Raw genomic sequence first — 57671 nt, 5'->3', positions numbered from 1 at the left:
TGCCAAAGTTTGATGCCTTTACTTGTTTCATTAATTTTCCATCTATAGAAAAAATGGTTATCCCCGCAGCTTTGCTTGTTTGTTTATTGCATTCAATCGTTATCATACTTTGCACGGGGTTCGGATAAATAGTAAATTTGGTTTGCTCTGCAAAGTTCAAGGTGGCAATCTTGCTATATGAAATGTTCCCGGTTAACTCAATCTCTTTAATACGATAATAGTTGTTGCCCTCCAAAGGATTGTTGTCGGTAAATACATAATGATTAGACATCTCCGGCAACTGTGAAGTAGAAATACTTCCCAGCTTCGAATAGTTCATGCCATTGTAACTTCTTTCAACTTCAAATAGGCTTATGCCTTTATTCGTAGCAATTTCCCAGTCCAACATCGCTTTATTGTTAATTGCTACACCCTTGAATGAAATAAAATCAATTGGCAAAGGCGTTACAACCGGTATGCCTATTCCGAACCCCGAAAAGCCTGTATAGGAAAAATTGCCACTCACTATAAAGTCCGATGCATATTGACTGTTTGTTGAATTCACATAACTGACGTTGGAACTATGTGGCGAAGCTGGTGAGATATCTGGAACATAGTAACCATTAGATACTTTTACGATTTGGGCATTATCAAGATTTTGGCTAGTGGTAGTGCGCCATCCGTTTATTTCTTCCTTCTTGAAATACAGCGAAACCACGTAGCTGCCGTTTGGTGTGTTGTTTGACGGAACTATCTTAAATGTTTTATCGGCAAGATAATGGGATGGGTCAGTATCCCAGAACTTGCTGGCATTTGTTCCCTGCCTGTCGATGGAAACTGTTGTGCATCCATAATCATGATCAGTGAGGTTTTTAACTCGTGCCAATACATTACCGGCAGAAGAAACAAAATATACATCGGCATAAGGCCCAAAGTATTCTGTTTGAGTTGTTGAGATGGTTGTAGCCACAGCATTGCCTGGTAAGCCATATGTTATTTTAAGATTAGGTTTGAAGCTACTATAACTATTAACCGAAAACGATCCTGAACAGGTCATTGTGCCGCTACTATTAAATATGAAATTTGAATACCCTGCACCGCCACCATCATCCATATAACCCAGTATATTATCGGTACCTGCTCCAATGCTTCCGTTATCCCAGCAAATTTCAATGCCTAAGTTGCTAACTCCATCCCAGGCAAAAGGGGTGTCAAATATAAACTCGTTCCAGCCGGTTGTGGTGCTGTAAGAACTATAAGTTTTTACAGTAGTGAGTGAGGATGCAGTAAGCGCATGACTTGCTGCGTCTCTTAAAAATGCTGTTGAAGTATTTGTAAGCTTAACAGTGAAGCCGGTAAATGGAGCTGTTGTGTTTTTTTGTTGAACGTTAAACGAAATGCTATTGATTGATACGTTAGCCGGTATGCCTGCTGCTGTAAGCTCAGATGCTGTATAAAGCAGTTGTGATTTTACTTTACTGTATCCGCCTTGATTAAAGGCTCTGGGTGCAGATGAAGTTTGTCCGTTTTCAATAAACGAACTGGCTGGAGTGCCCGGCACAATGGGAGGCAGGTCGTTATCTGCTATGTTAATGGTAAGGGTTGGAGCCAGCTCTCCTTTTACAGTTCCGCCTCCTGACACTGAAAAATCAAGGATAACAGACTCAGTGGATTCTGTTGCCTTGTCATCATACACCCTTACTGTGAAGGAGCGTGCGGCTATTAAGCCTGCAGGAAATGTAAGTATCGTCGATGGGTTATTAAAATCGCCATTCGTTGTTAAATCAAAATCAGCTTTTGCGTAAGCTGTTCCGGAAACATTCAACTGTACAATCGCATTAGTGCCAATAGGAGCGCTTCCTATGGTCATATTGAATGTGTAATCTTTATATCCTCTGCAGTCGAGGGTTGCAGAGCTTGCTTCCGATATCAATGTTTCCTTTATTTCAAAATTGACTTTTGGCGCACAGGCAGGTGTTACGTTTGTAGGAATCAGTGCCATGTTTGTTTTAGCAATCAAATTAGCTCTTGTGGAGTAGGTAGCCATGGCTGCCAGCATCCGGTTTTTTTGATCTGCTGTAAAAAGAGTTGCACAATTTGTATAGTTCATAAAGTTGTGCTCTGTGTTGATACTATACGGCTTGCCTGTGCAGGTATTGGTGCCTGTACGACAGGCAAAATCGATTGCCCCATTATTTTGATTAAAGGTAATAGGATCGGTATCGCAGATAAAATCTCCATCCTTTGTACAATCATTATTTGCGGGGCATTGGTTGTATTGAGAAGAGCCTTCAAACGGGTGACGTAAGTCAAGCGCATGCCCTATTTCATGTGACAATGCCTTATTGCCGGATCTCATAACGTTGGCAAGTATTATTGTGCCATCATACGCAGGTGTAATCGATGGTAGCGCGGCAAATGCCCCTGTGTATTGGCCGGACGTGCCATCATTTCCATCAATTTTGTTAACAACGTAAATGTTGTAGTAATTGTCTGTATTCCATCTGCAATAATCTTTTATCTGGTTGGCGGGTACTCCGGAACTAGAGTTGCGGACTACGCCATATGTTGCATAGTCCGGTATGGAAGATGCGTTTACTCTGTCGATGCCATTTGTCGTATTACAATTAGGGTCTCTTTTTGCGAGGGCAAATTGTATTTGCACGTCGCCAACACCTTCACCCCCGGGAAGAGAGCCATTGTAAACACTATTGAGATAGTCAATCGCCTTCTGTATTTGATCATCTGAAGGGTTGTAAAGGGAGCCTATTGCTTCGCCAGTGTGAACTATGTGAACAACAACAGGGATTACATATAACGGGCTTGCACCTCTTTGGGATATTTTCAGATTGGGATGCGTTGCAATATAAGTTTGCATTTGCGCATTTTTTTCCATCACAAAAGCCTTGTACAGAGGGTCCTTCATGAGGTCGCTTTGATATTTGTCAAATCCACAAACTTCCTGCGCCTTCAAATAATGAAACTGCAAAATGCTTAACAGGATAAAGACGATTGGAACAATAATTTTTTTGCAAAGAACCGGCATACGATAAGTGTTTTATAGATAAGTTCTGAACGACCAGGATTTTGGGGAATGTTTAATATTATTTAAGCAATAGTAAATGCTGGCGAATGTATAGCGAGAGAAGCAATATTCGTTTATAAATAAGTTTGTTCTATTTAAAAAACAGACAGAATTCTAGAAATTATATTTGAGAGTCAAAACAACCTGATTTTGTTAGAATTAGTTTCTCAGAAAATACGAATGAAAACCATTCAGATACTACGAACCACCAGGCTAAGAACTTTCTAAACTACAGAGAGTTAACAAAGATTTTTTTAAATAGGAGTAAACGGAGATTGGTGACAATCATTCTTTTTTCTTTTTCATGAATATTTGCTTATCGCGAAGATATTTCTCCTTCACATCTATGTAAAAAGAACTCCATTTCCTCTACGGTTAGAAATTGAACAATAATGCGCTTCAATTGTTGGCTAAAATATTATAGCTGTAGTTTATGCCGTTTTATAAAGACTTCAGGATAGCAACCGTATTTTCCAAGGCGGGGCTATCCGTTAAATTGTCCTCTTTTTTGTTGCTGTTTGTTTTGACTACAAGCATTGCTTTTTGTCAGCAAAAGGACACTACAGCAGCAAACAAAGACACCATACACCGCACAGATGTAGAACAATTACTGATAAAACAGGAACAGCAAAACCAGCTTGACTCTGTACTAAAAGAGCAATGGAAAAATGTTCTTGATAGTCAGCCCGATAAGAGAAGAAAAGCACTGGAATCTAATATTGGCAAGATCCTTTTTGAAGATTCCCTCCGGAGGGAGCGAGAACTTAAAACAATAGATTCTCTGAAAAAAATTACAACGGGCCACCCCGTTATGCTTCATGCCGATACACTCTTTCTTGTCTATGTTGGCATCGGGGCATTTGGTACAAAAGAAAGAACGCAGGCAATAGCCGGAAAAATAAAAAAGATATACGAGCTTCCTTTTTACTACACGGACACGTTTAAGATTGTCAACAACGGAATAGACCTCGATATCGTTTACGATGATATTACCGTTCTGTCTGTTTCCAATTTGGATGCGATGTGGTTCGGACAAAGTAAGCAGCAACTGGCTGAGCACTACAAAACCATCATCGCTAGCGAGATCGAAAAGGAAAGGCAGGAGTACAGTTTCAAAAACCGCCTGAGAAGGATATTGGTGGCTGTTGGAACTCTCGCTGTCCTATTACTGTTGATAAGAGTGATCAGCCTGTTTTTTAGAAGAATTGCCGTCTACGCACATGCAAGGCGCGACAGATTTTTTAAGGGCGTTACATTTAGAAAATTTCAACTAATCTCTCAGCGAAAGCATTTAAGTCTGTTTCTGCGGTCCCTGAAATTTATTAAAGCAGGATTGATACTGTTGATGATATACGCGTCACTTTCATTTCTTTTCAGCTTGTTTCCCACAACCATGGGTTGGACGGAAACCTTGTTAAGTTGGATATTGACGCCTGCAAAGGCTTTGTGGCATGCGTTCGTTAAATTTCTGCCGGATCTCTTTACAATACTTGTGATTTACTTCGTGTTCAATTACCTCATCAAAATCATCAGGTATTTTGTGTTGGAGATTGAAGATGACAAGATTCGTGTAAGTGGCTTTCATCGCGATTGGGCACGCCCCACTTTTAATATACTCCGGTTTTTGTTATATGCGTTCATGTTGGTCATCATATTTCCTTATTTGCCCGGCTCGCATTCACCGGCGTTCCAGGGAGTGTCAGTGTTTTTGGGCGTACTGCTTTCATTGGGATCAAGCAGTGCCATTTCAAATATTGTATCAGGACTTGTTATTACCTACATGCGTCCTTTTAGAATTGGAGACCGGGTTCAAATTGGTGAAGTGATTGGTGATGTTACAGAAAAAAATATGCTTGTAACCCGCATCAGAACTATAAAAAACGAAGACATTACAATTCCTAATTCAAGCGTGTTGTCGAGTAGTACAATCAATTATTCCAGCAACACAAAACCAACCGACACTGGGTTAATACTGCACACAACAGTTACTATTGGTTATGATACGCCATGGCAGCAAATACACAGAGCTCTCATAAATGCTGCCAACAGAACTGATTTAATATTACAGCAGCCAGAACCTTTTGTTTTGCAAACCAGCCTCGATGATTTTTATGTTTCTTATCAACTCAATGCCTACACGAAAGATGCCAATGAACAGGCAAACATATATTCACAGCTCCATCAAAATATCCAGGATTGCTGTGCAGAAGCAGGCATTGAAATTATGTCGCCACATTATAGATCGCAGCGAGACGGCAATACTACAACAATCCCAGAGCAATATTGGAAGGAAGGAAACAAATCTTCTGATACGTAGCGATGAGTTGCTTTCCATGGATAAAGGATAGACTGGCCGTAGTGATCAGGATTCATTACAATTTCAAACGGCTGTTACTGGCTCGCGAGGTGAAGGCTTATGTTTTAAGATGCTAAAAAGTCAAGATCAAAATAATAGCGTGCAGGATTTGACTTGTCCACGTAAAGCGTTGTTTGTTTTTGCTGAATAAGGTAAAAACCTAAAGTTACTTTGTCCCTCGGTATCACCCGGCTGACAAATCTATCCGTATGCCCCGTGCGGCTGTTGTCTCTTGAGAAAATGATCACCGTCTGGTTGACCTGCACCTGTTCTGGTTTCTGTATATCGTAAGCGGATATAGCGCCCCATCCGTACATGTTTATCTCAATCGCATGAAGCATTATGTTATCAGAGCCATTATTTTTTTCCCGTTCCTCAACATAGCTATGCTCTTTAAGTTCACATTGCGTGAGGTCCACCATTATTTTCTCTCCGTTCTCTTTAATATCGCGGATAGCTTCCATCAGACGTTTTTGATGGCTTTGTACCTCGGAAGAAGGGGTGTTGCGAAGAAGCCAAAAGCCAATACCAAACATGATCAATCCTACGAGCCAGAATAAAAATGAATTGGGAATCAGATCGCCTTTATAATGTCTGAAAAATGTAACAGTGAGGAAGCCCAGAACAAAAAAGAAATATGCTAAAAAACGTTGCTTCATAATTGGTTGGTGGTTGATTAAGGGGTTAAGTATGGTTTAATCTATCCGATAGAAAAAAGTACCCGTTGCTACACTTGGTTTCCAGTTCTGTTTTTTCAGATGATCTGGTTGCAACTCGTCAAAAAGTTTTTTGCTGCCATCGATCGTCATTGTGTATTGATCTTGGTATTTTTTATTTTTTTCGCTTAAATAATACTTGATACTATAGTCATCTTTAGATACAATTTTTTCAATTGAAGGTTTGAGGTAGTCGCTGATGGCTTTGGGGCTGGAGAATGTTTCATTGTTGGGAAATTGTATTTCAAAACTGCCTTCATATTTGAAAGAAGGGGAATAGCAAAATAGAAATGATTTGTTCTCCCTTTGCAGCTTTAAATATTCATCGTATTCTTCTCTGGTATTAAATTTTTTTTCCTCCGACTTGTAATCAAATGGATATTTGTCTGCCAGCTCTTTTACTTTATCAATGTCGAATGCATAAGAATGCCCTTTTTGTAATGCACAGTTTAAGGGTGGGTTGACGAACGAGAAATCTATTTGAAAAGAATTTTGAACCATAGTAATATGGAAGTCAGGGTTTCCAATAACATTAGATACTTCTTTGCCAAGTGTCAATGTGGCAAGTGCCTTTTTTATGGTCGCGGAATCCTCAATAATGAAGTTTAGATATTGATAAGTTTTTTGTTTGTCATACAGGGGATAATAGCCGATAAGCTTTGTATTAGCGTCTACCTTGGTCGTGTCAAACAAAGGTTTCTCTTGTGCCGAAAGTTTTAATGAGGAAAAAAGAGTAGCGGCCAGGATAAATCGTTTCATAGTTTAGTGTTTAACACGACGTCTTGTATTAGGGTTAATTAATGCTCCTTCGGTTAAGGCTGACGCGATGCGCAAATATATCAAGTAGGTTGGGAAAATGTTGGAATATTAAAAAATCATCGCATCGTTCTGTAAAAAAAATATCCTTTCGCAACGTTCTGCTTCCAGTTTTGATTTTTTAAGTTCTCCACATGCAAATTATCATACAGTTCGCGGGTTCCATAAATGGTTATCACAAACTGTTTTGGATCAGCAAGATTTCTGTCATCTAAAATGTATGAAATACTGTATTTGCCCTTGGGCACAAATTTTTCAATCAGCGGTGCCAGTGTGTCGTGAATTGCAGTCGGGCTTGGGTATTTTTTGTTCCGCGGAAATTGTATTTCGAAAGTGCCGTCAAATGCAAAGGAGCTGGTATAAGCAAACAAAAAGAAATCATCTTTCTTCTGCTTTTTTAAATATTCTTCATATTCATTTAGAGTATTGAAGGATAGCGCATCAAACCTGTAATCGAACGGGTTTTTTTCTGCCAACGCTTTTATTTTGTCAATACTGATCGTGTAGAAATTGTCGTTAACAAGTATGCAGTTCATATCCGGATTGACCATCCACGATTGCGTTTTTTTATAGTCCTGGATAATGTCTATCCGGAAATCCATGTTTGTGTAGTCTGATTTTATTTCTGTACCCAAAGGCAATGATGTAAGGACCTTTTTTATTTTGGCAGGATCCTCGATAATGAAGTTTAAATAGTAAAACTTTTTTTGTCTGTCGAATTGATCATATCGCCCGATTAGTTTAGTATGAGAATCGATCCTGCTGGTGTCAAATAGAAGTTTATTTTGCGCAGCAAGGTTCAGTGAATAAAATAGGGTTATGATCAGAAAATATTTCTTCATAGCTGTACAGACCTTTGTACAATTTTAGAGTTTGGGTTTATTTTACTACTCAGCCGCTTCCGTTACAAGAGGGAGGGTGTGGGTAGTTAGAAAGTGAACTTAGGTATTTTTTTTGATAGCTAAAAGCTTCAATGAAAAAATTATGCTATCCCTGATGATCACAAAGAAGGGCGTTTCGCAAGAGAACGAGACCTGACTCGTTTGAAATAATACTGATTTTCTTTTTCTTTGTTTCTATGTTGACTAAATCGATGATCGAAAAGGTGAAGGAATTACTTGCCTCTCAAAGCGCAGAAGACAGGGAGATGGGCAATAAGTTCCTGAAAGAATTTGACGCATCAGAAGCGCAGATACAGGCGATTCGTAAGTCCCTTTCAAGGCCCGGTCAGGAATATGAAATCATTGACGGTGAGATTTGCCCGCCGAAACAGTTGGGATTTTTTTAGTGGAGAATTGAGAGTTGAAAATGGAGAGTGCGGTTTGTAATTACAATAGTTTAATTTTCAATTGACACTCCACTCTCCACTGGCCACTCTCCGTCTATTTTATTTTCACATTAGACAAGTCGCAATCATATATTACTTCAAGTGAATCATAAAAACTAATCCCAAATTGAGGCCCATTTGCATTATAGTCATTGACTACGTACTTAGTAGGTAATCCATAAGCATTGTATTTTGTGATAGTAGGCTTCGGATGATATTTTACAGTACCGTCGTTTAGGTAATAGGCATTATTGACGCTATAGTCGCACTGCGTCAACTGCCATACAGGGTTTGTTCTGTAAGGGTTTATCTTATTGTCGTATAAAGCAGGAGGATCATACACAAGATTGTTGCTGGCATTGTAAGTAAAATTGGTTATTCCCGAGTTCGCTCCCTGGACTAGAGAACGCTGGGTTATGCGACCCTTACTGTCCAGCGAATAAATGTCCAGGATCTTTGCCCATGAAGGAAAGTCGGGTGATGGAGCAGGGTCGCTACTGGTACCAATCACAGGGCCTCCCCAATATATGTAAAAGGTGTCTGTTATTTTGTTGGGATAGTATTGATATGTTCTCCATTCAGTTGCATTGTCTGAACCGCTGTGTGTTTTTATATAGTCTGTTAACCGGTTTTTATTGTCATAACGAAAATAGAAATTGTAAACTGCCCCGATGCGTTCCTCATCAGTGACCATCTTCGTCATACGGTCCTTTTTGTCATAGGTTACGTTATACACAAAGCTCGTTCCGGCAGTGTACACAATAATTTGATTCACCTTGCATGCGTCGCAAGTTGCAAAAGGATTCTGTTCAATATAGTCATACGCCTTCTTACAGCCATTACATAAAATCATAAGAGCTAAAAAGAGCAAAGGGGTGATCTTGCATTTCATAAAATGAGTTTTTATAAATGAAAAAATAAAACGCTTGTTCAGGCAGGATTATTAGTTGGCAGGGTAAAAGGACTTACAAATTAGCCTCATGCTTCAAAATGGAAGAATGAGCATATAAACCGGTTCAGTGCTTTATTCGATTACACTCAAAAAGATAAATCAAAGACACAAGTTTGCGTGAAACGAGGTAAGAAAGAAGAATAGAATTTTTTAGGATAGCATCGCCAAGATAAGCAAATCAGTTGGTCCCTGCAATACCGCAAAGTGGTAGGAGTTGGGGTGTATAATGTATGCGGTTGTTGGGGGATGTGTGAAACTCATTAAAGGGATGCAACCGGCTACGGGAAACATTCAGTAACGACGGAGAGTAAGACCCCGGACAAGAAGAATAATGTATTCGGATGGTTATAAAAAAAGCGCAACAGGAGTTGCGCCTTTTTATATTGAATTAAAAATTATTCTGGTTAATTCAAGCCCCCTTTGCCTCTGTAAAGACTTATCGGCTTGTCCAATTCAACCGCCAATACAGACATGTACTTGTCCTGCACAGAAGCAGGTACATCGATGTAAACCAAGCCAGGAACAGGACTCCATGATATTTTGCCAACAATTTTATACTGCAGCTTTTGGTTTGTACCCACAACTCTTATGCTTTTAATATTATTGTTCAAACCTTTCAGCATAACATTGCCGGTAACTTTTCCCGCAAGAAACAAGTAAAGCGTTGTTGAATCTTTTGATAAAGTTGACGGACCATAAAAATGTCCTTGTGGCATACCGCCCACAGTATTGAAAATCGCTTCTGCATGTTTTTTGTTCCAGGCACCCAACTCTTTCAAAACATTTATCTCTTGCGGAGGAATGGTGCCATCTTCTTTTGGACCAATATCTAAGAGCAGGTTTCCGCCATTGGAAATAGCATCAGCAAAAATGGTAATGACTTCATACGGCGTTTTCCACGCAGTATCCTTGGGCTGGTAACCCCAGCTGCCATTGATGGTCATGCAAAGTTCCCACCATTTAAATGCAGGTCTTGAAACGGGAAAATTTTGTTCTGGAGTATCATAGTCGCCATATCCTTGCAAGCGTCCGTTAATGATGGCCGCCGGTTTGTCGCCCAAAATTATTTTGCGCACTTTATCTGCCTGCCATTCTGCTGCACTGTGTTCCCAGTCGCCATCGAACCACCAAAGGTCAGGGTGATATTGTTTGCTTATTTCACTTATTTGCCCCTGGTAAAACTTCTGAAAGCGTTCCCAACGTTGCGGATCATCAGAAGCTTTATAGCGGTTGCTATCTTTCAGGAACCCCGGATAATCAGGATAGCTCCAGTCGATCAGGGAAAAATAGGCGCCACGTTTGATGCCTTGTTTGTCGAGCGCTTCGAAGAAAGGGTTTACCAAATCTCTTTTTGCTGGTGTATTTTTAACTACGCTGAAATGATTTTGTGCAGTGGGCCAGAGCGCCACGCCATCATGGTGTTTGGTAGTAAGAACCGCATAGCGTGCGCCTGATTCTTTGATCAAAGCAGCCCATTGCTGAGGGTTGTATCTTGAAGCCGTGAAGCCATTCATCTGCTTCATGTAATCAGCATGGCTGATTTTTTTATTGTGAAAGCTCCAGCTTTCATCAATACCATTTACATCATAAATGCCCCAGTGAATGAATATGCCCAGCTTTGCATCGGCAAACCACTGCATTTTTTCGCGAATGGAGTCTGGCTGTGTGTTTGTTTGTGTTTGTGCGGAAGCGCCTACAGAACACAGTAACATTAATATCAAACCTGTTGCAGGAAATAATCTTTTCATATAGTATGCTGTGGTATTTGAACGGTGTAAAACTATTTGATATAAAGTCAAAATTTGAAAGTCAATAGTCAAAAACCTCCACTATATTAACCGACAGGAAAGTCCAAAACCTTGTGGATGAGAGTACCATCCCATAGAGTTTTGATTTTTGCTTTCTTACTTTTTACTTAGAAATAATGCTTCGCGTCCACCAAAAAATTGGTAGTGTCGCCGTAGCAAACAGCAAAGTTAAATCCCTTTTGCAAGCAGAATCCGCCGTATTCGCCCTTCTTATTAATGGCTATGAACCCAACCTGGTTCTCTTTCGCCTTTGCATAATCTTTCTTCACAATGCGCTCCACCGCTTTTTTGCAGGCATCTTCCGGCTTATATCCCTGGCGCATTAATTCCACCACCAAATGGGTGCCGCAAATTTTAATAACCTCTTCACCCAAACCTGTTGCAGTGGCAGCACCTACTTCATTGTCCACAAACAAACCCGCGCCGATAATAGGAGAGTCGCCAAGCCTTCCACGCATTTTAAAACCCATTCCGCTCGTGGTGCAACTTCCGCTTACATTGCCCATTGCATCCAGTGCCACCATACCGATCGTGTCATGGTTCAAATCGCCATTGTCAAGATGTGACGGAGCAAAAGGGCCATGTCCCTGTCCTGAATTTTCAATATTTATAACAGGCTTGTATTCCGATTTTTTCAACCATTCTTTGTATGAACGTTCCGCATCATCAGATAATTTTTGAGGTTCAAGTGGAAAGCCTTCAGCTAATGCAAATTTCTGAGCCCCTTCACCCACAAGCATCACGTGCGGTGTTTTTTCCATTACTCTTCTCGCTACAGATATAGGGTGCTTGATACGCTCAATAGCGCCTACACTTCCGCAGTTGCCATGTTCATCCATGATACAGGCATCCAGCGTAACGAAGCCGTCCCTGTCAGGATTAGCTCCTAAACCCACGCAGCAATTTTGTGAAGCTTCCGTGACCATAACGCCCGCCTCGACGGCATCCAGCGAACGACCCTTGTTTTTCAAAATATCCCACGCAGCTTTGTTGGCATTGATGCCTTCCGCCCATGTGGAAATAACGATTGGCTTGAAACCGCCGCTCGTGGCTGCACTTAATTTTGAAAAATATAAACTACCCAAACCTAGTGAACTTAATTGAAGAAAGCTTTTTCTGTTTAACATGTGGCTTGAAAATTATCTGGTGAAAAACGTAGAGACAAGGCATTGCCTTGTCTTGCCTGCACTTTTTGTTACATCGAAGATATGAAGTTACCCTGTTGTTTTAAAGCGTGATAAATTAGAGCAATATCCTTGAATGATTTGTAGTTATTTATGAATGAAAAGCGCCACGCGAATGATGATTCAGGGTAGAGTGCGAGTTTTAAAAATGGCGTCGGTTTAATCTGGAGGAATATCACTTGTACGAACTAAAAAGGAGGCAATTTACACTGCCTCCTTTTTTTAAAATATTGCGATGGTTGACATTTATTTTTCAATCATTCCAAGATCTTTCAGCATTGGTGTAATATCCGGTGCATGTCCGCGGAAGTTTTTAAACATCGTCATGTAGTCTTCTGTATTGCCTTTCGACAAGATCATGTCTCTGAAGCGTTGACCATTTGCGCGGCTGATTCCACCGTTTTCCTGGAACCATGAATAAGCATCTTCTTCCAGCATTTTGGTCCATTGGTAAGCATAATAGCCAGCTTCGTATCCAGACCAGATGTGCTTAAAGTAAGTGCTACGATAGCGCGGAGGCACCGGCGTCATTTGCATTCCTACAGACAACAACGCATTTTTTTCGAAAGCATCGACATCTTTAACGAGCGTTGTGTCTTTTAGCATATGCCACTGCATATCTAAAACAGATGCACTAACCAATTCACTGAGACTATATCCTTTATTAAAGGTTGCCGCTTTACGTATTTTTTCGACGAGGCTTGCAGGAATAGGTTTTCCTGTTTTATAATGTACTGCATAGTGAGACAATACAGCAGGGTCCAGCGACCAGTGTTCGTTGAACTGCGAAGGAAACTCCACAAAGTCGCGGGCTGTATTTGCACCGGATAAGCTTGGATATTTTTGATTGGCGAAAAGACCGTGCAGCGAGTGGCCGAACTCATGAAAAATGGTAGTTACATCATCAAAGCTGATGAGTGCCGGTTGGCCCTTTGCTGGTTTTGTGAAATTGCAAACATTATAAATAACCGGCTTCTTGTTAAGCAGATGAGACTGATCTACGAGGTTGTTCATCCATGCGCCCCCTTCTTTGTTATCACGTTTATAAGGATCGCAGAAATACAACGCCATCGGCTGGCCATCGTTGTCAAATACTTCGTACACTTTTACATCTTCCTGGTAAACAGGAATATCATGTCGTGGTTTGAAAGTGATGCCATAAAGCAAATTAGCTGCATAAAAAACACCATCTTCCAAAACCTTGTTCATGTCAAAGTAAGGTTTGATCTCACTTTCATCCAGGTCATATTTTGCTTTGCGCACTTTTTCCGCATAATAATCCCAATCGTAAGGCTGCAATTTGAAACCGCCATTTTGTTTATCGATCAATGCCTGGATATCTGCTGCCTCTATGTTAGCTTTCTTCATTGCGTAAGGCTGCAGTTTGCTTAAGAAATCCATAACCGCTTCCGGTTTCTGCGCCATTTGATCCTGTAGCTTCCAGGCTGCAAAATTGTCGAAGCCAAGCAGTTTTGCCTTTTTAATTCTGAGAGCAACGATTTGTGTGATAATATTCCTTGTATCATTGGAATCGCTTTTTTCTGCTCTTGTCCATGAAGCATTGAATAAAGCTTCGCGTGTGCTGCGATTCGACAGCGATTGCAACATCGGTTGCTGTGTTGTGTTTTGTAATGAGATGAGCCATTTGCCCTTACTGCCAGCTTCACTCGCGTTATGCGCAAAAGCAGCCAGGTCCGTTTCAGCAATGCCTGCAAGTTGAGCGCTGTCGCTTATCAGCAAAGCGCCTTGCTTTGTAGCTGCAAGTAATATGTTACTATATTTTGCCGTCAGCAACGCTTCCTGTTCATTCATCTGTTTAAGAATTGTTTTGTCAGGATCAGAAAGCCTGGCACCAGCCATCAGGAACTTTTGGTAGTAGTATTCTACAAGTCTTTTAGATTCTGGGTCCAGTTGCAACTGTTCACGATCGTTATAAATAGTCTCAACTCTTTTGAATAATTTTTGATTCAGAAAGATTTCATCATTATGCACGGCCATCATCGGATCCACCTCTTCCTTTAGTTTGCTGAGAAACTCATTGGTGTTGGCGCCGGTTACCATATTAAAAGTGTTCAGGACGCGTCTCATCAATGTGCCACTCGATTCCATTGCCACCAACGTATTGTCAAATGTTGGTGTTTCGTTGTTTTCGGCGATTTTCCTTATTTCCTCATTGTGAATTTCGATGCCTCTTAGAAGCGCGGGCCGGTAATCCGCATCTTTTATTTTATCCAGCGCAGGAATGCTATACGGCAGTTTACTTTCTGCCAGAAGCGGATTGTCTTTTAAATTTTGCTCGTTGTTGGCCGCAGGTGCATTGGAGCAACCTGAGTTTGACACTGCCCATGCTAGCATTATTGTGGCTACGGTAAGTCGTCTCATTGATAAATTTTATTTGAAAAAAGTCGTTATTGGCGAATTTATTGAAATCTGCCGGTAAATTGTTTCATTTACATGTAAGGCGGATATTCACGGATGAGTCAGCGTTGAGGCTGGACAAACCGGCGGTGTATTGTCCGTGCCGGTGCTAGGATAATGAAAATGGTTATCGATATCTGCTAACGCTGACCACTACTATAGGCTGGCAACTTACCAACTACACGCTCCGCGTTCGCCTATTCGTTATAAAAAACAACGCGGGTGTCAAATGCCACAACCAATCATAATCTCTTGGTAAACAAAAAGGCAGTGAACGTATTTGATATGAAATAAATACGTTCGCTGCCTTTTTACAGAAAGACTCTTTTATCGCAACTATTGCTTCATAGTTTTCATCACTACACTTTCACTCTCTGTTGATATTTTGATCATATAAACGCCCGCAGCCAATGAACCTAAATTGCTCAGGTTATAAGTAGACGTTCCCTGACTCAACAAAATTTTCTCTTCTTTAACTATAACGCCAGAAGTATTAATAATGTTTATTATCGCGTTTTTCGCTTTACAACTATATAGGTTTAAATGCAGCGTCGTAGTAAACGGGGCTGGATATATGCTTTTGCTCGTTAGGCATGATTGAGCATTGCTTTGAACTGCTGCTACCATTACTACATTGCTATAGGTATATTTGCCATCTATATCTATGCTTTCCAAACGGTACCATGCATTGCCCTCTACATTGCGCTGTATATATTGATATTTCTGATTGCCGCTGAACTCGTTGCCCGTCGCGGGTATCGTAGCAATCGGAGCAAAATTTACGGCATCTCTACTATATTCTACGATATGACTTCGTACATTAATTTCAGAAGTAGTTGTCCAATTTAATATGTTGTCATTACCCGAATGTGACGCTTCAAAAGACAATAGTGTTAGAGGCAATGAACAGGGCTGCACATTAACCGCCGAAGCCGGAGAAGCAGAAACACAGTTAAAGTTTCGAGCTGATATATTAATGGCATCTCCCACTACAACGCGATAATAGCCCGCTTGTGGTGATGGATTTGTATAGCTGGAGGAAGTGGCTCCGGCTATAGGTGTCCATGTATTCCATGAAGTTTCATTCTGCGATGGGCTGTAATACCATTGATATGACAAATTTGCTCCGAGCGATCCGTTGTCAACAAAAGTTGTAGTAAGAGTCATTGACGAGTTTGTGCAATAAGGAGTTGAAGTGCCATCAATTGTTGGTATTGTTATTGGAGGAAAACATCCGTATATAGCAATGTCATCCAGTGCAAAATCGTTACCATTACCCCCGCTGGTATTATTGTAGATTTTTAATTCAACAGAACTCACGCCGGCAGGAACAGGAAAACTAAACCCGTAGTTACCCCATATAACGTTATTATTGGACTGGCGGGGAAGGGGGCCGGTAATAAAATTGGTCAAAACCGTAGAGGTTGACGGGTCCGAAATTTCAAAACGAAAACTAGGGTCATCAGGACTAGCGGTTACACCTGATTTCACGAGGTTTGCCGCCCAAATTGAAAAATAAAGTTGACTGGTATTAGGGCAAATTCCTGTAATTGTGTGATCATAAAACTTATCAGGAGTTGCTGAAGCGTTCACGCACATAAAATACCCCTTGCTAAGATTATTGGGGAATGTATGGTCATCCATCTTGCTCTGCCATGCTGCAAGGGGAGAGGGAGGGGTTGATCCCCACCCTTTAGTAAGGGTGTACTGGCCATTACCGGGGTTGCCGCTATTGATATTACCTATATACCCTAAGGTTGTTTGACCTGAAGGTAATTTCGGACCGATATTAGTGGCAGATGCATTATCGCCGCCAAAATCATCCAAATACAATAAAGAACCAGTTGCAGCACAATCAGAAGGTGTTGTACTGCCGCAATTAGTATTTACAGCTACTGTTACGGTTTTAGGGTCAGTTGTGTTAGGCAAAGTTGTGGCGTTTTGAACAGTAACATAGTACGTGGTTGTGATACTTAATACATCTGTTTTATATGTAGCTCCGGTATAAAGTAAAGTAGAAAGAGATGCATCGGAATACCATTTAAATGTAGGGCTGCTTAATCCGGTAGTTGCTGTTAAAGAAGCTCCACTCCCACTGCAAACTGTAGCCGTAGGGATGTTGATGTTTGCAGATGTCGCTGTGCCCTGAGCAAACACTAAACTGCTAAATAAAAGAGAAACACAGCCAAGTAAGAATGATTTCAATGAATTTTTAAAGTTCAAATACATGCCGTCGACGTTTTTTTATAATTATTTTAAATGTTGTTTTCACAGGCGTTAAAATTCGCCTGTGAATGATATTTAAGCATTTGGTATAATTATCTTAGGGATGGAACCAAGTAGTCGTGTAAGCGATTTTTCAGGGCTCTTTTTACTTTTGATACATACTCAATCACCTGGTTTTATAATGAGTATTTTAATTAAGTAAAACAGTCAATATTTTTTATCCGATTTTGTATGTGTGATAGAACTAAACAAATAGTAGATGCGAATGATTCACAAAGCGTTGGATTCCCTCAAAAAAATAAAACAAGATTCTGTTCATCAAATATTTTGTCAGAAAAGGTCAGATATCGGCATTCCTAATAATTTAGGAAAATTCGTTATTTATCTAACTGAAATGAGACAGTAAATGACCTTATCAGTTGTCGTAAATTATAGCTGTTAGTCTCTGCGTTCAAATCCTGCGAAGCTTTTTTTACATTACGGAAAAGCATAGACGTTTTGGTTGAAAAAACAATTCACTTTCTACATCTGTATAAACTGGCTTCATGCTGCGTTTGTTGGCATTCATATATCGGCGAATACGGAGCTGTTTTGCAGCCGATCAGAGTCCCTTACGTTTTACCATAGGCTTTTATTCATTCTTGTTCCTGGACTAAATTTATTGCATCGATACGTTTATCGATAGGAATATTGTAGTTGCGATGATTACAAAATGAATGTTGGCATACTATTTTGGTAAATACGAAGATCAAAATAATGAATCGGTGCTCATTAAGTATTAAGGGATTTGGCCATTGGTAATTTTTAGAAATTATCATTGTCCATGCTGCAACCTTTGGTGTACTATATACATCTAAAAGTTTGCAAAACAGTATTTTAAATTTGCAAAAGAACGTTGTCTCCCCTTAGTAGATTCAATTATAAACAAATAATTGTTCCATCCAAAAAAGATTACCAGACTAAAAAAGATGTGTGTTTTATAATCGCCCATTGCGATTAAGCAGTGAATGATCTAACGATCCCACCTGTTTTCAAGTACTTATCTAACGTTGATATGTAATGTCAATGGTGATATAGTATTATGTACATATTATTTAAAAATTTATAAAATGAAAAAAAACTACAATGGTAAACCGAGCCAGTGAACAAATGTGCAAACGGGGTACTGTGCACAGGTGAAGTTCACAAGATCAACAGATGAATTGAGTTTAAACAGTCGGAAAAAATAAACAGCGACATTCTAATCATGAAAAGCAAACTGCTCAAAATAAAGCCTATGAATGTAATTTTCGATGGCGGACAGTATTTGGTAAAAAAAATATGGCTACCAATACTAATACTCTTACTGGCTTGTACTACTACAATTGTAAGGGCGCAACAAGACCCGCCAAGCGGTTTTGAGTCTTTCGATTGTAGCCAGAATGGCTACATAGTAGGGAACAACAGTCTCTATTCTATAAACATAAAAACAGGCGCAAGTCAACTAATAGCTGCCTTGCCGAATAGCCCTGCCGGTCCGGCAAAAACGAGTTATAATTCGATGGGTTATTATAGTGGGGATAACTCCCTTTGGGCGACCACTGGCTATGGTTACCTGGCAAAAATTGACCGGAACGGAAATGTACAGTTTTTTAATGTAACAGGTTTGCCAAATACTGTAAATGCGGGTACAAGCGGTCATGAAACCAGTGCCAATGCTGCATTTATTTGCGGTTCATCCGACATGAATGGCAATCTTTACCTGTACAATGCAAATGCAAAATATTATTATATAGTAAATGTGAGCAGTAGTACGCCTGTATATACCGGTAGGCTACAGTTGGGCAATGGTAATGGTTATAACATAGCCGATTGGGTGTTTGACAATAATACCAATACACTGACGGGAGTGGACGTAGGCGATAGTCCGATCAAAAAATACGTTTTTAATGCTGTTACAGGAGCGTTAGCAGGTACACCGATCACCATCAATCCGGGAACATCGGGCTTGAGTGCTGAAAACAGCAGTGGCTCTATTTTTACTGATGTATCCGGTACGACGTATTTGTATGGTAATACTACAGGTGGTTTTTACCGAATAAATAATTCGGCGCCTTATACGGTCTCTAAAATTACAAATCTGAGTGTATTTCAGAATAACGACGGAACGAATTGTCCTTGTATTTCTTTAGGTAATTTAGGATTTGCTAATAGTTTAAAAGATATAACATTCTGTTCCGGCACACCAATTGCCATTGATATGTTTGTATTTGGCACAGGGACACAAGATGTCCTGCGCATATTTAAAGACGGTAGCTTATATAAAGATAATGTAATTGGAACCGCTGATACAACAATTGTAAAAGGACTTAGTGAACCGGGCGTTTATACGGCATCTGTTTGGGGAGGAGGATGTAATGGTTGGGTTGCAATAAATGATACATTAACTATCAGAACGAAGAGTTGTATACCTGTACAGGGAACAGAGTCGTTCATCACATGGAAAAGTGTAAGTGATGCGAGTGGAGATGGCAAGGCACAGGCGGGCGAGAACCTGACTTATACCATCAATGTAAAGAATACAGGAGCTGTTCAACTGAATAACATAGCAGTGAGTGATGTGGTACCTGCGAATACAAGCTATGTAAGTGGCGGTGATTCATACAACAGCGGCAACAATACCGTAAGTTTTAGTGGAATGAACCTGGCAACAGGCGCGACAGCGAGTTACAGTTTTGTAGTGAAAGTAGCAAACGACCTGACAGGCATTAGCAAGGTAAGCAACCAGGCGACAGTGTTGGTAGATACAATTCCATCAACTCCTACGAAGCCAGCGGATCCTTCTAATCCAAACAACCCTGATCCATCATGTACGAATGCTGCGGGCTGTACAACGGACATACCGGTACAGGGAGTAGAGTCGTTCATCACGTGGAAGAGTGTGAGCGATGCGAGTGGAGATGGCAAGGCACAGGCGGGCGAGAACCTGACTTATACCATCAATGTAAAGAATACTGGGGATGTTCAACTGGATAATATATCAGTAAGTGACATGGTGCCGGCGCATACAAGTTATGTAAGTGCAAGTGGTGGAACCTACAACAGCGGAACCAATACAGTAAGTTTTAATGGAAACAGTCTGGCAATAGGAGCGACAAGGAGCTTCACTTTTGTAGTGAAAGTAACAAATGACCTGACTGATATCAGTAAGGTCAGCAACCAGGCGACAGTGCTGGTAGATGATCTGCCCTCAACTCCGACGAAGCCAGCGGATCCTGCTAATCCAGGCAATCCTGATCCTTCGTGTACGAGTATTGCGGGCTGTACAACAGACATACCAGTACAGGGAGTTGAGTCGTTCATCACCTGGAAAAGTGTAAGTGACGCGAGCAGCGATGGCAAAGCACAAGCGGGCGAGGAGCTGACTTACATCATCAATGTAAAGAATACAGGAAATGTTCATTTGGGTAATATAGCTGTTAGTGATGTGGTGCCAGCGCATACAAGTTATGTAAGTGGTGGTAGCTACAACAGCGATAACAATACAGTAAGTTTTAATGGAAACAACCTGCCAACAGGCGCTACAACGAGCTACAGTTTTATAGTGAAAGTAACAAGTGACTTAACAGGTATTAGTAAGGTCAGCAACCAGGCGACAGTGCTGGTAGATGATCTGCCCTCAACTCCGACGAAGCCAGCGGATCCTGCTAATCCAGGCAATCCTGATCCTTCGTGTACGAGTATTGCGGGCTGTACAACAGACATACCAGTACAGGGAGTTGAGTCGTTCATCACCTGGAAAAGTGTAAGTGACGCGAGCAGCGATGGCAAGGCACAAGCGGGTGAGAACCTGACTTACACCATCAATGTAAAGAATACAGGAAACGTTCAACTGGGTAATATAGCTGTAAGTGACGTGGTGCCAGCGCATACAAGTTATGTAAGTGGCGGTAGTTACAGCAGCGATAACAATACAGTAAGTTTTAATGGAAACAACCTGCCAACAGGTGCAACAACGAGCTTCACATTTGTAGTGAAAGTAACAAATGATCTGACAGGCATTAGTAAGGTAAGCAACCAGGCGACAGTGTTGGTAGATGATCTGCCATCAACCCCTACGAAGCCAGCGGATCCGAACAATCCTGACAATCCTGATCCATCGTGTACAGACGCTGCGGGATGTACAACAGACATACCAGTACAGGGAGTTGAGTCGTTCATCACATGGAAGAGTGTGAGTGATGCGAGTGGAGACGGCAAAGCACAAGCAGGCGAGGAGCTGACTTACACCATCAATGTAAAGAATACAGGAAACGTTCAACTGGGCAATATAGTTGTAAGTGACATGGTGCCAGCGCATACCAGTTATGTAAGAGGCGGTAGTTACAACAGCGACAACAATACCGTAAGCTTTAATGGAAACAACCTGCCAACAGGAGCGGCAACGAGCTTCACATTTGTAGTGAAAGTAACAAATGATCTGACAGGCATCAGTAAGGTAAGCAACCAGGCGAGTGTGTTGGTAGATGATCTGCCCTCGACCCCGACGAAGCCAGCGGATCCGAACAATCCTGGCAATCCTGATCCATCGTGTACAGACGCTGCGGGATGTACAACAGACATACCAGTACAGGGAATTGAGTCGTTCATCACATGGAAGAGTGTGAGTGATGTGAGTGGAGACGGCAAGGCGCAGGCAGGTGAGAATCTGGTATATACCATAAGAGTAAAAAATACCGGTACTCTTCAGTTGAGTAATATATCAGTTAGAGACATAGTTCCTGCCCATACAGTTTATGTAAGTGGCGGTATCTACAACAGCGACAACAATACAGTAAGTTTTCATGGAAGCAGCCTGGCAATAGGCGCGACGGCGACTTACCGATTTTTCGTGAAGGTGGCAAGTGATTTAACAGGTATCAGTAAGATAAGCAATCAGGCGACAGTGTTGGTGGATGATCTACCATCAACCCCTACGAAGTCAGCGGATCCGAACAATCCAGGCAATCCTGATCCATCGTGTACGGACGCTGCGGGATGTACAACAGACATACCAGTACAGGGAGTTGAGTCGTTCATCACCTGGAAAAGTGTGAGTGACGCGAGCAGCGATGGCAAGGCCCAAGCGGGTGAGAACCTGACTTACACCATCAATGTAAAGAATACGGGAGATGTTCAGCTGGGTAATATAGCTGTAAGTGACATGGTGCCAGCGCATACAAGTTATGTAAGCGGCGGAACCTACAACAGCGATAACAATACAGTAAGTTTTAATGGAAACAACCTGGCCACAGGCGCGACAACGAGCTACAGTTTTGTAGTGAAAGTAACAAATGACCTGACTGGTATCAGTAAGGTAAGCAACCAGGCGACAGTGTTGGTAGATGATCTACCATCAACCCCTACGAAGTCAGCGGATCCGAACAATCCAGGCAATCCTGATCCATCGTGTACGGACGCTGCAGGATGTACAACAGACATACCAGTACAGGGAGTTGAGTCGTTCATCACCTGGAAAAGTGTGAGTGACGCGAGCAGCGATGGCAAGGCACAAGCGGGTGAGAACCTGACTTACACCATCAATGTAAAGAATACAGGAAACGTTCAACTTGGTAATATAGCTGTAAGTGACATGGTGCCAGCGCATACAAGTTATGTAAGCGGCGGTATCTACAACAGCGGAACCAATACAGTAAGTTTTAATGGCAACAACCTGGCAACAGGGGCAACAGCGAGCTACAGTTTTGTAGTAAAAGTAACAGGTGACCTGACAGGCATCAGTAAGGTAAGCAACCAGGCGACAGTGTTGGTGGATGATCTGCCATTAACACCTACGAAGCCGGCGGATCCTGCTAATCCAAACAATCCTGATCCATCTTGTACAGATCTTGCGGGATGTACTACAGACATACCTGTACAGGGAATTGAGTCGTTCATCACATGGAAAAGTGTGAGTGACGCAAGTGGAGATGGCAAAGCACAAGCAGGCGAGGAGCTTACTTACACTATCAATGTAAAGAATACAGGAAACGTTCAACTGGGCAATATAGTTGTAAGTGACATGGTGCCAGCGCATACCAGTTATGTAAGAGGCGGTATCTACAACAGCGACAACAATACAGTAAGCTTTAATGGAAACGACCTGCCAACAGGTGCAACAACGAGCTTCACATTTGTAGTGAAAGTAACAAATGATCTGACAGGCATTAGTAAGGTAAGCAATCAGGCGAGTGTGTTGGTAGATGATCTGCCATCAACCCCTACGAAGCCAGCGGATCCGAACAATCCTGGCAATCCGGATCCTTCGTGTACAGATGCTACAGGATGTACGACAGATATACCGACGCTGGGCAAATTCCATATACCGAATGTGATAACGCCAAACGGGGATGGATACAATGACAAGTTTGTAATACAAGGTACAGAAGGGTATGATCAGGTGCAGGTTACAATATTCAATCGCTGGAACAATGTCGTGTATCAGAATTCGATGTATCAAAATAATTGGGACGGAAACGGATTGAATGCAGGTACCTATTTCTACGTGATACGAGCACTGAACAAGACAAGCCAACAATGGGAAGTTTACAAAGGTTGGGTAATGATTATGAGGTGATGAATAAGCAATAGTAGTATGGGATGTTTATGTTTTAAAGCATCTGCATCCTATACTTTCTTTACTGTCTATTGGTTTGAAAAAGGAGAACGTACAATAATTGTATTTGAAAAAATCCGGTTAATTAATAAAAAAAGCAGGATGAAAAAAAATAAGTTTTTAGGATTGATAATGGGTGTGGCGACATTGATGTGTGCAAAAACGGCCGATGCCCAGCAAGACGCTCAGTTTTCACAGTATATGTTTAACGGTTTATACATAAATCCAGCCTATGCGGGTTATCGCGAACAATGGAATGTCAATGCATTTTATCGCAATCAATGGACGGGTTTTCCCGGTGCCCCGAAAACGATGTCACTGGCAGCTGACGGAACAGTTCATGATAACAGAGCAGGACTTGGCTTCCAGATTGTAAATGATGTACTGGGAGCGCAAACCAATACTTCAGTCTACGGAAATTACGCATACAGGATACCTTTAGGTGTCAACGAATATGAAGGCAAAACTTTATCACTCGGTTTTGGCATAGGTATTTTGCAAGACCGATTAAACATGAGTAAGCTGGATCCTAACCAGCAAGGGGATCCTACCATTATAACTGCTGCTAAAACGAAGATTATGCCAGATGCAAAAGTGGGTGTATTCTATAACAGTGATCGTTTTTATATCGGCGCTTCTGCATCAAATTTAATCACCAATTCATGGAATAGAAAAGACGACATAAAAGGGGTATATGTTATTCCGAAACTACACTGGTATTTTACAGCGGGAGGGTTGGTGCCTTTGTCCGATGAGGTGTCATGGAAGCCATCTTTTTTGTTAAAGGACGACCTTGCCGGACCCACAAGCCTTGATGTAAACAGTATGTTTTTATTTCAAAAACTTTTGTGGTTGGGCGCCTCATACAGGACCGCAATACCATCTTTTTATAACAAATCTGCATTTGATAAAAACTTAAAGAAAAGTGCGGATGTAGTTGGCTTGCTGGAATTGATGGTTAATGAGAAATTGCGCATAGGCTATGCATACGATTATTCATTAAATGCAACAACGACACAAAGGTTCTCCACTCATGAGATATCAATAGGGTTCTTTTTTGCGAATAAGAAAGGAGCCATGCTGTCGCCTCGCTATTTCTGATGAGGTAATCAATGAAAAATGTGTAATAAAAATACTGTAATGAAAAACTTATATATATATACGTTGGGATTTTTTATGCTGGGGATAATCGCTCAGGGCTACGGGCAGGCTATATTGAAAAGGGCAGATGAACAGGCGTCGCTGTATAATTACAGTGTTGCGCGGGATTTATATCAGAAAGCATACAAAAAGAAAAAAACACTCAACGCTGCCCGTGGTGTTGCTGAGTGTAATCGTAAAATTAAAAACTATGTATTCGCAGAGAGTTGGTATAGCAAAGTGCTGTCGGATCAAAGCCATACTCCGGAAGATGAATATCGTTATGCACAAGTATTGATATCCAACAGTAAGTATACTGAGGCAAAGGACGTATTACAGCAGTATTTATCTAAAGGACAGAATAACGAGCTTGCGAAAAAAATGCTGGAAGGTTGCGATTCATCTCTTACACAGTTAAACAGACCGGTAAAGGGCGGATTAAATAATATGGCGATCCTAAACAGTAAAAATTCGGACTGGGGATTGGTACTACAAAAGGGTGAATACATTTTTGCTTCAGATGCCGGAAGAGATAGTATTGGGGAAACGCCATCCTTTTCATTGAAAAACGTACGAAAGGATGTATATGGTTGGACAGGTGCAAATTATCTGCATATATACGAAAACAACGGAACAGACTCAGTCAATAAGTTAATAAAGGAAATAAACGGCGACTATCATACGGCGTCACCGAGTTTTACCGCAGACGGTAAAACAATGTTTTATGCGATGACTACGTATGTAAAAAAGAGGAGATCGTTTTGGCATAAAGAAGTGCCCTATACAATGATGGTAGCTATAAAATACCGTGTTTGGGACGACTCTAAACAAAGCTGGGGGGAACCTCAAAATTTTCCTTACAATAGTTTGTTGGGTTATTCAGTGGGGGATCCATTTATTTCGGCAGATGGAAATACCTTGTTTTTTGTAAGTGATATGAGTGGAGGAAAAGGAGGGACAGATATTTATTACAGCAAAAAAGATGTGAATGGTAAATGGGGTGAACCTGTTGGAATGTCGGCTGATATAAATACGGTTGGTAATGAAAGAACACCCTATGTTGGTGCAGATGGGAATTTCTATTTTTCATCCGATGGCCGGGCAGGTTTCGGCGGTCTAGATATTTATAAAGCGGTAAAATTCGGAGGTGACAGTTGGAAAGTGACTAACATGGGGGTTCCCGTAAATTCATCTCAAGATGATTTTGCTCCGTTTTGGGCAAGTGGTCAAACGTTGTATTTTTCTTCTGACAGGCCGGGAGGTAAAGGATATGATGATATTTATCGCTTTAATTTTTCGCCGGAGGTACCGCCAGTGCCGAAAAAGACCTTTATATTAGTAGGTACAGTGTTAAACAAAACCACCAATTTACCAATACCTGATGCGGTTGTTACACTGGTTAATAAAAATACGGGCGTTGAAGTTAAAGGATTGACAAATCAGAAAGGCGAATTTCATTTCGATTTGGATTCATCAACGGACTATGAAATTAATGTAGCAAAAACGGATTATGCAAATGTTCGCAATGAAAATCTGACGACAAAAAGATTGACAGAATCAAAAACGATCAACAAAACATTGTACATGTTGCAGGTTGCGGATAGAAGCAAGCCTATTGCGATTAAGCTGGAGAATATTTATTTTGATTTGGACAAATCTGATATTCGTCCTGATGCGGCGGTTGAGTTGGACAAGCTGGTAACAATATTTAATGATAATCCTACGTGGAAGATAGAAATGGGTTCACATACTGACTCAAGAGCGGATGATGCATACAACATGAAGTTGTCGCAACGCAGAGCAGCTTCAACAGTGAAATATCTTGTTCAGCACGGTATAGCCGCCGATCGTTTAACAGCGAAAGGTTATGGTGAAACACAACTTGTAAATGGTTGTAGAAATGGTGTGAAATGTACTGAAGCCGAGCATCAATTAAATCGCCGTACCGAGTTTAAGGTGTTGGAACAATAAAACAAACATAGAGTGAAATACTCTATTGGAATGTTGTTAAATACAATAAATTAGTTTTTGCTATAAATCTATACTCCACGGCAGCCAAGGGCGTGTTGGAAAATAGACAAAGAAAAAGCCTCACTTTGCGCATTTTGCGATCGTGAGGCTTTTTTTGACCATTTCCAAATTTCTTATTTTAATGTGAAATGGTAGTCAGTATCTGTTTGCGAAAAGGAAAATTGAGAGTCGTTGGAGATAGGGCGGCATTTTAACCGTAAAATTTACTTTATTATTTCATCCTGATATAACTTCTAAGGAATATTATCCCTTTGTGCACGCCTGGTACGATTTTTAGAAAACAAATCAACCTTACTGAAGAATTCTGCAGCTGATATCATAAAAAATATTTTACCCCTTTTATTACAATTCGAGCTTTAGTTTGTTTAAGACTTAAATTGGTTAAAGAAATGAATATAACAGTTTTGGGCGAAGCAAAATTTGAATCTCCGATCGGGCACAGCGTCAGCGACAGCCTTCTCATCCCAGAGAATATTGTAATCGACCCGGCATCGACCGCAAAAGACGACTTGAAATTTGAATTGGCAGGGCCACGTTCCAAACTCTTTTTTGATCCGAAAAATACACGGGCAGGCATAGTTACATGTGGTGGACTTTGCCCTGGTCTAAATAATGTCATAAGGTCTTTGTTCCTGGAACTTCATCACGCTTATGGCGTGAAACAGGTGATTGGTTTTCGTGGAGGATATCAGGGCCTGGATCCCGTAAACGGAAAGGAACCTGTCGTGCTTACTCCAAAATTTGTTCACAGTATTCATAAAGAGGGCGGCACTGTTTTGGGTACTTCGAGAGGACCCGTCGATATTCGCATCGCAGTTGACAACCTTATCCAACGGGAAGTAAATATGATCTTTACTGTGGGTGGTGACGGAACCCAGCGAGGCGGAAATGAATTATTTCAAGAGGCTAAGAAACGAGGCTATCCCCTGGCGGTCGTGGGCGTTCCAAAGACAATTGATAACGATGTTGCTTTTGTTACAAGAACTTTCGGCTACATGACCGCAGTGTCGGAAGCGAGCAAAGTTTTGAGCAATGCACATAACGAGGCAATAAGTGTTGAGAATGGTATTGCGCTGGTAAAACTTATGGGCAGGAATGCAGGATTTGTTGCTGCTGGTGCAACAATTGCATGCCAGGACGTAAATTTTGCCCTTCTTCCTGAGGTGGCTTTTAAACTGGAAGGCCCAAATGGATTTCTTGCTGCATTAAAAAAACGTGTTCTTGAACGTTCGCATGCCTTGGTCGTAGTAGCTGAAGGAGCCGGCCAGGACCTATTTACAGCAGATGAAATGAAAAAAGACGACTCGGGAAACATCAAGGCTAAAGATATAGGTGTATTTCTGCGGGATACCATTGGAAAATATTTCAAAAACGAAAATATTCCAGTAGTGATACGATACATTGATCCCAGTTATATTGTCAGGAGCAGCGCAGCTAACTCAGAAGACGCTATACTCTGTGACATGTTTGCCCGAAACGCTGTTCATGCAGCAATGGCGGGAAAAACAGGACTAGTTATCGGATATATGCACGACAGATTTATACATGTGCCTATTGATCTCTTAACCAGCCGCAAAAAATCTATGGACCCGCTCAGTTTTCAATGGAAGGCGGTGCAGGCATCTACAGGTCAGGTCGCTCAATTTAAATAACTCCGTATACAGGAATATTTTAACTCACTAAAAAATATACACAGGAAAAATTCTTTTCCGTTATTCTGCAAATTTTGGGTTTCCTGTGCTTTCAGGAAAAAAAGTATGTGAAGGGCTTGGTAAATGATAAAAGCATATTTACTTTTTATTTAAAAGCTAAATAATCAAAACTTTTGAAAAGAAATACACAGAGCAGAAATGGTCAATTTTTTTACCGGCAACAGTGATTACTATTTCTAATAATTCAATAAGTTTGATTATCTATTTTTTTATACCAAAACTTTGCCAGCCATTCAATCATACGACGAACAAGAACTGCTTTTGCGCATGCGGCAAGGAGATGAGTCTGCTTTTACCCATATATACAGCCTACACTGGGAATTGCTATATGCTATTGCTTACAACCGCACCAAAGATATTCACCTTTCACAGGATATTGTGCAGGATGTTTTTACCAGTCTTTGGAGCAACCGGAACAGGGCAGAGGTCCATTCTTTAAAAAGCTACCTGGCTACCGCGGTTAAATACATGACCCTCACGCATTTGCGTAAATCTGGTCAAACCATTTTGGTTGAAGGGCATATCGGATCGGAAGAGGCAGGGCATAAAACGGTAGAAGAACAAATAGATTACAAAAACCTGCTCTCTTTTTTAAATGATGAAACAGACAAGTTGCCGGATAAATGCCGCTTGATCTTTAAATACAGCCGCGGGGAAGGACTTTCCGTGAAAGAAATTGCGAGTGAGCTGAATATTTCTCCCCGCACCGTTGAAACGCAGCTGTCAAAAGCGCTTCGCGTTCTTCGAAAATCACTCAAAGTGATGTTTTCCTGGGTTTTCTAAAAAAAACTTTGTTTTCACGTACGTGTTCCTCCTCTCTTTTTACACTTTACTATAAGAAGCGATACAATGGAGATTACTGAACAACTTAAGATTGCTATCAACAACTATTTGAATGGCACAGCCTCGGATGCAGAAAAGCAGCTGGTAAACGATTGGTATTATGCCTTCCATGACGAAGTGGTGGAGGTTGCTGCACCTGAAAACATGCGGGTGCTGCTGGAAAAGCAAATGAAGGAAAAGATTCTTCAGCAGATTCATCGTGAAGATATTGTTGATCCGGCGCCTGGCGTTTATCGTATGCGTACTCTTCGCAGATGGGGTTGGGTAGCTGCAGCCTCAATTATACTTGTATTGGGAGCGGGGGCTTTTTTCTATACAAATAACAGAAAGGATGCGGGCACTGCCGGCATAGCACAGACAAAAACAGATATCGTTCCCGGTAATAATGGCGCTGTCCTTACGCTTGCCGATGGTTCGCAGGTATTATTAGATTCAACAAAGAATGGTGTTGTTGCTTTGCAAGGTGGTATTACCGCCAAAGTGCTTAATGGTTCATTGACGTATGAGGGTAGTGGAAATGAGGTGGTTTATAATGTAATGAGAACGCCAAAAGGCAGGCAATACCAGGTCACATTGTCAGATGGTACACAGGTATGGTTAAATGCAGGCAGTTCTATTCGTTATCCAACCAAATTCATTGGAAGCGAACGACGCGTGGAAATTACCGGTGAAGCCTATTTTGAAGTGGCTGGAAATAAAGACATGCCGTTTAAGATAAACATTGATGGTAAGGGTGAAGTGGAAGTACTCGGAACCCATTTTAACATCAATGCTTACACAGATGAACCGCAGATGAATACTACACTATTGGAAGGAAGTATTCGCTTTAACGATTTACAGCACGACAAATCTGCCGTTATTGTACCTGGCGAACAGGTTCAGCTGAGTGATGACGGAAAGATCAATGTTAAAAAGAACGTTGACCTTGAATCGGTGATGGGTTGGAAAAACGGAAGCTTCAATTTCAGCAGCCAGGATATCGTAACCATTATGCGGCAAATCAGTAGATGGTACGACGTGGAAGTTGAATATAAGGGGGAAATCAGTCATGAGACATTTACGGGAATAGTGAGTCGGTACAGCGATGTTTCAGAGGTGCTGAGTTTGATGGAAGCAGAAGGCATTAAGTTTAAAATTGAAAATAAAAAGATAGTGGTTCAATTCTAAAATCGAAGCTTAATAAATTATTTTTTAATCAATCAAAAAAGGAGGTGTTAAAGGTCTCAATTATAGATTTAACAATACCGGAAACGCTATACTTAACAACTGCCACAGTTAATACCCTGCCAACAATAAATTGGCGGTCTATTATATCAAAACTAACTATTACGAACATTTGATCACGTTCACGCTGAATCGACAAGCGGTGTAACGGGAATCAAGCAAAGTATGTATGCTTATGAAATTGAAAATGACTTTGGTTCTTCTGAGTTCCTTATTCACATTGGCGTCCATCAAAGCCCAAAACATTAGTCTCTCCTTAAAGGACGCTTCCCTGCAAACCGTTTTTAAAGAAATTAACAGGCAAACAAATTTCAGTTTTTTCTGCAAGGATGAAACTTTGAACCGTGCGGGAAAAGTTAGCATCGAAGTGTCTAATGCCTCACTGGATGATGTAATGAAACGTTGCCTGAGTGGTAAAAACCTCAACTATTCTATTGAGGGTAAAAAAATAGTAATTAAACAGAAGGAGGAACCTTCTAAATCGAACACGAATGAATATGCGTCAGCGCAGGACAGGATTTTAAAAGGACGTGTTACCGGTGAAGGGGGTGACGCTTTGGCCGGTGTATCGGTAACTGTGAAAGGAACCCACAAGGGTACCTCTACCAATACCGAAGGTTTTTATCAACTATCTGTAACCAGTTCAGATAAGGTACTTGTATTTAGCGGCGCAAGTATGACTACAAAAGAAGTGGTGATTTCGGGAGAACCTGTTATCAATGTGACTTTAAGTGCAAAGGTTACCGGAATGGGAGATGTGGTGGTAACCGGTATCGTTAACAGGAATAAAAATAGTTTTACAGGGGCCGTCACTATTTTGTCCAAAGAAGATCTATTTAGAGTGAACAACAAGAATCTTATGCAGAGCCTTAAGGTTCTGGAACCTTCTCTTATGATATTCGATAACCTCACTATGGGCTCTGATCCCAATCAAATGCCCGATATGAATTTAAGAGGTACTTCTTCCTTTCCTCAACAACAGGATGTGGACTTGAAAGGTGGGTATGTTAATAATCCAAATCAGCCGCTTTTTATTCTCGATGGTTTTGAAGCCAGTCTTACAAAAGTGGTTGATTTGGACATGAACCGCATTGAGAGTGTTACTATTTTGAAAGACGCTTCCGCAAAAGCTTTGTACGGATCGAAAGCTGCCAATGGCGTTGTTGTTATTGAAACAAAAAAACTTACGGGAGGACAAGCGAAGATTTCTTATAGTGGAAGCCTTGATTGGGAAATGCCCGATCTTTCGAGCTATAATCTTATGAACTCTGCTGAAAAGTTGCAGGCCGAAAAGATCTACGGCATGTATTCTCAAAACCCGACAGTGGTTCCAAACTTTCAAACGCAATTAACGCTGGACCAACAGTATAACGCCCATCTTTCGGCAGTGCTTGCGGGTGTAAACACTGACTGGGCTTCTTTGCCACTGCGAAATGGCCTGGGACAAAAACATGCATTGTCAGTCGAACTCGGGGAGAAGAATCTGAATGTAATCGCCGATTTTTCTTACAACAATATTCAGGGGGTAATGAAAGGTTCATCCAGAAACACTTTCGCCACTTCAATTTCACTATCGTACAGGTACAAAAAGTTGTTATTCCGCGATATCTTAAGTGTAACAAGCAACAAAGGAACGAACTCGCCCTATGGCACTTTTGGTGACTATTCAAAAATGAATCCTTACTGGACACCGTATGATTCATTTGGAATTGTTAAGAAGAATGCTGAAACCGGAATCATTCCCTATACGGGATATTCTGGCATCGGTAGTTTATATGCACCCAATCCATTGTACAATTCAACGCTCAATATCAAACTGACAAATGACTACCTGGATGTAACGGATAATTTCTATACAGAAATGACTATCCTGCCGGGATTGAAAACCACTTTAAGAGCCGGGGTGACTGCTACAAAAAACCAGGCTGATGAGTTTTATCCCGCCAACTATGCAAAGTTTGATAGCTATACTGGTGCCGATTTTTTCAGAAAGGGATCATATAAACGCAACGAAGGCGACCAGGTTAGATACAGCGGCGACCTTAACATCAATTACTCAAAACTATTCGGCGATAAACATTACTTCTTTGCCAACGTTGGTGGTAACCTCAGCGAGAACAGCTTCGAAGAAGTGATATACCAGGCAGAAGGATTTCCTAATGATAGAATGACCGATATCTTATTTGCTAATCAATACGCCAAATACAATAGCCGCCCAACGGGTACAGAAGGAACTTCCCGCGATGTGGGCGTGTTGTCGGTTGCCAACTATTCGTACGACAATCGCTTTTTTGTTGATGCTACGTACAGGGCCAGTGCTTCCTCTCAATTTGGCTCAAACAACAGATGGGGAAATTTTTGGAGCGCGGGTATTGGCTGGAACATTCAAAATGAAAAATGGGTACAGAATCTCAACTTGTTTGATCGCTTGAAACTACGTGGATCAGTTGGATCAACCGGTTCTCAGAACTTTAGTTCTTATCAATCCATTGCCACTTACAAATATGTGCTCGACAAAGTGTACCAGAATTATTTGGGCGCTTATCTGATGGGGCTTGCCAATCCGGACCTGAAATGGCAGCAGAAAATGGATTATAACGTAGGGCTAGATTTTACTATAAAGAAAAAATTGGTTGGTCGTATAGATGTGTATCAGAGTAATACTTTGAACACCCTGATTGATTACTCTGTTGCTCCTTCCACAGGCTTTGCTTCGGTGAAAGAAAACCTCGGCAAAATAAGGAACATAGGTATTGAAGGAATGCTTACTTATACTTTTTATGCCAACCCGAAAACCAGGTCGTTCTTTTCCGTTACCGGATCGGCCATTCATAACGAGAATAAGATAGTTTCCATTTCGGATGCTTTAAGGTCTTACAATGAAGCCCAGGATAAGATTGCAAACGACAAGTTCAATAATAAAGCCGTTGTCAAATATTACGAGGGCATGTCAATGAACTCTATCTGGGCGGTTCGGTCAATGGGAATAGATCCTGCAAATGGCCAGGAGATTTACCTGGATAAAAATGGAAACAAAACCTACACTTATTCTGCAGCTGACCAGAAGGTGGTGGGCGATAATATGCCAAAATTAACAGGAACACTTGGTTTCAATGGCGAATACAAAGGCTTAGGACTAAACGTGTTTTTCAGGTATCTCTATGGCGCGCAACTATACAATCAGACATTGATAGACAGGGTTGAAAATGTGGATATGAGTTTTAACGTAGATAAAAGAGTGTTAAACAGCACATGGCAAAAGCCGGGCGATGTAAAGCCTTACAAGTCTCTTGCTGCAGTGAGCGTTCAAAACCCCGATGGCACTTACACTGTAAAATACACGAGAACACAACCAAGCGACCGGTTTGTGCAGGACAGAAACGAATTCAGCCTCGCTTCTGTAAATCTCTCTTACGATTTCTACAGATGGAAATTTGTAAAAAGTATTGGCATGGAGCGTTTGCGTTGCGGCTTTTATATGAATGATGTCTTTATGCTATCATCTATAAGAGTTGAACGTGGGTTGTCTTACCCGTTTTCAAGAAAATTTTCTTTCTCGATCCAGACAACATTTTAACAACCGTGGGTTTCCCTGAATTGAATAACCAATTACTAAACTAACAGTATGAAGAAATTAATTTTAATATCAATGCTTTTCGCAGGATTAACATCTTGTAAAAAGTGGCTGGAGATTTCCCCCAAGTCGCAAATTTCAGCGAATAAATTATTCGAATCTGAGCAGGGGTTTAAAGATGCATTAATTGGGAACTACCTGTTGATGACAAATACCAGCACCTACGGCTTTGAAAATAACGTTGGATTCGTTGATGCCCTGGGCCAACAATACTATATAGCAACATCAAGCAATCCTTATTATTATGCATCGCTGTACCAATATGATCAATTAACCGTTGTTCCAAAAATTGAAAACATCTGGGCAGGCAATTACAATGTAATTGCTAACCTGAATAATCTAATTGAAAATATAGACCAGAAGAAAAGCATGCTGCATCCTGCAAACTATGCTTTCATAAAAGGAGAAAGCGTAGGATTGAGAGCGTTCCTGCATTTTGATCTTCTACGTTTGTTTGGCTACGGAAACCTTGCAAATGATCCTTCCAAACTAACCACCAAAATTCTTCCCTATGTTACAAAATATTCAAAGGCGAAAACAATTCCCGTTACGATTTCTGATTATATTGATTCGCTGAAGAAAGATCTTAATACAGCAGAGGCATTACTGGCACCGTATGATTCTATCACGCTTAAAAAAAATACACTGGAAATACCCAACACTGATTTGTTCTACAACGACAGAAGAGGGCGGTTCAATTATTTTGCTGTGAAAGCTACGCAGGCCCGCTTGTATCTGTGGACCGGAGAATATGACAAAGCCATAGCTGCGGCCAATAAAGTGATAACAGGCGGTATGCAGAACCTCGTTACTTTTCACAGCGGAAATATCAATGATCCTAATCCGGTAAACAAAGACTACACCTTTAGCACAGAGCATGTTTTCTCTTTGAATGTTCAGAATTTATACGACATAGTGAAACCCTTCATTCAGCAGTATGCTTTAGATGGTATCAATATCAATTACTCGCGGCTCAATCACAATGGTACGGTTGCAAATAACCTGTATGAAACAGCAACGAAGCCCAACATGTCATTGTCAGATTACCGTTACAAGGAATTGTACAATAAAGTTTCCACCACGGATTTCCTGTTGCTGAAATTCACCTACGTTACAAATTCCACATTCAAGGACAGGATGCCTATTATTAAACTCCCCGAAATGTTCTATGTACTCGCCGAGGCCAACAACGAAACCGGCAACCAGGCAAATGCAGTAAACTATCTGAACACGGTGAGAATAAACCGTGGGATTTCAAGTTCGTATAATTTGACAACGAACATTTCAAAGGACAGCGTTACTAATGAGATTGAAAAGGAATACAGAAAGGAATTTGTAAGCGAAGGACAACTCTTTTACTACTACAAAAGACGTGGTAAAGCAGGTATTCCGGGCACTTCAAAATTTATGGATAACAGTGTATATGTGCTGCCATTGCCGCAAAAAGAACTCGAAATGGGAGGACAATAATCCCTCACGAAAAAACAAAAGTCAAAACTTTAAATAGAACAATCATGAAACAATTAATAAAATATTCCAGTCTCATAGTTGTCTTTTTAGCATCCTGTAAAAAGGAGGAAATTAAAATTTACAAGGATGACCCTGCAGTATATTTTACCGCACCAACCTATTCCTACTCGTTTACACAAGATATTGACTCCAGTGCCAAAACCATTTATTTGGCGGTGAAACTATCGGGAAATAAAAGTGATCATGACAGGTCATTCAATATTCAGATCGTTAACGACAGCAACACCAATGTGCCGGCCACACTCTATGAAATCAAGCAGGGTAAAGTGCCCGGAAACAGCTTTGATGGGAAAGTGGCTATTGTGCTAAAAAGAAATGCAACGGTAGATTCCTCTATCGTAAAGATGAGAGTTCAACTGGTGGGCTCTAATGAACTGGACCCGATGCTGAGCCCGATTGTAGATATAACGTGGACAGGAAAAATAATTCAGCCATCTAACTGGAAATGGTTGAAGTATTATTTTGGAACACCATTTTCAACAGGCTGGTACAAGTTTATGATACAGGCAGCGGGCGTGTCGTCGTTTCCTTACGATCCTACGCAAGCCGCTGCGGATCCGGTGACCTGGTGGTGGAACGCAAACCAGATACAGGCATATGGCTTAAAGGTAAAGGAAGCGCTGATAAACTACAACGCTGCGCACCCTGGCAATGAATTGAAACACGATGATGGAGCTTATGCCGGTCAGCTGGTTACCATGCCGATTTAGCATGCAAATGAATTCATAAAATCAAATTTACCTTTGTGAAAAAAATATCACCATACATACTGCTGTTCATTTCTGTGTTGGCCGTATCCTGCTTAAAGGACCGAACCAATTATAATATACATACTCCCAGCCCTATTGTTATTGACACAACAGGCGTTCCCGGTTCTTATGTTGTATTTCAAATGGATACTTTGAGGGTTAGTCCGAATATTTCCAAAGCGGGAATGAACACCGACAATCTGACCTACAGCTGGACCATGAATTATTTCCAGGGTTACAAACGTGTCATAGGCACGCAGAAGAAACTGGAAGGAGTAGTTACAGAGGCGCCGAATTCAAGCGCTTATTCACTTATATTGACAGTAACAGACACCACTACCAATCTCAAGGCTTTCTTTTCATGGATCGTGACCGTAAATCCGCGCTTTGGTGAAGGATTAGTAGTAGCTGATACAAAAGATGGAATCAATAGTGATCTGAGCCTGATCATGTCATATAATTTTACTTCAAACATCTTATACGATAGTGTTAGCTTTACTTACAGAAATCTCTACAGCGCCGCCAACGGAGCGCCGCTTACAGGGATTGTTAAGGGGGTGGCTTACATGAACTATCAAAACAACCGCGTGCTCACTTGCATAACAGATAATGCCATAACCCGTATCAATCCTATCAGCTATGTATACACTAAATTAGGGAACGATAATTTCATACTTCCTCCGGCTGCAATAAGTCCGAACATGGTGCAGAGCGTGGCTGTAAATAATGCGCACGAGTATCTTGTTAATAACGGAAAAGTGCATAGCCGGTATGGAACGAATTTCCAATACGGGTATGCTTTCCTGTTTGACAAGACAGACTACACGTGTCAAAAAATGTGTGGCCTGCAAACGGCCAATACCAACGGCGGAGCTATTTATGACGAAAAAAACAACAGGTTCCTGATGTTGCCTACCATCACATCTAACTCTGCGCCACTAGTGGCCTATCCTGTATTTGACAACTCTAATCCCGCGCCGGCATATGATCCCAATAACATGGGAAATAAAACTTGTCTGAACATGGAGGAAGGATATAATCAAAAAGTATTTGCGGTAATGAAGACAAGGGATCTGGACCAGTACGCTGTTTACCAGCTGTCGGTATTATCGCCCGTAAATGGCAAAATGGGTTATGCTATAAATGATCTTAGCAGCAATCCTGAAATTGGCCAATCGAAATTTTATACCGAATCTACACAGGAGAATGTGCTGTTTTATGCAACAGATACTAAAGTGTATTCAACAACGCTGTTGACGGGAGGTGGAACAAGTCCAACCGTGCGATACACCGTTGCGAATGGAGAAAAGATCACCGGAATGAAAATGCATATTAAAGGTGGCAGAATGTCTTTACCGAGTTTAACTGCCCCTGACGACTATACACAAAGGATAGCTGCAACTTCAGCTAACAGATTGCTGCTGTTAAGTACATACAATGAAAACACCAAAGAAGGAAAGATCATCGCTATTCCGCTACAAACACTGGGAGTGGGTGGACTTGTAACAGATCCGGCATACATAAAAACATACGGCGGCTTTGGAAAAATAACTGCGTTTAATTTCCAGGCACCATAACCTTGTAAAACAACAATTAATGAAATTAAGCGTAATCGGTCTTGCAGTTTTATTGCCTTGCACATTGCTGGCACAAAAAGCAGAATTTACTATCAGCGGAAGAGTAGGAGATATTGACGCACCTGCAAAGGCGTATCTGTCCTATCGCCAGGGTAGTCAGGCCATCTTCGATTCCTCTGCCATTATAAAAGGCAAATTTGCATTCAAAGGAAGTATTGAAGAGCCTATACAGGGAACAATAAATTTTAGTTACCTCGGTGATGGAATCAAGGGAAAGAATGTACAGCGGAAAACCATGTACCTGGAATCCGGCAATATTAAAATAAACGGAAAAGATTCTCTTGCGACAGCCAAAATATCCGGGAACATTAATGACGACTATGAAAATCTGATACAGGCGTTAAAACCTTCGACAGACAAGATGGATGCATTCATGGCCGACTATCGTGCATTGCCACAAGAGAAACAAAAAGACAAAGCAGTTCGTGCTGAATTAGATAAAAAATACAATGCAATTGACGAAGAGCAAAAGAATGCATATACAACGTTTATCAAAGCTCATCCACGCAGTGTGGTAAGTCTTGATGCCCTGAAAAAATTCGGAGGCTCTATTCCTGACTATGCTGTAGTGGCTCCATTGTTTAAATCTTTTTCAGAAAATGTACAAAACAGCAAAGCTGGTAAAGATTATGCTGTAATGCTTGACAAGATGGAAAAAACAGCCGTTGGGGCGGTGGCGCCTGAGTTTACGCTGAACGATACGTTGGGAAATCCTGTAAAACTATCCAGCTACCGCGGAAAGTATGTACTGGTTGATTTTTGGGCATCGTGGTGCGGTCCGTGCCGCGCTGAAAACCCCAATGTGGTAAAGTCGTACGCGAAATTTCATGACAAGGGATTTGACATTTTAGGCATTTCTCTTGATACCGAAAAAGAGAAGCAAAATTGGTTGAACGCAATCAAAAAAGATGGACTAACCTGGCAACAAGTGTCAGATCTCAAAGGATGGAACAATGAAGTAGCGCAACTCTATTCTGTCAGAGCCATTCCGCAAAATGTACTGCTGGATCCCAATGGTAAGATCATCGCGAAGAACCTGAGAGCAGAAGCATTGGAAGAGAAACTTACCGAACTATTTCCGCTTTAATAAGAAAAGAATAAAAGCAATCTGAGTATTAAGAAAGTGTTGGTTTAAATATTTTCTTAAGTCATCAGGTAGTTATCATTTGTAAGTTGGACACACAATACGAATCATAAATCGATGTCGTTTCGTTAAGATGTCTGAAGAATTGGAAGAATGTTGCTTGTCATCCCGGGGCACAAGGGATCTGGGTTTAACGCTTGTGAACACTCTTCGAAGATATGCACTCAGATCCCTCCTTCGTCGGGATGACAAGCAGTTTTTCTTTTCGGGCTATGGAACATCATGCAAATGAAAGCATCCTTAACTAAACGGCATTGAATCATAAATAAACTGTATTAAAATGAACATAAAAAAAATCAGGAAATCCATAGGCATCATTCTCGTAGCGATGGGTTCTTCGTTCGTTACGAATGCGCAGGGTATTGAATTTGAGCACGACCTCGATTCTGCTCTTGCAAAGGCCAAAGCCGAAAACAAAATTGTATTTGTGGACTTCTATACATCTTGGTGCGCTCCCTGCAAAACACTTGCACAAGAAGTTTTTCCTGTTGAAAAGGTTGGAACTTTTTTCAACAAACAATTTATTAATTGCAAAGTGCAATGCGATGATAAAGGAAAAGGAGTGAAGCTGGGGGAGAAATACCAGATCAATGCATATCCTACTCTTATGTTCATGGATAAGAATGGAGAATTGATTCATTCAGCAGCTGGAGGTACTTCTCCGGAAGGCTTGATAGAGCTGGCGAAAATTGCACTGAGCCCTGACAAAAATTTATTATCGCTGATAAAGGAATGGAACAGCGGTAACAGAGAAGATGAATTTGTTCGCAAGTATTTCAGATCACTCAAATCTGCTTATCGTACAGAAAAGGCGAACGCAGACTTCGAGACTTATTTTAATAATTTAAAGAAAGAGGAGAAGGCAAGAAAGAATATATTCGATTTGGCAAACTTTATCAAAGTAACACCTTTCACTCCTGTGTTTAATTATATTGAAGACAATAAGAAAGACTACTACACAACTGTTGGCCAGTCTGAAATAGACAAGTACATTGCTGATTCCTATCTCTGGTATTTGAAAGGCATGATAAGGAAAGAGACGAGAAAAGAATACGAAGTTGCGAAGGTGAAATTTAAAGCCAAAAAGTATCCTTATTATGAAGAGTATGCTATGTTCTTCAGTGCCTTTGAAGTGCAGGACAGCACCGGCGATTATAACGTGAAGGAATACATGAAACGTGGCACCGCGTTCCTTGACAAATATGGAAAAAATGATGATAGCTATACGCTTGCACTGACTGCCTTATTGGGTAATTGTACAGGAAGACGAGATGCTGGTATCGACGGCATAAAATGGATGGAAGATCTTTTGGCAAGGAACCGCAACCCCGAGTATCTTGATACATACTTCTATATTCTTTGGAGAAATTTCCATTTTGAGAAAGCACTGGAAGTGGGCGATGAGATCAGGAACAATCTGGTTCGCGAGAACAAGTCAACGAAGAGGATCGATTCGCAGATTACCATGATAACTGATTATAGAGATAAGCTGGCTAAAAAAGAAGCTGATAATAAGGCCAAAGAAATCAGCACTTCCAATTGATGAACCGGTTGCTGTAGATGAATATGGGGGAAGGGGTAAAGTCTTTTATAGTAACAGGATTTATCGCAGAAAAAATTAGCAGTTCGCTTTTTTCTCTCATGTGCAATATAAGAGGGAGGCTATAATGGCCTCCTCTTTTTTTTCAAATAAAAAGAAAATTGTGATATGGTAGGAACCTATATCATTCAATTAAGACAAACCTTTTCTATCAGTATTAAAAATAAAAAATACGATCTCGTTTTTTGGGTAAATGATTGCTTAAAGATGATGTATACACCTTTTTGTTCTTTCCCGAAGCAGGTCAATTGCCTGTTGCTGTGAGTCAAACGTACCGTCGATATTTACCAGGTTGTCAGCCAGCTTGTGGTAGCGTTTGGTCATAAGATAAATGAATATCTGCAAATAATCTATACCATCAAATACAATAGATTTCTTCTTCGCAAATTCATCTTTACGTTTCCAGAACTCACCAGGCATTTCGGTGTAGTGGAGGCCGGGTCGAAGATGGTGAATAATGTGATACCCGTCGTTCCAGCATACATGATTATATTTTGTGTTTATGCAATTGATAGAGTTCGTATAAATATCATCCGGCTTTGAACTGTCAATAAACGAATGTTGCGTCCAATTACCCAACATCATAACAAGTCGTGCAAACAAAAGCGGCGTTACAAAAATAACCAGTGTTGCTTTCAGGTTTGCAAAGCACATGCAAATACAGAATAAAATGAACAGCCATTCTCCCCAGGTATATCTTGTGTATAATGTTTTTCTTTTGTGACGATGCAGGTATGCAAATGTTTCTTTAAATCCCAGAAGGATAAAATGAAAAAAATATCTTAGAAAGCTTTTGAAGCTATCTCGTTGATAAAACATGGTGCTGCTGGAGTCCTCTTCTGTATTGTTTTCTACGTGGTGCATTCCCAGGTGATGGCTGAAATATCCTTCTGGTGCATGACCAAAAAGTGGACATATGATCCATGTAACATAAAAAAGAAACTTGGTTTGATAAGGTGATTTAAAGGTTTTGCGATGGCATAAACAATGGAACATTAATCCGAACCTGCCTTTGAAATAGAATTGAGACAAATAGAAATAGCCCGTTGCAACAAACAGCCATAGCCAGCCATGCAATATGTTAGTGAACAGGAGAACGGCAATTGGCACCACTGTAAGATGTATAATCGTTAGCAAGTGAATAAAAGGAAGGTCTCGTCTGTCTATCATGGATTTGAGCCACAATCTGTCGTAACTGTTTGCATGGTAGGTAACATCATAGACAGGATCGGTAAGATGGCGTAATAGTTTCATACTGAAGTGTATCTAATTTGAATAATACATGCCTGTAAAAGCGACAATATGAGCCTCATCGCAACAGGCGTGTCAGTACATAACCGGTAAAGAGTTTGATAAAGTGACAGTAGAACTACAACAATAGTAAAGAGGAGGAGAAATTCTTACCGTATGAAGCGTGTAATAAATTAAGGCTGATCAAGACTGGATGATGAAGAACTTACATTCACCAAATAAAGGTAGGTCATTTCGGCCAGTTTGTATCGGAATTGTTGCAAAATTGGATACGCAGATCAGTTCGTTATTGACGAGGTTGGCGGATAAAACCAAATCGAAAAAATCCTATTTAGATTATTGGGTAATTATTTCCACTAATTATAGCGTTGTCGGTGAAATTTCCGTTGTATAAATGGTTTCGGGACTAAAATGGACATGTCGTTTGTGTGTCCTTCTGTAATAAAAATGTTGAGCAATATCGCAGGTTTTGCTTTGCCGTATTTTAAAAAGATTATTGGAGGTTATTTTGAACGCATAAATACGATGCACAAACTTTTCCGGGGGCAATTACTCACGTAAAATTTTTTCAATCTAAAAAAAGAAATCCTGACTTATTATTTTTATCTATTGCCTAAATATTTTTCTTATTTAAACACAAAGCTCGAAATGCATGCAGCATTTTAGCGAAAAAAAATACCTTACAAGCGAATCCTTCGCGAGTAAGGTATTGCACATATATATGACCGTTAGCTTCTTATTTCCCTGCGCATAAAGAGATAATAGGAAAGTGAAAAACAAGCTACTGTTGCAGCTAAAAGACCGCTTACCTGTGGCCATACAATCAGCAGGCTTTCTTTAAACGGTAACGGTGATGGTATAGCACCTGCCATCTGCTCCATAGTAATAGGCCCCAGGCTACGAACGGACGGCATTAGCAATGTAGTGGTGGCATCGGTATAAAGCTGGCTGGGGGCAATACGTAGGATATTGAGAATAATTTCATTATAAGAAATGATCTCATCCTGGGAAAGAAGATTGGCATCGGGTAAGAAGGCTCGTACAACAAGATTAACCACTACCTGGTAGAATACGGTAAAGAATATCCATATACCAATTGCTGTCAGGGCAGAGGTTGCTGCTTGCCTGAACCTAACCGACAATAATATGGAAAGGCTTAGCCAAAAACCGACATAGACGACGGTCATTGCAATAAAGGCGAGTATGCGCAACATCTCTTGCGGTTCGAGTCGTACCCCTGTCAATATAAGTCCACCACCTACCATCAATAATGTGAGTGTAATAAACAGCGTACTTACAACCGTTAAGCCACCTGTGAATTTTGCCAGCAACAGGTTATCACGGTAAACCGGCTGCGCCATTATTCTTGTAAGCGTTCCGCTGTTTTGCTCGGCATTGATTGCATCAAATCCCAGCGCGATACCAAGCAGTGGTCCCAAAAAATTCAGGAACACATGAAATGGTGGAACAGCGTTATCCGTTGTGGTCAATAATTTCAGGTATAAAAAAAGATGATCAGGATCGTTTGTGTTATTGACTACTGATTTGATATTGCTTAACGATACATACATAGAAGCAACGAACGTAAGGACGATCAGTACAATGAGTACAATGAAGCGCCAACTGCGGATATGATCAGCAATCTCTTTATTTGCAATTACCTGGAATGGAGTTCCTGTTTTCGTTTGCAACAGCTTACCCGTTTTTGTATTTTTTAAAGAAAGGCCTTTGAAAAAAGCTAACTGACTTTTCATTGGTAATGTTTTCAGTTGAATTGTTCTCAAAATATTTTTGATAAATGTCGTCCAGTCCGTATTCTTTTTTGTGTACACTCATAATGTCATAGCCTTCCTGAACGAGGAAGCGGACGATGGCTGGTGTGATGTCACAATCACAGGATATTTCCAGTGTTTTCTCTTCAATAGAGACCTGGGTGATATTGCCTAATGTTTGCAATGCGGCGCGGTGTTGCCAGGGCTCAGCAACTGGCTGGGCGAGGGTAACGGATATGGCATATCCTTCCTTGCCAAACAGATTGCCTGAGAGTGTACCAATATTTCCCTGCACCAGTAATTTGCCGGCAACAAAAATGCCTACACGGTCACACACTTGTTGTACATGGTGCAAATGATGAGATGACAGAAGCACCGTCAGACCCTGTTGTTTGCTCAATTGTTTTATGAGCATCAAAAAATCTTTAACACCGGTGGGATCAATGCCCAGTGTTGGTTCATCTAAAATGATAATATCCGGTTGCTTAATCAGCACATCAGCAAGACCAAGTCGTTGCTTCATTCCCCTGGAATACGCTGATGTTTTTTTATGCATGTCATTTTTGAGTCCCACCTGCTCCATTGTTTCAATGGCACGTTGTAGTATTTCATGTTCGGGCAGGCCGTTCAACCTGGCAATGTAAATAAGATTTTCAAGAGCTGTCATGTTATCGTAAAAGCCCACGCTGTCTGGCATATAGCCTACTTTTCTTTTGACAGCAATAGGGTTGGTGGTCGCATTATAACCGCATACCTGCACAGTGCCTGTCGTAGGATCCGTGAGTCCCAGCATCATGAGTATAGTAGTTGTCTTACCCGCACCGTTAGGCCCAAGCAATCCGAATATTTCACCTTTGTCAATTGCAAGGTCGAGATGATCAACAGCTTTAAAAGTTCCATAGCATTTGGTCAGTCCCTTCAATTGTATGATAGGATCGTTCATCGTTAATTGTGTTTTGATCTTGTGGTATGGAAAAGTATAAGAGAGGTCCGTATACTACAGACCCCAGCCTATTAGCAATTATGTGGCACATCTGCCGATATTATCTTCTACCATATTTGCGAATAAGATAGTATACCAGACCGATTGCCAGCAATATCACCAGTATACCGATCCAGCCTGAAAGCAGTGAGGTTTTCACCACGATTCTGAATGCGGCTTGTGCATTACTGTTTGCATTCCGTATTGTAAATGTGGATGCGTAGTCGCCGGCAATGGTTTTATCCGGCACATTTAATTTAGCAATGATGTCTACTGTTTTTCCTGGGTCCAGTTGCTGGATCTTTGCAGGCTCGAAACTGCATTCCCATTTGGAAGGAAGTTGAGAAGATAGTTCAATATCGTTGAGCGGAAGCGTTCCTGCATTCTTTGCTACCAGGTGAATCTCCTTCTGGCTGCCGGAGGTAACCTCATCACTCAATCTTCCCGTAGGCGTCGTCAGATCCAGGCCATAGGATCCTTTGACTACTGCTTCGAGAGTAAGCGATAAGGTGTCAATGCCTGACACAGCTTTCACACGAACCTTATACTTATCCGGTTTTGCAGTAGCGGCTGCATTGACCTCGATAGAAATGTCCTGCGTTTTGTTGCCATCGAGATTAAGTGAAGTAATACGATTTCCATCCACTTTGTAAGCAATCATCCAGCCATCCGGCATATCCGTGGTCAGCTCATAAATAACCGGTTTACCGGAACCATTGTGCAACGACGCGTTGTAGCGAAACGTTTCATTCGTTGGGGCTTCAATGTTCATTAGTCTGACTGTGAAACTCGATTTGCCATCCGGAGGATTCTGTGGCTGTTGTGCTTTGGGGTCCTGTGCGGACGTGAAAAAAAACACTGAAAATAAAAGGCAAAACTGAAATGGGCGCGGACTGCGCAAACGGGTAAATAAGGATCCTGTTAACATAATCTAATACTAAAATTGGTTAAATGATAGTTTCAAAAGATGTTTATAAATACGTTTATGAATCGATTTTTTAATGAAGCGCTAAAATAAAAAAGTGAAATAAAATTTTGTACACGTTAAAAAAAAATTAACAAATTATGACGACAGATGATCTGGGAAAACCTGCAATTTTGGTTCCATCCCTATAAAGGTGTTGTTGGTTATTTTGAGTTATGATCATAGATTGGTATAAAAAATAACGCAACAGCATTTTTGACAGTGACAGGAAATCTGCAGCATTCAAAATTATTTGATCTTCAATAAAAACCCCTACTAGTTCCAGTCCTTAGTGGCAAAACTGAAAATTTTTCCTGTCAAAAAATCATTTTTGACAGCTGGCATTTTGATTGTAGATCGCTTTTAAAAAAGGAGGAATTATGAACAGCATTATTAAAAAAGAAAATGGTCAGGTGCCAGCCTTTGGAAGTGTTGTAGATCAAATCTTCCAAAACAATCTCAGTCGTTTTTTTGATGACACATTCTGGACCAATGGTGGTTCTCGCATTCAGGTGCCCGCCAATATTCGTGAAACGGCAACCAGCTATGAACTGCACGTCGTCGCGCCTGGACTTAAAAAAGAAGATTTCAAACTGAATCTTAACAAGGATCTGCTGACTATTTCCTATGACCACACAGACACAGCAGAACAGCAAGAGCAGGAATGGATTCGCCGCGAGTATAAGCAGCAAACCTTTTCCAGGAGTTTTAGTCTGAATGAAGCGGTGGATAGTGCAAAGATCACTGCAAGTTACAAGGATGGTGTATTGCAGGTAGTCCTGCCTAAAAAAGAAAATAGTAAAAACGTGTCACAGGTTATCCAGGTACAGTGACCTTTAAGAATGATGAATAATGTAAAGGGCGGAAGAGTGTCTTCCGTCCCTTTGCAATTACTAATTACGATCAGCAATTTCAAGGTTATGAGAACAGGATTTTATATTATTATAAATATTAAAACCTGCGAGGGCATCGAGCCTTTTGGTACTTTAGAGATAGGGAAGGATCGGGTCTTTGCCCGTCGCTTGTTTGGCTTGCTTAAAGGACGCCCTGTGAATTCGGATGAGGGCGTCATTCATCTGGATCTGATGGAAACAAAAGATGGACTGCCGATGAACCTGGAAGTACTTTATTGCACACTTGCAGAACTTGGAGAAAACATGCAGATCATCACCAAAGAGGTTTTTAAATGCCAAGCCTTGCAAAATGGACGATACCAGTAAGAATGATAGATGCCGCTGTTTATGTTAAAGAACTTGACCGTAGCGCATAGGCGCCCATGTCACAGCGCTTCCGCTTCTGTGCTTTAACATACATCTGTATGCAAAAAATGGATACATTTTCCGTTTTACTGCAGTAATAACGGTTTAATCTAATAAATTATTTATAGGAATAGCTTGCAGATAAGGCCCTAGGTGATCCGGCGATGGAAATACCCTGAATTCGTCAATGATTTTGCTTTCCTTGCTGCAATAGGTTTCTACGTAAAACTGCGGTAATTGAAACAGAAAAACCATATGGTGCAGATCATCCCATTTTGCAATAGGTACTCCCTCTTTTAATACCGCAAATCGCTTTTGTTCCGCTGACAATTCAATAAATGCTGATAGTTTCATACATACCATTTTATACAGTTAAATTACCAAGAGTAACAAATAACATTAACTGGCAAAGGCGCCTGATACAACTAACAAAAACAATTAATAAAATGCTGGACTGATCAATAAACGCTGATAGAATGACGCCGGATAGACGGCTGAAGTGAGCACAAATGTATAGGATTTTATAGAATAGCAAATTATTTTTTGGCGTGCAAGTTTTAGGGGTACTATGATAATTCGCATGTTGCACTAAAGGTAATATCCTGGTAGTGTTTGGAGATGAAACTGAAAATTTGCTGTTGTTACTATTAATTTCATAAATTTAGTTCCCTAAAACTGCTTTTTTGCTAGGCGGCATTTTGCCCTTAAGTTCGTTTATTCTTCGTTAACGGTAAAGGGCATTTCCTTTTTAATAATTCCGGTTGTTTTTTTGTTTTCTTTTTCATATTTACAAGGCGTTTCTTTTTCATTAATGGCCGGGCAAGAAAATATTTGTTCGTGTAAAAGTTGTGCGATAAATTCAACTTGAGTGCTGGATGTAATAAAGGAACCGCTTCTTTATTGCTGCTCTTTTGCCTGTTGGTGTTGATCCATAACTTTTCATCAAAACCTTTCACGATGTCTTTTGCCGAAAGATTAAACAACTCCAGGTAGGAGAGACCTGTATAGCAACCAAACAAAAAAACATCACGCACTTCATTTAGCATGTCTTTATCAAAGACTAGCTCTTTCATGTTATGTATCTGCTCCATAGTGGGCCCTGATGGGATGGATTTTTATAGCCACATCTGAAGAGTGAAAACATGTTGTTGGCAATCCATCCATTTGCAACCGCACGATCAAAATTTCTTTTAAACTTTGGGCGTATTTTGAAGCGGTATTATTACCTACACCAAAATGCGTCAATTGATATTTATGCAAATCAGCAATGAAGTTGTACTGCATTTATTCTAATAGTAGGTCGTGCTTTTTATACTGGTAAAAAACAAACGACAGGTATCGCTTTTTTCTTCCAATCATTTTTTCAAGACTGTTAGGAGAGCGTTTACCTGCGATGCATAGTTGTAAGAAATTGAGCAGGTATTCATTGATGGCAAGAAGGAAAGTCTTTTTATGTTTTTTGTTATCGAAGATTTTGTTAGCAAAAAAGGTAAGCGATTCAAGAGATACTCGAAGTTGTTTAAATGTCTGTTGTAATTGTTTTTATTTTTTCTTCACTTGGTACGGCGTCAAAAGCATAAGCTTTTAGCCAATCGTCATTGTAGGTTAAATACTTTGTAATTAATGCATCTAGTTGCTCACTTAGTGAGAGATTATCCTCTTTGTCCTTTTCAATAGCTTGGGCATTAATGGGCGTTTTGTAACTCTGTTTAACCTGTGCAGGGCGACCACTTCAAGTTGCGCCTGGAGGATGTTAAAATGTTGCTCAAGGTCGGATTGGATCTTAATGAGCCGTTTGGTAAGATTCCCTGCATTTGGAAAAGAGGAACGGATTTCCTTGCGCTTAGCATCCCCGGCCTGTTCTGGTAAGCTAATACCTGTTGCGATTTCGTCTCGGAGGCCGTCGATGCGGATGCGGACATAAACAGGCGCAATGCCTTTGTCGGATTTCCTGGTTTTTTTCAAGTAGATGAGAAAAGAGAGCTTTTGTAACACTTGCATGTTCAAATCATTTTAAATTTTTAAAATGCTCTTCTAAATCGTAAAACGCGCTGAAGTGCAGGTGTGATCGCAGGTGTCCATAACTTTATGGACACCTAACTGTACACCTAAAAGGCCACCTTTTGAATTAAAATGGTTTGAAATGATTTGATATCGAAATCCGCGGAAAGCCTTGCTGGGCGGGCTTATATGCAAAAAAATAGCGCAATGTGAATTGCGCTATCGTGAACCGAATTGAACTTTTCTCGAACCATTTTATGAAGGATTTGAGAACTTTGGCAGAAATATGTTAGTAAAAACACTACATACCTAGAGTATAAATGAACTTGAATTCTATAAATAGGAATGGTCTCAGTGTACATAATTGATATGGACAGGAGAGGAAAATGAATGGTGTCTTTTCTGTAGTTCTTTTAATACAGTGCTCCTTGAAATTGTTCTTGCCCAATGCTATTGTAGTTATAATAAAAGCAGTGCCATTTGTAAGCTCCCCTTATTTTCGGACCATTTATAATTAGAGTTTTCTAATTATCATTTTGATTTCTAGTAATTCTAGGGAAACGGATTAAAGGTATTCAGCGGGAGGTACAAACCCTAACGATTGATGGGGTCTTGAACAGTTGTAATCCTCTTGCCATTCCCGGGCCATATCGCGAACTTCTGCCAGGCTAAAAAACAAATAGGCGTCCAGCAATTCTTTTCTGATCGATCCATTGTTCTTTCTACCAATGCATTTTGAACAGGTTTGCCGGGTTGTCGACAGGCCGCCGTATTTTTTTTCCAGCACATGTCTGATCGCGTCATTTTCCAATGTGAGATTGGCCACGATTCTTTTTAACCGTGAGTTCTCATCTTCCAGGTCTTTTATCTTTTTAACATCACTGACGGCCATACCACCATACTTGGCTTTCCAGTTGTAAAACGTTGCGTCACTTATGCCATGTTCACGACAAAGTTCTTTTACTGACTTTCCGACTTCCTGCCGGTTAAGAATGGAGACAATTTGTGCCTCTGTAAAGCGTGTCTTTTTCATATCTGCACCATTTAAGTTAGAGCTTTTTCTCTACTTTTAAATGGTCGAATTTGGGGGAACCTTACACAATAATCTTTGGTTGATTATTATTGCAAGAGAATAATAATAGTAGAAACAAAAGAGTGCCTGCTTTTGTCATAAAATATATTTATTATTTTTAATAGTGATTTTTTTCATAGTGTTTAAAGGATAAAATAAATATTGTTTGGGATTTAAATATGTTTAGTTGGACTGAAAAAAATGTGACTTGTTTTTTTTCATAGAATGTGGTAGCGGAATTATTTTTTATCCCACATATCTTTTTAACTAACGCGAACTTCAGGTATATCCTGGTTTCATTTGATGAGAATGAGCAATACGCCCATATTGGTGGCACTTCTGAAATTATTTTTTAAATCAAGTACTATATTTATATGAATGCTTCGGAAAATACACGAAGCAGTATGAAAAAGGTAAAGGCAATTATTCAATTATCATAGGCGAAACGAGTTTCGTTTTTTTTAATAGCTTGCCTTTGTTTGAATATTTATAAATGAACCCATCTTTAGGATTATAAATTTCATAATGACCATTGGAGCTAATTGTCTTTTCCCTACTGTCTTTATAGTATATTTTTGTACGTTCCGGGTTTCCTTTTTCATCAAACTCTTCTGTCTTTTGTGTTATTCCTTCTTGAAGATTTTTGTAGGTTTCTCTTTGGAAAACTATATTTGATTCACCACTGTACCATTCCCGGATACCTTTAACTTCATCATCCACAATCCATCCAGATGGGTTCAAACCCTTAGAGTAAATTGATTCTCCATTCCGGTATCTTCTTTCGCACAACAATTTTTCTTGTTCATCGTATTCTTTTTTATAAAAAGTATCTCCTTCTAAATATTCATATTGTACAACAACTCCTTCTTTTTTTCTTTCATATTTCACTAATGTGTCATTTCTGTAATTGAGTTGAAGATCAGACAACGGCGGCAAACCTTTTATCGCAACCAGCGCTCCATCAATTTGTCCGGAATCGTTTACGTAAAAAGATACAATAAGGCCTCCTCTTTCACTATCGAAAATATAGTTCCCTTTTTTAAGCAATGTGCCGTCTTTATACCTAAGGTTTTGCGGTTTTAGTTTTTCCATATCCCATTCCATATTCCAATAATCTTTGAGATCACTGTTTTTCAGTGCAATTTGCCCAAAGGTATTAGTTGTGGTTAAGAGAAAAAGGGTAAGAACAAGGATTAAATGTGAAGCGTTTTTTTTCATTTCTTTCTTTTTACGGTATCAATTGTTTCGTTTATGTTTCATTTCGTTTGGTGCAAAAATCGTTTTAGTAAATGCTTTTATACTGGATAGCACGGATAGCAATTCCGCGTTACCCAAACGTTGACATGTCCGCACCATCCGGGATATACATGGTTCTTTTTATTTCCACCACTTTATTTTCTCATTTTTTCGTCCCAGCTCAACATCAATTTCAGTATCGCCAGATAGAGACAGTATATAGTAGTTCCATCCTTTGTCAAAATATTTTGAGTTTGGTGAAAATTCTCCTGCTCCAATATCTAAATCGCCACTCTCGGGAATTCTATAGTCACCCCAATTGCATTTTTTAACGGTGTTTGTTTTGTAGCTGCGCCAGGTTCCTTTGAATTCATTATTGCTAAAACCGTCTGTATAAAATAGTAGCGCATCATATTTAAAATTCTTTTCAGAGTCGATTACAAATCCTACTGTCATTGTGCCTTTTATAAATCCTGTTGAGGTCATTTTTATGTCTTCAAATAAATTAACCTCACAAGTAGCAATACCTTGCTCGTGGTCATTCTTTTTTGCAATAATCGCTTTTTCAACTACTAATGTGCCTTGAAATGGTCTAACGATTTCTTTTACTTTTGTCTTTCCATATACAAAATATTCATAGTGATTGTTAGGGTTTTGAATTACAGAAATAAAATGAATGTAAAATCTTTGACAATCATCACCAATAAAGCCAAAAGGTTCGGCTTTTGCTAATTTTACCTTTGCGTTTTCAACCTCTTCTACCGTGATGCTGTCTGCGGTAATGACCCGCGAAACATCATAATTTTTAATTTCATCATAAAAATTTTGGCTTTCTATTTTCTGCGCATATACCTGCTCAAAAAATAGAATTGTCAATATGAGTATTAATGTTTTTTTAATATGCATTTTTATAAAATTATAGTTGAAGTTTAGTGCTTTGCGATGGGCTAGTCAGCTGATGTTTATTTTTCTTGTAATATTCATATCCGATTTTGTCGATTGCTTTTCTTTATTCAAAATCGGGGCGAGCGTATTTTCTGATTCGCAACAATAAAACCCGGTTGATGTCATTTTTATTTAGCCCAATTCAAATACTTGTGTGACGACTTTTAATTGGCAATTTCCAACGAATGAAAAACAGTTATTTTTTTTCAACTTTTCCATTTGCATAGACAATGTATTCTTCTCCATCATTTCTTTGCAAAGTCATTTTACCATCTCTGAAAATATTTGTATGAGAAAATTCCGGTTGTATTACTATTTCATTTTTATAATTAATAAAACCCCATTTTGCCGGTTCCTTCATGAACATTATCAATTTTTCTCCAACCAGATCTAAAGATTGATACTGAAGTGGAATTACAATTTCCCCTTTTACATTTATAAAACCTTGCTTCTCATTTTTACAGACCTTTATCATCGTACTGTCTATTGCCCTGCTATCGTTGTCGTTTAATTCCATGCAATCATAATATTGAGGCGCTACTACCTCAATACCATTTTCAGAAACCAAACCATAATATTTGTCACTCCTGTCTCTTACTTCGCAAAGTCCATTTACAAAACCAACCATAATAGTACCGTATTTGGGTTTAACAACAATTTGTCCTTTCTTATTAATCAAACCCATTCCTAATGAATTTCCATCTTTATCCATTTCAGAAATGGAAGCATAGAGTTCCCCGTTAAATTCGAAAGTGCCGATTGGAGTATTATCGAAATCAATGTTAGCGGTATATTTGGGGTCATGTGTTACCCAGGCATCAGTCTCTTTATTATAACTCCCCGTAAGTTGTTCAAAATTTATTTTTTCAGTTTTTGAATGACTGCTGTCTGAAACTTTTTCAGACGGTTCTTTTTTAGTTTTTGAATGATTGTCGATACAACTGCTTATCATTAATATAGTAGTTGCTAATAAAAAATACTGCTTCATTATTTTATATTTCTTGTTAATTATTGTTGAGCTTTTTAGTTTAGACAAGGAAATCAAAAGTTGAGGTTTATTATTAATGTTTAATCGAAGAGCTAAACTTGAATTTTGCATTGTCATCAAATACCGCACAAATAGATTGGCTTAGTTGAGTTTCATTTCGTTCGAGCGCCCGTGCTTTCAGACTTTCAAAAGTCTCTGTTTACAAATCGGCTGATTACTTGGTTATTCTTTATTGTCCATACTACATTATATGCGCCCGCAGCATCCCCATTCGACATTACTAAAAACATAACATTTTCATCACTTAAAGCAACATACATATTTTCAGCGTTCGGGCTGAACAGGTTATTTAGAGTTTCTGATGGAAAGTTGTAGCTTTTGTCTTTGTAAATAATAGTAACCGACTTTAATGCTGTCAGGCTTTCGGGTATGATACCATCCATTCCCATCGGCTCAACATTATCTATGCTTACTACAAAACCATCTTTCTTTGTGATTTTATGATTATCAGGAATGAACTTTTCATAGACGACTAATAATTTGAGTGTATCATTTTTAAACTCGACACAATCTTGCGAAAGCATTTTTTTTCTTAATTGTGGCAGCTTACTTAAATATTGAATTCTACTCTTGTGAATATAGCCTTCTTTGTCTGACGTTGTATTGCTAAGCGCGGTTATGGCTTTTGATGTCCTTGCATAAGTGATCAAGTGCCAATCTGAAGTAGAGCCTTCATTTATCGGAGTAAGATTCAGGTCTTCAAATACCTGGTTAGCAGTCAAGCTATCAATTACTTTTGAAGAGCCTGTTTCTTTTGCCCTGACGTTAGTAAATCCATCGTGATCCTTAATTATTGCGAAAGGCGCTATCCATTGTGCGTTTGCAATCTTGCAAATGAACATCACCATCAGAGGAGTTAATAACAGTCTTTTCATATTTTAATATTTTTTTATTAAGCAATTGCCGGGCTCACTCATTTGTGCTTGCTGATATCTTGTTTCATTCTTCCTTTTGATTGTTGTTTTTTATCTCCGGAATCGCATATCTGATCTATATACAGAACCTTTTGTATATAGATCGGTGTATAATAATAGGGTAATAAATTCGCCCATTGACCTTGCTTTCGAAAGAATCCTTTTGTGTGGTACGTTCTATCTAAACCGTCCGGGATTATGAAATTTATATTTCTACTCTTTTTTAATGTGTTTAACTTTTATTTTTAACTTTATCCTGCCACACTAAAGGATTCGTGCTGGATCTGGGGATTATTATTTTATCCCACATGTAGTTGGGTATGTTCACTAAACTCATATCCAGTCGAGCACAAATTCTAAAACATAATGAATCAATGTAACTATTATGTTTAAAAAAAGGATTGTGATAATTCTTAGAATATTTTGATTCAGTTTAGTTTCTACTTTTATTTTAATATAAAATAGGTCGATTAACACAAACAGAATAAAGGAAATCAATCCAATAAGTCCACCTATCCGAATTATAATAAATTCATGTAATCCATTAAATATGGCCCAAAAACCTGTCAAGGCAGCAGGTGGTTTTTCAAGTTCTATTCTCATGCATCCCATTCCGGCGGAAATACTTAAAAGAAGCCATATCAAATATTTAATTGTTGTTTTTATAACGTTCATTCGAAATAATTTTGACTAAATCATTACGGATAGTTTCGTGCGGCAGTATGCAGATAAAGTCCAGTTTTTATAAAAGTTTGATACGCGAGTGACGAACTACATTAATCCTGGCGACATTTATCACATGCTAAAATTCCCACCTTTTTTACTTTATAAGTTTTCCTTCTATTGTGAAATTGTAGTTCTTGCCGTTCTTTTTTGTATATATTTCCTGCTCATTTTTGCGAACGCCTTGCAATGTCATAACTTCAAAGCTATTGGGAAGAATTATCTTAAAATCGTAAGTGACTAAACTGAATTTTTCATTTTTCTTTAAACAAATTGATTTCTCTGTTATGAATTCCAGGTCATGTTCTCCGAGGGGGATTATGAATTTGTTATTTTTGTCTATGACACCTTTTTTACCGTCTTTCGAAACAATTAAATAGAAATTATTGGTTGATATTTCGGTGTAACTAAATATTTCATCATAAATAAATGGAATAATGATGATGTTGTCTTTCGTTATTACTCCGGTTCTATTGTTTTTCCTGGCAATAATTACTTCCTGATTTTTTATGTCAAGTTCCTGATACTCTAAAGGAATTACGATTTCATTTTTGTCATTTACAACACCATAAAAATTATTTTTTTCAACCTCTATTAATCCGCTTTGTATTCCTATAGAGGTATAATTGTCTGAAAAATTTATTACAAACTGTCCTTTAGAATTAAGCAACGCGAATTTTTCTGTGTTTGGAATATGCTCTTCGTTTCTTGTGCCATTATCATAATATTCGTGTTCGCCCTTTGATACTAAATAATAACCATCAACATTGTAAGATGCAGAGCAAAATTGAGGCTTAACCACATTTGTTCTGTCTTCCAGGTAATAGCCGATATAACCCGATTTTCTGTCAGCGAGAGGAAATAATTCAGGATCTGTTTGAGCGTTAACTGATGATTGGACAAAAAGAGCCAATAATATAAATAAGAGTTTCATTTACTTGCTTTGTGTTAGAATACCAACATTTACTGCATTTTCCATTTAATCTGATACTTTAAAAAAAGCTTAAAGTTTTTGAGGAAAAACATAAATAGTAATGCTGTTTTCAAATTAGGAAACCTATTTTGCCAATTAGATTTTAATAAATTGGCACGTATTTGAGGTAAGATTACCACTCTGTAATTACGGCGGGAGAACAAAAGTATCGCTATTATTATAAATGTCCTTTTCAAAAAAGACATTAAAGGCGATAAAGGATTATCACCAATGGAAATGAAATCTGTCTTTTAAAGAATTATCTAAAAGATGCCTGGCTTTGAAGCATTGTTTATAACGGATTGAAACATATTTGGAGCGGTAATGCTGTCCTTCAGGATTAATCTGACTTAGTAAACTTAAAAAAATGCATCTATTTGTTTAATCCAGAGTTTATGCGATAAGCAACTGGATATTCAAAAGATATTATTGAAAAACGCTTTCAGAGGCTACAATTCTTTAAGCTACAGTGACTATTTAAGTTGCATGCGCAATTTGGGAAAAGTCATAGTTGACTTAAAATATAACAACTATATGCAAAAACATGGTACTGATAGCCATTTATTTATGGAATTATGTTATATCCAAAGTGTTTAAAGATACAATTGTCCTCTATAAAAAAAGTCCTATTAAACTTGATAAAAAGCCTTTTATTAAACCCCTTTAAAACACACTTAAATATATTTGATGCGATCTCGCACTTGTATGTAAAATAATCCAAGCATTCTTACATTCTGCACAAATTTGATTACGTAGAATCAATCACGTTAGGAGAAAAAAATACTCAGAGAAACGCTAAAGAGAATCATCATATTATTTAATAGCAAACACATTTAAATGAAACAATTACCAGCCATTATTATAATCCTGGCATTATCTTTTTCAGGCTTTTCACAAAATTCAAAAACTCAACTGCATAAAAAAATAGTAAAAAAAAATCCACAGGAAAGTGTGATGGAGACTCCTGTTGATACTACTGCTTATCAAATAATAGCAGAAGAGAGCAAAGTTGTAGATACGTTGCATATACAAGCAGGCAAACCGTGCTTAATTCTAGTTAACGTTTACCAATATCCAACTGTAGGTTATAATGATCATGTTGAAGAAAGGGAATTAATTCGAAATTTTGGACAAGATGCGTTGCGAATAATATACATAGACCAACATAATTATGTCATTTTTGAAAACGGAGAAACTTTAGATATAAGCAATTTTGAAAACTCTTACCAGGCATTTGCCTATTGGGGAGGAGACTTGGAAGATAATGTGCAAGTAAAAGAAGGAACTCATTATGCAACTGAATTTGTAGCAGAACAGATGAATGTAGACAAGGAATCATCTTATGTTGCCAATACAAGAAAATACAAAAAAGAGGTCGCCTCGTTGGAAAGCGCTAATAACGTTACCGAAAAATCAAAAAAAACAATGAATGCTTTTCTAAGCAAATTTTCAATTCCGCTTCCTGACGATAAAGGGGAAGATGCGCCCTTATATGAGCAAAAATTTACAAAGTTGAAAAGTGTGGAAACTTATTTTCAGGTGCCAAATGGAAAAAAAAAATTCTTAAAAAAGATTGAGTTCAATAAAGATCAACAACCTATCTTGGTAAAAAACTATAATAGAAAGGGAAATGAAAATGGAAGAACCAGTTTAGTTTATGAAAACGGAATGCTTATAAAAATTATTCACGGGGAAACATCTACAACAACTATCAAATACGATGACAATCAAATGATTCTTTTTTCAAATGCCGGGGATGGCAATGAAACGACAGTAGCATGGATTG

The 57671-nt window shown here is 39.6% G+C and carries 41 protein-coding genes and 1 pseudogene (1 of these 42 only partly in view); 17 read left to right on the top strand and 25 right to left on the bottom strand.

Annotated elements, in window-relative coordinates; translation table 11 throughout:
• A protein-coding gene (locus tag QJ048_RS16860; RefSeq protein WP_282335575.1) for a zinc-dependent metalloprotease crosses the window boundary here: on the bottom strand, positions 1 to 3025 show its 5' portion. The gene continues 104 nt to the left of window position 1, outside the view; 3025 of the gene's 3129 nt are visible here — the first part of the coding sequence; it begins with the start codon at positions 3023 to 3025; the stop codon falls past the left edge of the window.
• Between the two features lie 472 nt (positions 3026 to 3497).
• On the opposite strand from QJ048_RS16860, the gene QJ048_RS16855 reads away from it, so the two are divergent.
• Positions 3498 to 5381, top strand: a complete 1884-nt coding sequence (locus tag QJ048_RS16855; protein WP_282335574.1) for a mechanosensitive ion channel family protein — start codon at positions 3498 to 3500, stop codon at positions 5379 to 5381.
• 104 nt (positions 5382 to 5485) lie between these two features.
• On the opposite strand, the gene QJ048_RS16850 is transcribed toward QJ048_RS16855, so the two are convergent.
• From QJ048_RS16850 to QJ048_RS16840, 3 genes are all read right to left on the bottom strand, one after another.
• Positions 5486 to 6079 (bottom strand): hypothetical protein, encoded by a 594-nt coding sequence (locus tag QJ048_RS16850; protein WP_282335573.1) that lies wholly within the window; start codon positions 6077 to 6079, stop codon positions 5486 to 5488.
• Positions 6080 to 6115: 36 nt separating this feature from the next.
• On the bottom strand, positions 6116 to 6895 hold the full coding sequence (locus QJ048_RS16845; protein ID WP_282335572.1) for a hypothetical protein: 780 nt from the start codon (positions 6893 to 6895) through the stop codon (positions 6116 to 6118).
• Between the two features lie 116 nt (positions 6896 to 7011).
• Complete coding sequence (locus QJ048_RS16840; RefSeq protein ID WP_282335571.1) at positions 7012 to 7794, bottom strand: hypothetical protein; 783 nt, start codon at positions 7792 to 7794, stop codon at positions 7012 to 7014.
• Between the two features lie 236 nt (positions 7795 to 8030).
• Here QJ048_RS16840 and QJ048_RS16835 point away from each other — a divergent pair, with 236 nt between their 5' ends.
• Positions 8031 to 8240 carry a hypothetical protein gene (locus tag QJ048_RS16835; RefSeq protein WP_282335570.1) on the top strand — a complete coding sequence of 70 codons (210 nt, stop codon included), beginning with the start codon at positions 8031 to 8033 and terminating at the stop codon, positions 8238 to 8240.
• Positions 8241 to 8334: 94 nt separating this feature from the next.
• On the opposite strand, the gene QJ048_RS16830 is transcribed toward QJ048_RS16835, so the two are convergent.
• From QJ048_RS16830 to QJ048_RS16810, 5 genes are all read right to left on the bottom strand, one after another.
• Positions 8335 to 9171, bottom strand: a complete 837-nt coding sequence (locus tag QJ048_RS16830; RefSeq protein WP_282335569.1) for a hypothetical protein — start codon at positions 9169 to 9171, stop codon at positions 8335 to 8337.
• 464 nt (positions 9172 to 9635) lie between these two features.
• A complete protein-coding gene (locus QJ048_RS16825; protein WP_282335568.1) occupies positions 9636 to 10979 on the bottom strand; it encodes an alpha-L-fucosidase in 1344 nt (447 codons plus the stop codon).
• 167 nt (positions 10980 to 11146) lie between these two features.
• Entirely contained in the window at positions 11147 to 12166 is a 1020-nt protein-coding gene (locus QJ048_RS16820) for an isoaspartyl peptidase/L-asparaginase family protein (protein WP_282335567.1), read from the bottom strand.
• 303 nt (positions 12167 to 12469) lie between these two features.
• Positions 12470 to 14605 carry a M3 family metallopeptidase gene (locus tag QJ048_RS16815; RefSeq protein WP_282335566.1) on the bottom strand — a complete coding sequence of 712 codons (2136 nt, stop codon included), beginning with the start codon at positions 14603 to 14605 and terminating at the stop codon, positions 12470 to 12472.
• Positions 14606 to 14977: 372 nt separating this feature from the next.
• Positions 14978 to 16870, bottom strand: a complete 1893-nt coding sequence (locus tag QJ048_RS16810) for an Ig-like domain-containing protein (protein ID WP_282335565.1) — start codon at positions 16868 to 16870, stop codon at positions 14978 to 14980.
• A gap of 1273 nt (positions 16871 to 18143) precedes the next feature.
• Here QJ048_RS16810 and QJ048_RS16805 point away from each other — a divergent pair.
• From QJ048_RS16805 to QJ048_RS16750, 12 genes are all read left to right on the top strand, one after another.
• On the top strand, positions 18144 to 23462 hold the full coding sequence (locus QJ048_RS16805) for a DUF7507 domain-containing protein (RefSeq protein ID WP_282335564.1): 5319 nt from the start codon (positions 18144 to 18146) through the stop codon (positions 23460 to 23462).
• A gap of 141 nt (positions 23463 to 23603) precedes the next feature.
• Positions 23604 to 24602: a PorP/SprF family type IX secretion system membrane protein gene (locus QJ048_RS16800; RefSeq protein ID WP_282335563.1), complete on the top strand. Its 999-nt coding sequence runs from the start codon at positions 23604 to 23606 to the stop codon at positions 24600 to 24602.
• A gap of 39 nt (positions 24603 to 24641) precedes the next feature.
• Positions 24642 to 26612, top strand: a complete 1971-nt coding sequence (locus QJ048_RS16795) for an OmpA family protein (protein ID WP_282335562.1) — start codon at positions 24642 to 24644, stop codon at positions 26610 to 26612.
• Positions 26613 to 27061: 449 nt separating this feature from the next.
• Positions 27062 to 28324 carry an ATP-dependent 6-phosphofructokinase gene (locus QJ048_RS16790; RefSeq protein WP_282335561.1) on the top strand — a complete coding sequence of 421 codons (1263 nt, stop codon included), beginning with the start codon at positions 27062 to 27064 and terminating at the stop codon, positions 28322 to 28324.
• Positions 28325 to 28606: 282 nt separating this feature from the next.
• Positions 28607 to 29167, top strand: coding sequence for an RNA polymerase sigma factor (locus tag QJ048_RS16785; RefSeq protein ID WP_282335560.1), 561 nt, complete (start codon positions 28607 to 28609; stop codon positions 29165 to 29167).
• 66 nt (positions 29168 to 29233) lie between these two features.
• The gene (locus QJ048_RS16780) at positions 29234 to 30394 is read left to right on the top strand and encodes a FecR family protein (protein WP_282335559.1); all 1161 of its coding nucleotides are present in this window, start codon (positions 29234 to 29236) and stop codon (positions 30392 to 30394) included.
• A gap of 232 nt (positions 30395 to 30626) precedes the next feature.
• Positions 30627 to 34028, top strand: coding sequence for a SusC/RagA family TonB-linked outer membrane protein (locus tag QJ048_RS16775; RefSeq protein WP_282335558.1), 3402 nt, complete (start codon positions 30627 to 30629; stop codon positions 34026 to 34028).
• A 48-nt stretch (positions 34029 to 34076) separates the two neighbouring features.
• Positions 34077 to 35555 (top strand): RagB/SusD family nutrient uptake outer membrane protein, encoded by a 1479-nt coding sequence (locus QJ048_RS16770; RefSeq protein WP_282335557.1) that lies wholly within the window; start codon positions 34077 to 34079, stop codon positions 35553 to 35555.
• Between the two features lie 44 nt (positions 35556 to 35599).
• On the top strand, positions 35600 to 36325 hold the full coding sequence (locus QJ048_RS16765; RefSeq protein ID WP_282335556.1) for a DUF4843 domain-containing protein: 726 nt from the start codon (positions 35600 to 35602) through the stop codon (positions 36323 to 36325).
• A 35-nt stretch (positions 36326 to 36360) separates the two neighbouring features.
• Complete coding sequence (locus QJ048_RS16760; protein ID WP_282335555.1) at positions 36361 to 37941, top strand: PKD-like family lipoprotein; 1581 nt, start codon at positions 36361 to 36363, stop codon at positions 37939 to 37941.
• Between the two features lie 19 nt (positions 37942 to 37960).
• A complete protein-coding gene (locus QJ048_RS16755) occupies positions 37961 to 39088 on the top strand; it encodes a TlpA disulfide reductase family protein (RefSeq protein ID WP_282335554.1) in 1128 nt (375 codons plus the stop codon).
• Positions 39089 to 39425: 337 nt separating this feature from the next.
• On the top strand, positions 39426 to 40688 hold the full coding sequence (locus QJ048_RS16750) for a thioredoxin family protein (RefSeq protein WP_282335553.1): 1263 nt from the start codon (positions 39426 to 39428) through the stop codon (positions 40686 to 40688).
• 258 nt (positions 40689 to 40946) lie between these two features.
• Here the strand turns inward: QJ048_RS16750 and QJ048_RS16745 are convergent, their stop codons facing one another.
• The 4 genes from QJ048_RS16745 to QJ048_RS16730 form a co-directional block, all read right to left on the bottom strand.
• A complete protein-coding gene (locus tag QJ048_RS16745; RefSeq protein WP_282335552.1) occupies positions 40947 to 41999 on the bottom strand; it encodes a fatty acid desaturase family protein in 1053 nt (350 codons plus the stop codon).
• Positions 42000 to 42724: 725 nt separating this feature from the next.
• Positions 42725 to 43750 carry an ABC transporter permease gene (locus QJ048_RS16740; protein ID WP_282335551.1) on the bottom strand — a complete coding sequence of 342 codons (1026 nt, stop codon included), beginning with the start codon at positions 43748 to 43750 and terminating at the stop codon, positions 42725 to 42727.
• Positions 43692 to 44711 (bottom strand): ABC transporter ATP-binding protein, encoded by a 1020-nt coding sequence (locus QJ048_RS16735; protein ID WP_282335550.1) that lies wholly within the window; start codon positions 44709 to 44711, stop codon positions 43692 to 43694. The genes QJ048_RS16740 and QJ048_RS16735 overlap by 59 nt, the downstream gene beginning before the upstream one ends.
• 100 nt (positions 44712 to 44811) lie before the next feature.
• Entirely contained in the window at positions 44812 to 45522 is a 711-nt protein-coding gene (locus tag QJ048_RS16730) for a COG1470 family protein (protein WP_282335549.1), read from the bottom strand.
• 572 nt (positions 45523 to 46094) lie between these two features.
• Here QJ048_RS16730 and QJ048_RS16725 point away from each other — a divergent pair.
• Both QJ048_RS16725 and QJ048_RS16720 read left to right on the top strand, forming a co-directional pair.
• Complete coding sequence (locus tag QJ048_RS16725) at positions 46095 to 46547, top strand: Hsp20/alpha crystallin family protein (protein WP_282335548.1); 453 nt, start codon at positions 46095 to 46097, stop codon at positions 46545 to 46547.
• A gap of 87 nt (positions 46548 to 46634) precedes the next feature.
• On the top strand, positions 46635 to 46934 hold the full coding sequence (locus QJ048_RS16720) for a hypothetical protein (RefSeq protein ID WP_282335547.1): 300 nt from the start codon (positions 46635 to 46637) through the stop codon (positions 46932 to 46934).
• A gap of 144 nt (positions 46935 to 47078) precedes the next feature.
• On the opposite strand, the gene QJ048_RS16715 is transcribed toward QJ048_RS16720, so the two are convergent.
• The 12 genes and pseudogenes from QJ048_RS16715 to QJ048_RS16660 all read right to left on the bottom strand — a co-directional run bounded on the left by QJ048_RS16715 (position 47079) and on the right by QJ048_RS16660 (position 55846).
• Positions 47079 to 47327 (bottom strand): hypothetical protein, encoded by a 249-nt coding sequence (locus QJ048_RS16715; RefSeq protein ID WP_282335546.1) that lies wholly within the window; start codon positions 47325 to 47327, stop codon positions 47079 to 47081.
• Between the two features lie 350 nt (positions 47328 to 47677).
• A complete protein-coding gene (locus QJ048_RS16710; protein ID WP_282335545.1) occupies positions 47678 to 48064 on the bottom strand; it encodes a site-specific integrase in 387 nt (128 codons plus the stop codon).
• Complete coding sequence (locus QJ048_RS16705) at positions 48048 to 48257, bottom strand: hypothetical protein (protein ID WP_282335544.1); 210 nt, start codon at positions 48255 to 48257, stop codon at positions 48048 to 48050. The genes QJ048_RS16710 and QJ048_RS16705 overlap by 17 nt, the downstream gene beginning before the upstream one ends.
• Positions 48258 to 48614: 357 nt before the next feature.
• A complete protein-coding gene (locus QJ048_RS16700; protein WP_282335543.1) occupies positions 48615 to 48974 on the bottom strand; it encodes an Arm DNA-binding domain-containing protein in 360 nt (119 codons plus the stop codon).
• 565 nt (positions 48975 to 49539) lie between these two features.
• Entirely contained in the window at positions 49540 to 49761 is a 222-nt protein-coding gene (locus QJ048_RS16695) for an integrase core domain-containing protein (protein ID WP_282336704.1), read from the bottom strand.
• Positions 49747 to 50007 (bottom strand): annotated as a pseudogene (locus QJ048_RS16690) (transposase); the annotation flags it as partial. The pseudogene QJ048_RS16690 and the gene QJ048_RS16695, both read right to left, overlap by 15 nt.
• A 462-nt stretch (positions 50008 to 50469) precedes the next feature.
• Positions 50470 to 51264 (bottom strand): hypothetical protein, encoded by a 795-nt coding sequence (locus QJ048_RS16685; protein ID WP_282335542.1) that lies wholly within the window; start codon positions 51262 to 51264, stop codon positions 50470 to 50472.
• 159 nt (positions 51265 to 51423) lie between these two features.
• A complete protein-coding gene (locus QJ048_RS16680) occupies positions 51424 to 52188 on the bottom strand; it encodes a hypothetical protein (RefSeq protein ID WP_282335541.1) in 765 nt (254 codons plus the stop codon).
• Between the two features lie 235 nt (positions 52189 to 52423).
• Positions 52424 to 53215 (bottom strand): WG repeat-containing protein, encoded by a 792-nt coding sequence (locus QJ048_RS16675; RefSeq protein ID WP_282335540.1) that lies wholly within the window; start codon positions 53213 to 53215, stop codon positions 52424 to 52426.
• Between the two features lie 185 nt (positions 53216 to 53400).
• On the bottom strand, positions 53401 to 54150 hold the full coding sequence (locus QJ048_RS16670; RefSeq protein WP_282335539.1) for a hypothetical protein: 750 nt from the start codon (positions 54148 to 54150) through the stop codon (positions 53401 to 53403).
• Between the two features lie 372 nt (positions 54151 to 54522).
• Complete coding sequence (locus QJ048_RS16665) at positions 54523 to 54864, bottom strand: hypothetical protein (RefSeq protein WP_282335538.1); 342 nt, start codon at positions 54862 to 54864, stop codon at positions 54523 to 54525.
• A 145-nt stretch (positions 54865 to 55009) separates the two neighbouring features.
• The gene (locus QJ048_RS16660) at positions 55010 to 55846 is read right to left on the bottom strand and encodes a WG repeat-containing protein (protein WP_282335536.1); all 837 of its coding nucleotides are present in this window, start codon (positions 55844 to 55846) and stop codon (positions 55010 to 55012) included.
• Positions 55847 to 56722: 876 nt separating this feature from the next.
• Between QJ048_RS16660 and QJ048_RS16655 the strand changes: the two genes are divergently transcribed.
• Positions 56723 to 57671 (top strand): hypothetical protein (locus tag QJ048_RS16655; RefSeq protein ID WP_282335535.1); only part of this gene is annotated, 949 nt, incomplete at its 3' end.

Origin of the sequence: Pinibacter soli (assembly GCF_029961145.1) — a bacterium.
Classification (GTDB): Bacteria; Bacteroidota; Bacteroidia; order Chitinophagales; family Chitinophagaceae; genus Pinibacter; species Pinibacter soli.
Note: the sequence above shows the minus strand (reverse complement) of the source record. Positions and strands in the feature narration are given on the sequence as shown.

Coding starts and splice junctions, on each gene's coding strand:
- QJ048_RS16855 (WP_282335574.1), top strand. CDS start 3,498: ATGCCGTTTTATAAAGACTTCAGGATAGCAACCGTATTTTCCAAGGCG.
- QJ048_RS16740 (WP_282335551.1), bottom strand. CDS start 43,750: ATGAAAAGTCAGTTAGCTTTTTTCAAAGGCCTTTCTTTAAAAAATACA.
- QJ048_RS16705 (WP_282335544.1), bottom strand. CDS start 48,257: ATGCAGTACAACTTCATTGCTGATTTGCATAAATATCAATTGACGCAT.
- QJ048_RS16685 (WP_282335542.1), bottom strand. CDS start 51,264: ATGAAAAAAAACGCTTCACATTTAATCCTTGTTCTTACCCTTTTTCTC.
- QJ048_RS16810 (WP_282335565.1), bottom strand. CDS start 16,870: ATGTATTTGAACTTTAAAAATTCATTGAAATCATTCTTACTTGGCTGT.
- QJ048_RS16670 (WP_282335539.1), bottom strand. CDS start 54,150: ATGAAAAGACTGTTATTAACTCCTCTGATGGTGATGTTCATTTGCAAG.
- QJ048_RS16680 (WP_282335541.1), bottom strand. CDS start 52,188: ATGCATATTAAAAAAACATTAATACTCATATTGACAATTCTATTTTTT.
- QJ048_RS16700 (WP_282335543.1), bottom strand. CDS start 48,974: ATGCAAGTGTTACAAAAGCTCTCTTTTCTCATCTACTTGAAAAAAACC.
- QJ048_RS16720 (WP_282335547.1), top strand. CDS start 46,635: ATGAGAACAGGATTTTATATTATTATAAATATTAAAACCTGCGAGGGC.
- QJ048_RS16845 (WP_282335572.1), bottom strand. CDS start 6,895: ATGAAACGATTTATCCTGGCCGCTACTCTTTTTTCCTCATTAAAACTT.
- QJ048_RS16820 (WP_282335567.1), bottom strand. CDS start 12,166: ATGTTAAACAGAAAAAGCTTTCTTCAATTAAGTTCACTAGGTTTGGGT.
- QJ048_RS16735 (WP_282335550.1), bottom strand. CDS start 44,711: ATGAACGATCCTATCATACAATTGAAGGGACTGACCAAATGCTATGGA.
- QJ048_RS16675 (WP_282335540.1), bottom strand. CDS start 53,215: ATGAAGCAGTATTTTTTATTAGCAACTACTATATTAATGATAAGCAGT.
- QJ048_RS16800 (WP_282335563.1), top strand. CDS start 23,604: ATGAAAAAAAATAAGTTTTTAGGATTGATAATGGGTGTGGCGACATTG.
- QJ048_RS16775 (WP_282335558.1), top strand. CDS start 30,627: ATGAAATTGAAAATGACTTTGGTTCTTCTGAGTTCCTTATTCACATTG.
- QJ048_RS16755 (WP_282335554.1), top strand. CDS start 37,961: ATGAAATTAAGCGTAATCGGTCTTGCAGTTTTATTGCCTTGCACATTG.
- QJ048_RS16805 (WP_282335564.1), top strand. CDS start 18,144: ATGAATGTAATTTTCGATGGCGGACAGTATTTGGTAAAAAAAATATGG.
- QJ048_RS16815 (WP_282335566.1), bottom strand. CDS start 14,605: ATGAGACGACTTACCGTAGCCACAATAATGCTAGCATGGGCAGTGTCA.
- QJ048_RS16795 (WP_282335562.1), top strand. CDS start 24,642: ATGAAAAACTTATATATATATACGTTGGGATTTTTTATGCTGGGGATA.
- QJ048_RS16780 (WP_282335559.1), top strand. CDS start 29,234: ATGGAGATTACTGAACAACTTAAGATTGCTATCAACAACTATTTGAAT.
- QJ048_RS16840 (WP_282335571.1), bottom strand. CDS start 7,794: ATGAAGAAATATTTTCTGATCATAACCCTATTTTATTCACTGAACCTT.
- QJ048_RS16745 (WP_282335552.1), bottom strand. CDS start 41,999: ATGAAACTATTACGCCATCTTACCGATCCTGTCTATGATGTTACCTAC.
- QJ048_RS16730 (WP_282335549.1), bottom strand. CDS start 45,522: ATGAACATTGAAGCCCCAACGAATGAAACGTTTCGCTACAACGCGTCG.
- QJ048_RS16850 (WP_282335573.1), bottom strand. CDS start 6,079: ATGAAGCAACGTTTTTTAGCATATTTCTTTTTTGTTCTGGGCTTCCTC.
- QJ048_RS16770 (WP_282335557.1), top strand. CDS start 34,077: ATGAAGAAATTAATTTTAATATCAATGCTTTTCGCAGGATTAACATCT.
- QJ048_RS16790 (WP_282335561.1), top strand. CDS start 27,062: ATGAATATAACAGTTTTGGGCGAAGCAAAATTTGAATCTCCGATCGGG.
- QJ048_RS16765 (WP_282335556.1), top strand. CDS start 35,600: ATGAAACAATTAATAAAATATTCCAGTCTCATAGTTGTCTTTTTAGCA.
- QJ048_RS16835 (WP_282335570.1), top strand. CDS start 8,031: ATGTTGACTAAATCGATGATCGAAAAGGTGAAGGAATTACTTGCCTCT.
- QJ048_RS16825 (WP_282335568.1), bottom strand. CDS start 10,979: ATGAAAAGATTATTTCCTGCAACAGGTTTGATATTAATGTTACTGTGT.
- QJ048_RS16710 (WP_282335545.1), bottom strand. CDS start 48,064: ATGGAGCAGATACATAACATGAAAGAGCTAGTCTTTGATAAAGACATG.
- QJ048_RS16830 (WP_282335569.1), bottom strand. CDS start 9,171: ATGAAATGCAAGATCACCCCTTTGCTCTTTTTAGCTCTTATGATTTTA.
- QJ048_RS16715 (WP_282335546.1), bottom strand. CDS start 47,327: ATGAAACTATCAGCATTTATTGAATTGTCAGCGGAACAAAAGCGATTT.
- QJ048_RS16660 (WP_282335536.1), bottom strand. CDS start 55,846: ATGAAACTCTTATTTATATTATTGGCTCTTTTTGTCCAATCATCAGTT.
- QJ048_RS16750 (WP_282335553.1), top strand. CDS start 39,426: ATGAACATAAAAAAAATCAGGAAATCCATAGGCATCATTCTCGTAGCG.
- QJ048_RS16665 (WP_282335538.1), bottom strand. CDS start 54,864: ATGAACGTTATAAAAACAACAATTAAATATTTGATATGGCTTCTTTTA.
- QJ048_RS16725 (WP_282335548.1), top strand. CDS start 46,095: ATGAACAGCATTATTAAAAAAGAAAATGGTCAGGTGCCAGCCTTTGGA.